The 57671-nt window shown below is 48.6% G+C and carries 49 protein-coding genes (1 of these 49 only partly in view); 13 read left to right on the plus strand and 36 right to left on the minus strand.

Annotation, left to right across the window (positions count from 1 at the left end; translation table 11 throughout):
* Positions 1-2238, minus strand: partial view of a DNA polymerase III subunit alpha gene (locus PBN151_RS25960; protein WP_072731476.1) — the 5' portion only. It extends 1473 nt beyond the left edge of the window; 2238 of the gene's 3711 nt are visible here — the first part of the coding sequence; it begins with the start codon at positions 2236-2238; its stop codon lies off the left edge, out of view.
* Between the two features lie 123 nt (positions 2239-2361).
* On the opposite strand from PBN151_RS25960, the gene PBN151_RS25965 reads away from it, so the two are divergent.
* The 3 genes from PBN151_RS25965 (at position 2362) to PBN151_RS25975 (ending at position 3714) form a co-directional block, all read left to right on the plus strand.
* The gene (locus PBN151_RS25965; protein ID WP_072731478.1) at positions 2362-2688 is read left to right on the plus strand and encodes a YtrH family sporulation protein; all 327 of its coding nucleotides are present in this window, start codon (positions 2362-2364) and stop codon (positions 2686-2688) included.
* A 100-nt stretch (positions 2689-2788) separates the two neighbouring features.
* Positions 2789-3283: a sporulation membrane protein YtrI gene (locus tag PBN151_RS25970; protein ID WP_072731479.1), complete on the plus strand. Its 495-nt coding sequence runs from the start codon at positions 2789-2791 to the stop codon at positions 3281-3283.
* 125 nt (positions 3284-3408) lie between these two features.
* A complete protein-coding gene (locus PBN151_RS25975) occupies positions 3409-3714 on the plus strand; it encodes a YtpI family protein (RefSeq protein WP_021252171.1) in 306 nt (101 codons plus the stop codon).
* Between the two features lie 202 nt (positions 3715-3916).
* Here PBN151_RS25975 and PBN151_RS25980 read toward each other — a convergent pair whose 3' ends face one another.
* The 5 genes from PBN151_RS25980 to PBN151_RS26000 all read right to left on the minus strand — a co-directional run bounded on the left by PBN151_RS25980 (position 3917) and on the right by PBN151_RS26000 (position 10373).
* Positions 3917-5251 (minus strand): DRTGG domain-containing protein, encoded by a 1335-nt coding sequence (locus tag PBN151_RS25980; RefSeq protein WP_072731480.1) that lies wholly within the window; start codon positions 5249-5251, stop codon positions 3917-3919.
* A gap of 141 nt (positions 5252-5392) precedes the next feature.
* The gene (locus PBN151_RS25985) at positions 5393-8068 is read right to left on the minus strand and encodes a YhgE/Pip domain-containing protein (protein WP_072731482.1); all 2676 of its coding nucleotides are present in this window, start codon (positions 8066-8068) and stop codon (positions 5393-5395) included.
* A 293-nt stretch (positions 8069-8361) separates the two neighbouring features.
* Entirely contained in the window at positions 8362-8667 is a 306-nt protein-coding gene (locus tag PBN151_RS25990) for a hypothetical protein (protein WP_072731483.1), read from the minus strand.
* Positions 8668-8780: 113 nt separating this feature from the next.
* Positions 8781-9116 (minus strand): YlbF/YmcA family competence regulator, encoded by a 336-nt coding sequence (locus PBN151_RS25995; RefSeq protein WP_072731485.1) that lies wholly within the window; start codon positions 9114-9116, stop codon positions 8781-8783.
* A 78-nt stretch (positions 9117-9194) separates the two neighbouring features.
* The gene (locus PBN151_RS26000; RefSeq protein WP_072731486.1) at positions 9195-10373 is read right to left on the minus strand and encodes a DUF445 domain-containing protein; all 1179 of its coding nucleotides are present in this window, start codon (positions 10371-10373) and stop codon (positions 9195-9197) included.
* 152 nt (positions 10374-10525) lie between these two features.
* Here PBN151_RS26000 and PBN151_RS26005 point away from each other — a divergent pair, with 152 nt between their 5' ends.
* Genes PBN151_RS26005 through PBN151_RS26025 form a run of 5 tightly spaced genes read left to right on the plus strand, consistent with a single transcriptional unit; the run spans position 10526 to position 16740 of the window.
* Positions 10526-11893 (plus strand): YheC/YheD family endospore coat-associated protein, encoded by a 1368-nt coding sequence (locus PBN151_RS26005; RefSeq protein WP_072731487.1) that lies wholly within the window; start codon positions 10526-10528, stop codon positions 11891-11893.
* Between the two features lie 13 nt (positions 11894-11906).
* Positions 11907-13073, plus strand: a complete 1167-nt coding sequence (locus tag PBN151_RS26010) for a YheC/YheD family endospore coat-associated protein (protein ID WP_072731489.1) — start codon at positions 11907-11909, stop codon at positions 13071-13073.
* Positions 13070-14446 (plus strand): YheC/YheD family endospore coat-associated protein, encoded by a 1377-nt coding sequence (locus PBN151_RS26015; protein WP_072731490.1) that lies wholly within the window; start codon positions 13070-13072, stop codon positions 14444-14446. The genes PBN151_RS26010 and PBN151_RS26015 overlap by 4 nt, the downstream gene beginning before the upstream one ends.
* Positions 14443-15549, plus strand: a complete 1107-nt coding sequence (locus tag PBN151_RS26020; RefSeq protein ID WP_072731493.1) for a YheC/YheD family endospore coat-associated protein — start codon at positions 14443-14445, stop codon at positions 15547-15549. Before PBN151_RS26015 ends, PBN151_RS26020 begins: the two co-directional genes overlap by 4 nt.
* A 24-nt stretch (positions 15550-15573) precedes the next feature.
* Positions 15574-16740, plus strand: a complete 1167-nt coding sequence (locus PBN151_RS26025; protein WP_072731496.1) for a YheC/YheD family endospore coat-associated protein — start codon at positions 15574-15576, stop codon at positions 16738-16740.
* Between the two features lie 62 nt (positions 16741-16802).
* Here PBN151_RS26025 and PBN151_RS26030 read toward each other — a convergent pair whose 3' ends face one another.
* The 3 genes from PBN151_RS26030 to PBN151_RS26040 all read right to left on the minus strand — a co-directional run bounded on the left by PBN151_RS26030 (position 16803) and on the right by PBN151_RS26040 (position 19386).
* Positions 16803-17852 carry a S66 family peptidase gene (locus PBN151_RS26030; RefSeq protein WP_227775092.1) on the minus strand — a complete coding sequence of 350 codons (1050 nt, stop codon included), beginning with the start codon at positions 17850-17852 and terminating at the stop codon, positions 16803-16805.
* A gap of 118 nt (positions 17853-17970) precedes the next feature.
* Entirely contained in the window at positions 17971-18522 is a 552-nt protein-coding gene (locus tag PBN151_RS26035) for a delta-aminolevulinic acid dehydratase (protein WP_072731497.1), read from the minus strand.
* Positions 18523-18675: 153 nt separating this feature from the next.
* A complete protein-coding gene (locus PBN151_RS26040) occupies positions 18676-19386 on the minus strand; it encodes an HAD family hydrolase (protein ID WP_072731498.1) in 711 nt (236 codons plus the stop codon).
* A 215-nt stretch (positions 19387-19601) separates the two neighbouring features.
* Between PBN151_RS26040 and PBN151_RS26045 the strand changes: the two genes are divergently transcribed.
* Positions 19602-20582 carry a YpdA family putative bacillithiol disulfide reductase gene (locus PBN151_RS26045; RefSeq protein ID WP_072731499.1) on the plus strand — a complete coding sequence of 327 codons (981 nt, stop codon included), beginning with the start codon at positions 19602-19604 and terminating at the stop codon, positions 20580-20582.
* Between the two features lie 47 nt (positions 20583-20629).
* On the opposite strand, the gene yfkAB is transcribed toward PBN151_RS26045, so the two are convergent.
* The 4 genes from yfkAB to PBN151_RS26065 all read right to left on the minus strand — a co-directional run bounded on the left by yfkAB (position 20630) and on the right by PBN151_RS26065 (position 26450).
* Positions 20630-21793 carry a radical SAM/CxCxxxxC motif protein YfkAB gene (gene yfkAB / locus PBN151_RS26050; RefSeq protein ID WP_021252186.1) on the minus strand — a complete coding sequence of 388 codons (1164 nt, stop codon included), beginning with the start codon at positions 21791-21793 and terminating at the stop codon, positions 20630-20632.
* A gap of 69 nt (positions 21794-21862) precedes the next feature.
* The gene (locus PBN151_RS26055; protein WP_083545337.1) at positions 21863-24109 is read right to left on the minus strand and encodes an MMPL family transporter; all 2247 of its coding nucleotides are present in this window, start codon (positions 24107-24109) and stop codon (positions 21863-21865) included.
* 102 nt (positions 24110-24211) lie between these two features.
* Positions 24212-25270: an HD-GYP domain-containing protein gene (locus tag PBN151_RS26060; protein ID WP_227775094.1), complete on the minus strand. Its 1059-nt coding sequence runs from the start codon at positions 25268-25270 to the stop codon at positions 24212-24214.
* Between the two features lie 355 nt (positions 25271-25625).
* The gene (locus PBN151_RS26065) at positions 25626-26450 is read right to left on the minus strand and encodes an undecaprenyl-diphosphate phosphatase (protein ID WP_072731502.1); all 825 of its coding nucleotides are present in this window, start codon (positions 26448-26450) and stop codon (positions 25626-25628) included.
* A gap of 231 nt (positions 26451-26681) precedes the next feature.
* Between PBN151_RS26065 and PBN151_RS26070 the strand changes: the two genes are divergently transcribed.
* Positions 26682-27752, plus strand: a complete 1071-nt coding sequence (locus tag PBN151_RS26070) for an HD-GYP domain-containing protein (RefSeq protein ID WP_072731552.1) — start codon at positions 26682-26684, stop codon at positions 27750-27752.
* 97 nt (positions 27753-27849) lie between these two features.
* Here PBN151_RS26070 and PBN151_RS26075 read toward each other — a convergent pair whose 3' ends face one another.
* The 8 genes from PBN151_RS26075 to PBN151_RS26110 form a co-directional block, all read right to left on the minus strand.
* Complete coding sequence (locus PBN151_RS26075) at positions 27850-28560, minus strand: polysaccharide deacetylase family protein (protein WP_072731554.1); 711 nt, start codon at positions 28558-28560, stop codon at positions 27850-27852.
* A 400-nt stretch (positions 28561-28960) separates the two neighbouring features.
* Positions 28961-30358, minus strand: a complete 1398-nt coding sequence (sufB, locus tag PBN151_RS26080) for a Fe-S cluster assembly protein SufB (protein WP_021252192.1) — start codon at positions 30356-30358, stop codon at positions 28961-28963.
* A gap of 41 nt (positions 30359-30399) precedes the next feature.
* Entirely contained in the window at positions 30400-30822 is a 423-nt protein-coding gene (gene sufU, locus PBN151_RS26085) for a Fe-S cluster assembly sulfur transfer protein SufU (RefSeq protein WP_072731504.1), read from the minus strand.
* Positions 30809-32035, minus strand: coding sequence for a cysteine desulfurase (locus PBN151_RS26090; protein WP_072731505.1), 1227 nt, complete (start codon positions 32033-32035; stop codon positions 30809-30811). Before PBN151_RS26090 ends, sufU begins: the two co-directional genes overlap by 14 nt.
* Positions 32032-33348, minus strand: a complete 1317-nt coding sequence (sufD, locus tag PBN151_RS26095) for a Fe-S cluster assembly protein SufD (protein WP_072731507.1) — start codon at positions 33346-33348, stop codon at positions 32032-32034. The genes PBN151_RS26090 and sufD overlap by 4 nt, the downstream gene beginning before the upstream one ends.
* A 40-nt stretch (positions 33349-33388) precedes the next feature.
* Entirely contained in the window at positions 33389-34171 is a 783-nt protein-coding gene (sufC, locus tag PBN151_RS26100) for a Fe-S cluster assembly ATPase SufC (protein WP_021254151.1), read from the minus strand.
* A gap of 346 nt (positions 34172-34517) precedes the next feature.
* Complete coding sequence (locus PBN151_RS26105) at positions 34518-34961, minus strand: Dps family protein (protein ID WP_072731508.1); 444 nt, start codon at positions 34959-34961, stop codon at positions 34518-34520.
* 342 nt (positions 34962-35303) lie between these two features.
* The gene (locus PBN151_RS26110; protein WP_072731509.1) at positions 35304-35606 is read right to left on the minus strand and encodes a YunC family protein; all 303 of its coding nucleotides are present in this window, start codon (positions 35604-35606) and stop codon (positions 35304-35306) included.
* A gap of 177 nt (positions 35607-35783) precedes the next feature.
* Between PBN151_RS26110 and PBN151_RS26115 the strand changes: the two genes are divergently transcribed.
* Positions 35784-36410, plus strand: coding sequence for a hypothetical protein (locus PBN151_RS26115; protein ID WP_072731511.1), 627 nt, complete (start codon positions 35784-35786; stop codon positions 36408-36410).
* An 88-nt stretch (positions 36411-36498) separates the two neighbouring features.
* Here PBN151_RS26115 and PBN151_RS26120 read toward each other — a convergent pair whose 3' ends face one another.
* The 6 genes from PBN151_RS26120 to map all read right to left on the minus strand — a co-directional run bounded on the left by PBN151_RS26120 (position 36499) and on the right by map (position 41602).
* Positions 36499-38472, minus strand: a complete 1974-nt coding sequence (locus PBN151_RS26120; RefSeq protein ID WP_227775097.1) for a sensor domain-containing protein — start codon at positions 38470-38472, stop codon at positions 36499-36501.
* A 39-nt stretch (positions 38473-38511) separates the two neighbouring features.
* The gene (locus tag PBN151_RS26125; RefSeq protein WP_021254156.1) at positions 38512-38880 is read right to left on the minus strand and encodes a DUF423 domain-containing protein; all 369 of its coding nucleotides are present in this window, start codon (positions 38878-38880) and stop codon (positions 38512-38514) included.
* A 129-nt stretch (positions 38881-39009) separates the two neighbouring features.
* Positions 39010-39546 carry a nitrous oxide-stimulated promoter family protein gene (locus tag PBN151_RS26130; RefSeq protein ID WP_227775099.1) on the minus strand — a complete coding sequence of 179 codons (537 nt, stop codon included), beginning with the start codon at positions 39544-39546 and terminating at the stop codon, positions 39010-39012.
* Positions 39547-39786: 240 nt separating this feature from the next.
* Positions 39787-40170 (minus strand): ArsR/SmtB family transcription factor, encoded by a 384-nt coding sequence (locus PBN151_RS26135; protein ID WP_072731512.1) that lies wholly within the window; start codon positions 40168-40170, stop codon positions 39787-39789.
* A 1-nt stretch (position 40171) separates the two neighbouring features.
* Complete coding sequence (locus PBN151_RS26140) at positions 40172-40597, minus strand: SRPBCC family protein (RefSeq protein ID WP_021259039.1); 426 nt, start codon at positions 40595-40597, stop codon at positions 40172-40174.
* Positions 40598-40858: 261 nt separating this feature from the next.
* Positions 40859-41602, minus strand: a complete 744-nt coding sequence (map, locus tag PBN151_RS26145) for a type I methionyl aminopeptidase (RefSeq protein ID WP_072731514.1) — start codon at positions 41600-41602, stop codon at positions 40859-40861.
* 428 nt (positions 41603-42030) lie between these two features.
* On the opposite strand from map, the gene yhbH reads away from it, so the two are divergent.
* Both yhbH and PBN151_RS26155 read left to right on the plus strand, forming a co-directional pair.
* Positions 42031-43185 carry a sporulation protein YhbH gene (gene yhbH, locus PBN151_RS26150; RefSeq protein ID WP_021254161.1) on the plus strand — a complete coding sequence of 385 codons (1155 nt, stop codon included), beginning with the start codon at positions 42031-42033 and terminating at the stop codon, positions 43183-43185.
* On the plus strand, positions 43182-44630 hold the full coding sequence (locus tag PBN151_RS26155; RefSeq protein WP_072731515.1) for a SpoVR family protein: 1449 nt from the start codon (positions 43182-43184) through the stop codon (positions 44628-44630). Before yhbH ends, PBN151_RS26155 begins: the two co-directional genes overlap by 4 nt.
* 147 nt (positions 44631-44777) lie before the next feature.
* Here PBN151_RS26155 and PBN151_RS26160 read toward each other — a convergent pair whose 3' ends face one another.
* The 9 genes from PBN151_RS26160 to PBN151_RS26200 all read right to left on the minus strand — a co-directional run bounded on the left by PBN151_RS26160 (position 44778) and on the right by PBN151_RS26200 (position 57548).
* Positions 44778-45530, minus strand: coding sequence for a PIG-L deacetylase family protein (locus PBN151_RS26160; RefSeq protein WP_072731517.1), 753 nt, complete (start codon positions 45528-45530; stop codon positions 44778-44780).
* A 31-nt stretch (positions 45531-45561) separates the two neighbouring features.
* Positions 45562-46554 carry an N-acetylglucosamine kinase gene (locus PBN151_RS26165; protein WP_072731518.1) on the minus strand — a complete coding sequence of 331 codons (993 nt, stop codon included), beginning with the start codon at positions 46552-46554 and terminating at the stop codon, positions 45562-45564.
* Positions 46554-48062 carry an argininosuccinate lyase gene (argH, locus tag PBN151_RS26170; RefSeq protein WP_072731520.1) on the minus strand — a complete coding sequence of 503 codons (1509 nt, stop codon included), beginning with the start codon at positions 48060-48062 and terminating at the stop codon, positions 46554-46556. Before argH ends, PBN151_RS26165 begins: the two co-directional genes overlap by 1 nt.
* A gap of 3 nt (positions 48063-48065) precedes the next feature.
* Complete coding sequence (locus PBN151_RS26175) at positions 48066-48857, minus strand: creatininase family protein (protein WP_227775101.1); 792 nt, start codon at positions 48855-48857, stop codon at positions 48066-48068.
* 110 nt (positions 48858-48967) lie between these two features.
* Positions 48968-51508 carry an NEW3 domain-containing protein gene (locus tag PBN151_RS26180; protein WP_072731523.1) on the minus strand — a complete coding sequence of 847 codons (2541 nt, stop codon included), beginning with the start codon at positions 51506-51508 and terminating at the stop codon, positions 48968-48970.
* A 117-nt stretch (positions 51509-51625) separates the two neighbouring features.
* Entirely contained in the window at positions 51626-53326 is a 1701-nt protein-coding gene (locus tag PBN151_RS26185; protein ID WP_072731559.1) for an ABC transporter permease, read from the minus strand.
* Between the two features lie 59 nt (positions 53327-53385).
* Positions 53386-54465, minus strand: coding sequence for an ABC transporter ATP-binding protein (locus tag PBN151_RS26190; protein WP_072731524.1), 1080 nt, complete (start codon positions 54463-54465; stop codon positions 53386-53388).
* 70 nt (positions 54466-54535) lie between these two features.
* Positions 54536-55633, minus strand: a complete 1098-nt coding sequence (locus PBN151_RS26195; RefSeq protein ID WP_028532362.1) for an extracellular solute-binding protein — start codon at positions 55631-55633, stop codon at positions 54536-54538.
* A gap of 736 nt (positions 55634-56369) precedes the next feature.
* Entirely contained in the window at positions 56370-57548 is a 1179-nt protein-coding gene (locus PBN151_RS26200) for an ROK family transcriptional regulator (RefSeq protein ID WP_072731526.1), read from the minus strand.
* Positions 57549-57671: the final 123 nt, after the last annotated feature.

Below are 57671 nucleotides of genomic sequence, written 5' to 3' on the forward strand. Positions count from 1 at the left end.
ATAATCAGCGAAGCGAACGATCATATCGTACACCCGATTTGCTTCCACTTCCGTATACCCTTGATTCAGACTGCCTTCTACGAAATGACGCCGCTCTTGATCAAGCACTTCCCGCTTCTTCTTCGAGACCGCGCGCCGCAGTAAATCCGCTTCTCCAAGAGAGAAGCCTGCCATTCTGGAGGCGATATGCATAATCTGCTCTTGATAGACAATAATCCCGTACGTATCCTGCAGGATCGGCTTCAGATCGGGATGGGGATATTCGACAGCTTTCAACCCATGCTTGCTATGAATATAGTTCGGGATGAACTCCATTGGACCCGGACGATACAGCGCAAGCACGGATACGATATCTTCAAATACAGATGGCTTCAGTTCTCGCAGAACACGCCGTACGCCAGCTGATTCAAGCTGAAACAACCCTGTCGTATCCCCTCGGCACAACAGTTCATAGGTCGCCTCATCCGCATCATCAATCATGCCTAGATCAAGCGGTTCATCGCCGCGAAGATTGACCCATTCTAAGGTTCGTTCAATAATCGACAATGTTCGCAAGCCGAGGAAATCCATCTTCAGCAAGCCGATCGATTCTAAATTTTCCATCGAGTATTGGGTGAGAGCAATATTCTCGGTTCCTGCCTGCAGGGGGACATAATGCGTTAACGGCTCCTCACTGATGACAACACCTGCTGCATGGGTTGATGCGTGGCGCGGCATGCCTTCTACCTTAGACGCCATATCAATAAGCTCGCGTATGCGCGAATCACGTTCTCTCCAACTGCTTAGCTCGCTGCTTGCCCGCAATGCCTTCTCAAGCGTGACTCCAAGTTGATTCGGAATCAGCTTCGCTACCCGATCCGTATCGTTATAAGGCACATTCAATGCCCTGCCGACATCCCGCACCGCTGCCCGCGCAGCCATCGTACCGAACGTAATAATCTGCGCCACGCGGTCATGGCCGTACTTATTCGCAACATAAGCAATAACCTCATCACGCCGCTCATCATTGAAGTCAATATCGATATCAGGCATCGTCACCCGTTCCGGATTCAAAAATCGCTCGAACAGTAAATGATACTTGAGCGGATCGACATTCGTAATCCTCAAGCAGTACGCCACAAGACTACCCGCTGACGAGCCCCGTCCGGGACCTGTCATAATGCCTTGTTCATGGGAGAAGCGAATGAAATCCCACACGATAAGGAAGTAATCAGAGAATCCCATATTCTCAATCGTATTCAGCTCATAGACAAGCCTCTCTCTCGCCTCTCGCTGGAAGGCTTCATCCTGCCATTCCGGCAGTGCTTGATAGCGGCTCGTCAGCCCCTCTTCGCACAATTGTCGCACATACTGTCCTGCATTCATGCCTTCAGGGAGCGGATGATAGGCAGGAAGGACATGCCCTCCGAAGTCCAGCGTCACATTGCACTGCTCCGCAATACGAGCCGTATTCGCAACCGCTTCCGGGACATGACGGAACATTGCCGTCATCTCTTCCTGCGACTTAAAGTACATCTGGTCGGTATGCATGCGCATCCGCCCCTCATCCTCAACCGACTTCCCCGTACCTATGCAAATAAGGACATCCTGCATCGCTGCATCTTCCTGCTGCAAATAGTGCACATCATTCGTTGCAACGAGCGGAACGCCCGTCTGCTCACTTAAAGCTATAAGGCCAATGTTAACCTTCTTCTGTTCCGGAAGGCCATGGTCCTGCAGCTCAATATAAAATCCATCACGGAAAATATCCTTATATCGTTCAACCGCGCTGCGCGCTGCCTCTTCATTGCCGTGAAGCACATGCTGCGACACCTCGCCGCCAAGGCAGGCGCTTAGCGCGATTATCCCATCTGCGTATTTGCGGAGCGTATCCATATCGACACGAGGCTTATAATGAAATCCCTCCAAGTGCCCTACGGAGCAAATCTTCATCAAATTGCGGTATCCCTGCTCATTCTTCGCCAGCAATATGAAATGATAAATAGGCTGTTCCTTGCGCGATACCCTCTCCTGGAGCGCTCCTGTCGTTACATACGCTTCCACGCCAATAATGGGTTTAATGCCATGCGACATACATGCTTTATAGAAAGGAATGATTCCGTACATCACCCCATGATCCGTGAGGGCTAGCGCCTTCATTCCGCATGCGGCTGCTCGTGCAGCAAGCGCTTCAATACGCGCTGCTCCGTCGAGCAAGCTGTATTCACTATGCACGTGCAAATGCACGAACTGATCCATACCATTCACTCCTTCAACCTGCCATGTTATACGAACATATTTTCGTCTCTTATTGTATCATAATTCCGCCAGCAAGTCCTATACATGTACAAAGGGCAATTCTATGTGAAAAGGGGCGTTACGATGGGTTCATTTCTCTCGAAAGCACTTCTCGATTTCTTCATCGCCTTCGGCATCGTGCTCGGAGGTGCCATACTGGCGGGCATAGGGTCCGTCATCGCTCTTCAACCCCCTTCTGATACGATGCGCCATATTGCGGAGCATCTTAAAATATGGGCAGTCGTAGCTGCCGTAGGTGGAACGATCGACCCGATCCGAGTCATCGAGAGCAACTTCTGGATGGGCAACTTGAATCCAGTCTTTAAGCAGCTCATCTTCATTTTCGTATCATTCTTGGGAGCTCACCTCAGCACAGAGCTCGTTCACTGGATTTGCCGGGAACGCGTATAACGCAATACGCCACCGATTTCATTCTGCATCAACCACTTCTTACGCCGGAATCGCGCATAACATCGCGTAAAGGAGTCAAGGGAAGGAAGGAGCTTGCACGATGCGCCAGCGTAAAACCCCATTATGGCTCAGCAATCTCGCACTCATCATTGTCGGCAGCGTCATCGGTGCGGGAATCTACCATGCGGTCTATTTGCGTCAATTTAATGAGGTCATGATGATCAATATTGATCTGCGCGACCGTCTTGCCCATTACAAGGCTGAAACGGAAGACTTGCTTCGCTACAAAAATCGGAAAACCATTATTAAAAGCATCGACCTTCACATCTACAAACAGCAGAACGACACAAGCATCCCGCAAGCAGATGAAATGGAACTGCGACGGCGCTTGCTCAAGGACTTGGCCGTATTGAAGGGACGCAACGTGTTCAAAATTGATGAGTACAGCAAGCTTGTGGAAGGGCTTTTGTCCCGTAAAATATATCCCGACGTGAATGACAAGGACTACACGGTTCAGCTCCGAACAATGCTCGTCACCGAAGGAGTGCTTCATGTGTGGATTGATGTACATCCTTATGTGCCAACATCCCCTTAAGAGAATCATCACTCGCTTAGGCATCCCACTAAATCTTGTAGGACAGCCCCCTGGAATATGGTAATATAAAGGAGTTTAGATTGTATTCGTTTCCATATTGTCAAAGAAGGAGAGTTGCTTAATCGATGGAAACTATCCAATGGGTGCTCATTATCCTGATTTGTGTGACTTCAGGAATGTCTGTGTATTACAGCTTTCGTTCAAGACGTGAGCAGGCCACAGCGCTTCGTGGCTTGTATGCGGCTAGAATGAATATGTGTATGGGAATTATGCTGCTGCTCATCGCAACGATCCAAATTTTCATGTTCACAGCATCGACAGTTAGAGTCATTGTAGGAGCTGTACTGCTCGTAATCGGATTATTCAATTTGTTCGCTGGGCTGCGCAATCACAGCCATTATCAAGCCATCTATTCCGCAGGTAAAAAATAATCGCCTCATCAACAAAATGGGATTGCCTCTCATATGCCGCGTTACAGCAGCAGAGGCAATCCCATTTATTTGCTCGTCGTGAAGTATCCCTATCCATATACCTAAGTCCCAGTTGCTCTTTGCGTATTCATTTGGATTAGACAACTAGACATACATTCTCTCTCCGAAACATTAAGTCCCTACTGCGGTGCATAGCTGTGCGCTAGTCGTGATCGATCGACTGTGCGGTCATCATTGCTTTGGCGACGAGATGCTCTCCGTGGCGGATGGACAATTCCAGCTTGCAAAACTTGCGGCTCATCTCGATAAATTCCGGATGCAGCGTAACGATATCCTCGATTTGAAGCGGGCGGACGTAATAAGTTGTCATATTCTCCATAACGTGATCATAGCTGCGAACATCCTTCACCGCCCGCAAAGCGGCCTGCGTCATAATGGTGGATAAGATGCCCTCCGATACAGAACCGAATCCATTCACCATCTGTGGTGTGATGACACCACGGAAAAAGAGCTGCCCCTTATCGTCCCGCTCTTCTTCGAACCCATTCCATATCAGGTCATCGAACGTCTCCCCGAGATGCGGCTCCTTACGGGCATCACGCATCGCCTGCAGCACCTGCCGCCTGGTCACTACAGCAATGAGCTTGCGGTTGCGATCGACGATCGGGAGCAGTTCAACGCCCTCCCACACCATCGTATGCGCTGCCGAAGCGAGCGTCGTCTGCAGCGTAGCCGTGATCGGACTCCGCGTATAGAGCTTTTCAATGCTCGTGTCTGGTTCAGCCCCCAGCACATCCTTGTATGTAATCATACCAATAACCCGGTACCACTCGTCTACGACGGGGAATCGAGTATGACTTGTCTCATCACGCAGTCGTTGGAAGTCGCCAACTGTGCTGGATGGACGCAGCACAATCATTTTGTCTTTCGCTGTAACGATGTCTTCAACGATCATAATCTTCTTCTTAATTAACCGGTCGAACAGCGCGCGGTTGATCATAGAGCCGACTGTAAATGTATCGTACTTCGAAGAGATAATTGGCAAGTCCAGCGCATCGGCCAGCAGCTTCACCTCTCGGCTTGTTCCGAATCCACCCGTTATAAGTACACCTGCTCCATGCTGAAGCGCAAGACGATGAGCATCCTCGCGGTTCCCGACAATGAGCAAGCTCCCTGCATCAATATACCGAGCCATGGCATCCAGCTTCATCGCGCCGATGACGTATTTGTTCAGCGTCTTCATCAGACCGCGGCTTCCGCCAAGAACATGACCGCCTAAAATATCGACAACTTCACCGAATGTCAGCTGTTCGGACATATTGCGCGGCTTCTTCTCTACCCGAACCGTGCCAATACGTTCCTTCGTGACGACGATCCCGATGCTCTCTGCTTCCTTCACGGCACGATAGGCGGTTCCCTCACTAACGCCCATTTCCTTCGCCAACTTACGAACCGATATTTTCGTCCCCGGCTTCAAACTTTCAATATGCTGCAGCAATTGTTCGTGCTTCGTTAGCGTCGCATCATGGCCATCCATCTGTTACACCCCTATATCCCGAACTGTTGTATTCTGTGCTTAGTTTACCATATATTTATAGGTAACTGCAAAATAAACAAGCTGGCATCTGACGATTCAGATACCAGCTTGTTAGCTAAGCATACGAGGGAATACACAGCCTTATCCCGCAATCACTGCGGATGAATCTGCCTTCTCCTTGTTCACCAGCTTGCGATAGAACATTTGGAACGACAAGCTGCTTGCTGCCAGTGCGAGTCCAATGTACACCGACAGGAATCCGAGATTCATCCATACATAGCTCATATCACCTAGTGAGATAACACCACGGAAAGCCCGTATTGTGTACGTCATCGGAAGCCATGGATGAAGCATTTGGAAAAATGGCGGTGTCAGCTCAATTGGGAACGTTCCTGCCGTTGAAGACAACTGCAGCACGAGCAAAATAATAATGATAAACCGGCCTACATTGCCAAACGTCGTAATGAAAAATTGGATCAAGGCAAAGAAGGTTAAGCTCGTTGTCAAGCATACAAGGAAGAACATCGGTATATTGGTTACAGGCAGGGTAATGACCGTAAGTACAACTGTACCGCAGATGATCACTTGCAGAATGCTCTCGACTGTCATAAAGCCAAATTTACTTACCATCCAAGCCATACCAGATGGGGGCCTCCCGCTTGTTTGTTTCAACGGATAGACCATGGAGAACATAAGTGCACCCACGAAGAATCCAAGCGATAAGAAATACGGGGCCATACCAACGCCATACGTTGTGACGTCATGATTATCCAGCTTGTCACTGCCTACCGGAGATGAGATCATCTCATACGTTTTGTCGGTCGGGTGCTGCATCGCCTTCTCTGCACCCTCTCTCAGCTTGTCGCGCAGCTCTGCGCCTCCATCTTGCAGTCGCTTCTGACCATCTAAAAGCATCGCAAATCCGTCGTTAATCGAGGCCTTGGCCTTCTCTACCTGATTCAGCATATTACTCATCTTCTGGAACATAACCTTCTGCACATGACTGGCTGCTTCATTCAGCTTCATATCCGCCAAATTATGCAGCATATCACGCGCCATAGGCTCCATCGCATTTACTTTGTCGTCCGCTGCCTTATGCAGCTTCTTCGTAATCTCTGGCGCCAATCGGTTCAACTCATCATTTACTTTATGATGAATGCCGTTAACGACTTTCGGCTCGTATTCCTTCCATTTCTCATCAACAAGCGTATGCAGCGTATCGACTAGCTGCTTCGACTTCTGCTGATACATATTTTCTGCAAGCTCATGCGCCTTGTCTCGCAGTTGAGGAGCCAATTCATTCGCCTTCGCAATCACCATGCGGTTCGCCATGGAGCGTATCTGTGGGAAGACTTCATCGAACTTCTGATCCGCTGCCTCGTGCAGCTTCTTCACAAGCGAACTTCCCACCTTGCTCAGCTCTCTATCCGCAAGCTCCGTTAGATCCTGCTTCACCTTATTCTTGAGCGCCAACAGATTATCGCCGTTCAGCTGATCCCTGGCCTTCGCACGAGCATCCCCCAGTTTCTTCTTCAACTCATCCCACTGCGGTTTCATAGCAGGCGGAATCTGTTCTTCAAAGGGCTTAAGCTTCTCCTCAAGTATTTTCAAATCCTCGTGGATCTTGTTCATCTCATCCTTGCCACGCTGAATTGCACCGTCAAAGATCGCATCCACCTTCTCATCAATGTAGCGATGAATGGACGAACGAATCGTGCTGTCGAGCTTGCTGTACTCATTATCGATGATGGTATGCATCTTGGCACGAGCTGCAGGCTCCATCTTCGTTATCGAATCATCAAGCTCCTTGCTGATCTTCACCAATACATTGTTCAAGTTCGCTTCATAAGCATGATCAATTTCTTTATGCATATTCTCCCGAATTTGCTCACCATACTTGTTAGCTTGCAGATCAATTTGTTCATGTACTTTTTCCTTAGCCGGCATAGATTTGGTGCGAACAAGCTCGTCAATTTTGATATGCAGCGAATCGTGCACGATATCATAATACTTATCAGATTGCGTATCAATTTCACGATGAATCTTATCCATCATCTTCGGTTTATTGCTGCGGATCGCTTCATCGATTTCCTTATGAATCATCTGATCAAGCTTCTCTTTGTTCTCCTCCAAGGCACGTTCCACCATCGTTCCAGCCTGAGAGGTCTTCGAATCGACCGCCGCATTCAATTCATCGCGGAACCTCTCAATCCCCTCACCTAGCTGGCCTAAGCCTTGCTCAATTTGGCTCGCACCTTCACTAGCAGCATTCAATCCATCCGCTACTTTGTCAATCGCATTGAACATTTGCTCAACATATGTTTCCGTTACCTTTCGCGACAATTCTGCCTTGATGTTCTGCACTACTTTATCTGAGATCTGTCCCGAAATAAAGTTATAACTGCTGTTCTCTGTGTATATCAGGTTCATCGGCTGCGGGTGCGGATCAAGGATCGTCGTTGCATTATGCGACATTTGTTCAGGGATGCGGATCATCAAGTAGAACTTGTTCTCGCTTAATCCCCGTTCCGCTTCCTGCCTGCTTACAAAATGAAACTCTACCTTCTCATTATCGCGCAGCTTCTCGATCAGCTCTCTGCCGATGGCAATCTCTTTCCCTTCGTACATCACCGGTCGATCCTCGTTGACGACAGCGACAGGCATATGCTTGACATTGCTATAAGGATCCCAATTCGCAACCAGATATACGCCGCAATACAGCAGCGGGATAATGAGCAGGCCCAAAACGGGTACAAGCACATCTTTGGTACGGATATTCGCCACGAATTCCGACCAGAAAAAACGAATACTATTCACGCTTTCACCTCCTTATTGACCGAATGACCATTTTGTTAATATGGTTCTCATTTGACAGATGTGAGTATTATATCTTAGCCTTTTTCAAATTTCAATTTTTAATTTTTTTCCCAATGAAACCCATTTAACATGACAAATACCCCAAATGCCAACTCAAAAAACAATGCTGTTTCCAACACTTCAGCGATGCTTCTCTGCCCCACAATGTCACAATTATGACCGCAATCAGCGGTTCAGAACCAAAAAAATAGAGCCCCTCCTAATGGAGAGACTCTATTCCTCAGCTATTATGCTTACTTCAACCTGGCTGGCTGCCGCTTCATACGCTCTTCCAGGCGTCTATATTTCTCACGCTTAATCTTCTGCAAACGCTGTTCCGTCTCCTCATCCACCCGCAGCAAGCGGTGCAAATGAGCAGCAACAATCAACAATGCAAACGCAATCCATACAACGCCGAACGTCGAAGCTGCTGTCCAGCCATCCTTGAAGCTCAATGTAGGCAATACATAAATCAGCATCGCTACAACCAGAATGATGGATATGACATGCTTCCAGTTATTCCGTGGTTTCACAATAGCCGTATGATGTTCCGTTTTCATCCCGTTACGCTCCTTACTTGAGACGAGCCGTGATATCTGAAGCATCATCTCTATTCTTGTCCTATACTAGAGCGTATGCCGGTTATATGAATCCCATGACTTCTTTCTTGTCCTTATTGATACAGGTGGCCTAGCGATTCAGAGACGATCTTATTCACATCTTGAATGACAACGGCAAGGCGGCGTTCAGCATCGAACAGCTTCGCAATATCCGCATTCATGCTGATCACTTGGAACAATTTCTCCATCTTTTCCATCTCTTCTTGATCTGGCATTTCACCTGTCATCATCTTTTGCTGCATATCCATCTGACGTGCACGGAAATCATCCAGCATCTGCTTGCCTTCAGGGTTCGCATCCACTGCTATCATTGCTTCTTCTACAGCTTTGGCCTCTTCAGAGGACTGCAATGCACGTGCCAAGTCGTGCGCTTTGTCGTATACGCTCATCATTCATTACCTCCCGCAAAAAATACAATCTTCAGCATATCATAGTTCCATATTACTGTCCTCATCCAAATATGACGTTTATCCGACAGCTAACAGAACAAAAGCCTGCACCAATCCAATAATACCTCCAAGCAAAGCCCCCAGCCATGTAATTGCTCGGAACTCCTTGCCCGACACACTTAAAATGATCGTCTCCAGACGTTCAATCGGGAATTGCTCCACCTGAGTGCGTACCACTTCCTGCAAGCGGGCTGCGCGAACAATAGCGTCCAGATTGCGATCCAATAGCGCAAATGCTGCCTCCACAGCTCGTGGAATATAGCCGCTCCACACTGCTTCATACTTGCCAACCAGATGCGCCGGCTGAATCTCGCCAAGTCGATCGATCCGCTTCGGCCACTGAATCATCGCAGCGGCTTGGCTCGCAATATAATCAAGGGAATTCGTCTCTTCGGGTATATCCGTCCACGAGCGAACAATCTGAGCAGGTGTCTCTTGTAGCCATTCACCAAGTTTCGATAAAATGAAACCTGCAACGGTCGCGCGAACTTTAGGCGAGCGAAGCTGTTCGACGAGCACAGGCATCATCTTGGTTACGAGCTTATCCTCATCCACAAATATCGCTGCCATAGCGCCAAAGAAACCTGAGGCACGATCAATGACATCCTTCGCCAGCTTCGTCATGAGCAGTTGTCCCTGCAACGAGGTCAATTCCTTCTCGAACGATGACAGCATCACAGCTGCGGCTTTGTCTGCCCATTTCGCAGATGACTGCTCCCACCCTTCAGGAAGCCATTCAATCAGAGGGCGCTCATCCCAGCCTTTCCCCTCGAGCCACTTCTTAACCCCATTTGCCGTCCATTCCTGCAATCGATGCGCAGATTGATCCCGAATCTCATCCCATTCCTTATCCGGAAACAACTTGACCGCCCACTCTTTGACCGTTCTGTCATCTTCCGACCAATTCTGAGTCATGCGCAGAACCGTTTCTGTCGCCTTCTCACGAGTATCGGGCCTATTCAGCATCGTACGGAGCCCATCACTTGTAACTAAATATTCGGCTACAACGTCACCGAAAGAAGCGGCAATATCCTCTCTGCGCTTCGGAATAAGTCCTGGTGTAAATGGTATGCGCCAGCGGCCAATATACATGGCTTTGCGCGGATGAAAAAGCATTTTGATCGCAAAATGGTTGGTAACCCCACCTACGATAGCAGCAACGACAACACTAAAACTGATAAACAGCCATACCGGCATGTCTATTCCCCCTTTTTATTTCCTTCAATAGGTCAATCACCAAGGGAAATATGTCCTCATATGATGAATTAACGTATACGGTCTATCTGTATCGACCCATGCAGATGGGATCGTATGAATGACTGCAAGTTGTTGTTGGAAGGAGAACCTCCATGTCTAAATCAAAAGTGACGCTCCAGTTGATCAGCTCCAGCCTCTTGCAAGACGATGTGCTCATGTTGGGAGAGGCTTATGTCAAGCTGTGGAAGGTTCCTGTCAACCAGCCGCTGACTCTGAAGTTCGGTTCCTTCAAGCAGCGCGTGACAGTAATATCCGTCTCCCGCTTCGACGGGCTACGAATGAATCACTCACTTGCACGAAAGATGGGGCTGACGAACGGCCAGTCACTGCGTGCGGCCTACAAGACATCGAGCCAAATCTTGAGCCTTGGACCGCTTATTGGTGTATTAGTAAGCCGTGATTATCCGAGCATGCCGGATAAGCCATTCGGTTCTATTACCTCTTTCTGCAAGGAATTGGTCGATGCATGCCAGCTCCAAGGAGCATGGGTATGCTTCTTCACACCCGATCATATCCAAGACCTCCACAACGTCAAAGCGTGGGTCAATACCAATGGTAGCTGGCAACGAGTTACGATGCCGATACCGGATATTATCAACAACCGATTGACGTCACGCAAGCTGGAGAACAAACCTAGCGTACAGCATTTTATGAAAGAAGTAAAATCGCGATATCAGTCCGTTGTCTTCAATGAAAAATTCTTGGATAAAACAGAAGTGTTCGAAGCACTCAGACCTCATGCAGAGCTATCCAAGTATTTGCCGGAGTCTTACTCGCTCCGTACCTTCTCCACCTTAAAAAGCATGTGCAGCCGTTATACCACTGTGTTCTTAAAGCCCGCACGCGGCAGCCTTGGCAAAGGCATTATTCGCATCACTCGGCTCCCGGATCACAGTTATCAAGCCTTATATTCCACCTTAAACGGAACAAAACGACAGCAGTTTAGCAGTCTTACTAAGGTCTTCTCCAGCTTATCTGGCAAGTTGAAAACGAACCACTACCAAATTCAGCAGGGACTGACGCTAATCGATCATAGTAGGCGTCCGGTGGATTTCCGAGCACTCGTCCAGAAGAACGCTTCCGGCAAATGGACGATCACTTCGATCGTCGCCCGCATTGCGAGCAATCAGCACTTTGTATCCAACCTGGCACGCGGCGGCTCACTCAGTACCGTGAAGGAAGCCATATTCCGTACGAACCTGCCTCCTTCGGTGAAGAATGATGTAAGTGCACGGCTGAGGCGAGCTGCACTTGACATCGCTCAAGGTGTAGACACTTATATTCCCGCTCATTTCGGTGAGCTCGGCATCGATCTTGCTGTAGATAACTCGGGGAAGGTCTGGCTCCTCGAGGTCAATTCCAAACCATCCAAAAACGACAACACGCCTTTAGGCGATCGAAAAATACGGCCCTCTGTGCGCAAAATCGTGGATTACTCTCGATTTCTAACCGGGATCTAAGGAGGTGGCAGCAATGAACATGTCAGAACCTTCTGCGCTGACGCTTGGCGTTCTGCAATGTGAAGGCACAGGAACGCTGCCATTTGCGGAAGCGGACTACTGCCGCAAACTTTGTATTGCCGGTCGTAAGCACGGTATCCGTGTTATCGTGTTCTCCCCGTTATGGATACATTGGGGTGACTGCACCGTTCATGCATTTGTATATGGGAAGTCAGGATGGGAACGGCGTACATTCCCCCTTCCCCGGCTCGCTTATGACAGATGCTCCTACAGCAATCCGCAGCAATACCGTAAAACACAAGCTGCCATCACCCGTATGAAGCAGTTGGCGAACGTCACGCTTCTCGGCATCGGCTTACGAGGAAAATGGGATATCTATCGTTCAATGCGCAAGGATTCATCCCTGTCTCCTATACTGCCTCCCACTCGGTTGTTCGTAGGCATCTCCAGTCTCGCAGCTCTGTTGAATCGTTATCATGGCGGCCTATTTCTGAAGCCACATGGCGGCACTCATGGAAAGTCTACACTGCATGTTCGCTACCGCGACAACGATAAGGAGAAGACTGATTCGATATCAACTGCTCTTCCCGGCACTTTGGAGCTTCGTGGAAGGGACGACGATAATCATCCCATACAACACAGCTTCTCCCGGCCTCAGGAAGGATTCGCTTGGATCGAACAATTTGTCGGCAAGCGCAGATTTGTCATACAACCCTATTTATCATTGGTTACCCAAGAAGGAGAGCCGTTCGATGTCCGTGTTCTTATGCAAAAAAACGGAAACGGCCGTTGGGTTCTAACCGGTATGGCAGCAAGGGTCGGCCAGCCTGACAGCGTCACATCTAATCTGCACGGAGGCGGTCGCGCCGTCTCGGTCATACCATTCTTGGAAAGCCAATTCGAACCGAATCATGTTCATCGGCTTATAGAACAACTGAGTACGTACAGCGAATACATTCCACCGCTTCTGGAAGCCCAATATGGGCGAATAAGCGAGATCGGCCTCGACTATGGAATTGACCTCAAGGCTCGCCCTTGGCTGCTCGAGGTCAATTCCAAACCTGGCAGATCCGTATTCAGACACACCGGAGAATACGAAGCTGCCCTGCAATCAGTGGAAAATCCCATCTTGTACGCACGCCATGTGTTGGTTCGGTACCTTAGGAGGGTCAGTTCATGAGTTTGACGGTATGCAACGTCCATTTGACGCCAAATTCCGAAAAAATTTTATATGTATCCAACTCCTTATTAAAACAGCTCAAACTTGCCGGCAAAAGATCGGTACGGCTCAGGCTCGGAAAGACGATCATTCCAGCTTCAGTCAGACCGATCCAGAAGCCCGGCAAGCATCTCTATGTAACGGCAGGATTACGCTCAGCCGTACGCGTCCCTAAATCTGGATCTGTATATCTGCTGAATGAAGCTGAAGGCGACATTCATATCGGCCCTCTCATTGGCATAATGTCTGACGGAACGTCCCGCTCATCTTCAACTCCCTTCGGCAGCCGTACAGGATTTATTAGACAGATCCTTCGCACAGGCAATAAGAAAGCATATGTGTTCGCATTCGCTCCCCGCGACATTAATTGGAATAACGATACGGTGCTTGGCTATTTTCTTGGTCCTTCGGGGGGCTGGATAAGGCGAACCGTACCGCTGCCTGATGTCGTATACAACCGCTTGCCTAGCAGACGTGCCGAAACATCCGGCTCTTACAATACGCTTCGTGAACGGTTCACACGCAAAAAAATCCCGTTCTTCAACTGGAGCTTCTTCAATAAATCGGATGTATATGCCCTGCTCAAGAATGAATTAGAAGCCAATCAGCATGTTCCTGAATCCATCATGAATCCATCATCAGACACAATCCGAACCATGCTGGAACGACATCAGTTTGCGTATTATAAGCCTTCTGGAGGCAGTCTTGGCATCGGTATCTATCGGCTGACCTACTTGCCGAAGAAGGGGTTCTTCGCCCGGTATACTTCAAATGGCAAGAACGTACTCCTTCGCTTCCGCTCCTTCTCCAGTCTGATGCGCATGCTCGAAGCGAGACACGGACGCAGCCTACGCAATTATGTCATTCAACAGGGCGTTCGTCTCATCGAGATCGACGGATGTCCGATTGATTTCCGCTTCCATATGCATAAGAACGGAGATAACAAGTGGGCGGTGGTGGGCATAGGCGCCAAGAAGGCCGGCAAAGGCAGTGTAACCACTCACGTCAAAAATGGCGGTAGACTCATGACTCCTTCCCAGGCACTTCAACGTGCATTCGGAGAACGCTCAGACGAAGTGCTCGACAAGGCGAGGAAGATCGCCATCCAGTTGGCGGAAGCAATTGAGCGCAATCATCCGCATTTGATCGGAGAGCTTGGCTTCGATATTGGGATTGACCGTGATGAGCAGGTCTGGATGTTCGAGGCAAATGCGAAGCCGGGACGCTCGATATTCAAGCACCCTTCCCTTAAGAATGAAGGGCAAGCTTCCATTGAACATATTTTGGATCACTGCCTGTACCTAAGCAAATTCCGCAGGGGGGAGATCACGTGAGTGGGAACGAACAAACAGCACAAACACCTGTCATTGCAATTCTAACGATGGATGATGACAGAGAGTACTTCCGCGGCAACCGAGATAATTTTGCCGATATTATCAAAAAGGGGAGAGAAATGGGGTTTACTGTTTTTCTTCTAACAGTTCGGGATTTGAAGCTTCACGCGAAGCGTGTCATCGGTTATTCCTATGAGAATAATGTGTGGAAGCAGGAGTGGTTCCCGCTTCCGCACGTTATCTATAATCGCATCCCCCTTCGTGAGGATGAGAGTCTTCCAGCGGTTCGCAGCAAGATTAAAGAGGTGCTCGCACATCCTTCGATCAAGTTGTTCAACCCATACTTTTTCAATAAATGGCACTTATTCGAATGGCTGAAAAAATCAAAAATTACGAAAAAGTATATCCCTTCAACCAGACGGCTGAAAACCTCGGCCGCATTAGGTAAAATGCTGCATAAACATCCTTACTTGTTCTTGAAGCCGGAATCCGGCAAAGCAGGCGCAGGGATTATGACTCTTCGCGTGAATCATACCAAGGCACTCAAGTACCGTCTGAAGATCCAGGAAAAAAAGAAGAGCGTATCGTATAAATGCGCTACAATCTCAAAGCTTTGGAGCCGTATCCGTAAGGAAGCCGGCGCTCACGACTATATTGTGCAACAAGGCATTCCACTTGCTGCCAGCAATCGTCGCCCCTTCGACCTTCGTGTCCTGATTCAGAAGAACGGCCGGGGACAATGGGAGGTTACAGGCGTGGGCGCACGTGTCGCAGGTACAATGAGCATTACGACACATGTGCCTCGCGGCGGTAGTATAGACGACCCGGAGAAGCTCTTAATCTCTGTGTTCGGTAATGAGCAATCTAAGCGCATCATGATTCGTGCCAGACATGCTTCGCTGATTATCGCAAGACAGATCGAGCGTGCATCCGGGCATCTACATGGAGAGATGTCTATGGATTTAGGTGTCGATGCTGGCGGAAGCATTTGGTTCTTCGAAGCAAATGCCAAACCGATGAAGTTCGATGAGCCTCATATCCGCCAACGTTCGCTCGAGCGTATATTTCAATACTGCCAATATCTTGCCAAATTAGGCGGATAAGGGACGGGAAGAAGGTGATACAGCTTGAGTCAACCGACACTCGGTATATTGACGCTATACTTGAATGAACGAAAGCATCTGGAAGAGCGCCTCATCTATCAGCGCATGATCACAGCCGGCAAAAAAATAGGACTCGACGTATATGTGTTCACACCACAGGATGTTGATGACCAACATCGACGCATTCACGCGATGTGTTATCATCCAGAAACGAGGCGCTGGACACGGAAATGGACGCGTTTTCCGAATATGATATTTGATCGATGCCGTCTCCAAAACAGCCATCGCTTCACTCAGCTTCGCCGATTCCGCAGCAAGTACAATCACCTGCTGTTCTTAAATCGGCCGCTGCGCAACAAATGGACGATTCACCAGGTGCTGTCGACCGTCCCTTCGGTCAAGGGGCACTTGCCAACTACCCGCTTATATCAGTCAATGCAGGATCTGCAGAGTATGCTGCGCTCTCATTCCTTAATCTATTTAAAGCCGATAAACGGTACAGGTGGAAGGGGCATTATGCGTATCGAGCGTTCGTCTCTCAATCCCACCACCGTATTCGTACAAGGGCGTGATCATCAGCGCCGGATTATTCGTCCGCAGAAGCTCACGATTGGCCAACTAGCAAGGAAACTGGCTGCCTGGAGAGCTAGAGACCGTTATCTCGTCCAACAAGGGATTGCATTGAAGCTGCCGAACGGACGCGTGCATGATTATCGCATGCTCGTGCAAAAAAATGGCGAAGGCAAATGGGAAGTGACAGGCTGTGCGGGTCGGGTTGGAGCAAATAAAAGCATCACGTCCAACCTGCATGGCGGCGGCGAGGCGGTTCGGATGGATGAACTGCTCCGCAGATGGATAGGCGATGAGCATCGAATTGCAGAAGTGAAGGATGACGCAGAGAGGATCAGTCTCGAGATCGCACAGTTCCTAGAAGAGAAATATGGAGCCTTATGTGAATTGGCACTGGATCTCGCGATCGACCGCAAGGGGCAAGTATGGCTGCTCGAAGTAAATCCGAAGCCTGCACGGGAAGTGTTCCATCGAATCGGGGATCGGGATACTTATCGGAATGCAATCGCACGGCCAATGGAATATGCATCATGGCTATATCGCCAGAAGGGGAAGCGCCAAGGAGATGCGGCTATCTCCATTGTTGAAGGAGCACTCTCATCCGGTAAAGACCAGAAATAAAATAATAGCGCTCAACCCACATCGCGCGTACCTATGGATACGGTGATGTGGGTTGTTCGCATCTAGTCACGAAATGGGTTTTCGAGAAGCACTACCTCATTGGTATGAGGGCGAAGCTCCACTCTTCCGCCTAATGGCAAGATAAGCTTCGGATCCGTATGGCCGAAGTCGAAGTTCACAACAATTGGCAGATCTCCGGCACCGAATTCCCCTTCTACAATATTGACGATAATGTCGTACAATTGTTTATTTTCTTCCTCACTATAGTCCTTGGCTCTACCGAATATAATTCCCTTCACCTTCTCATACACACCCTGCATCCCATAGTTGCGCAGCATGTAGCCTACATGCATCGGTGAAGGCTTCTCCTCAGAAGTTTCGAAGCAGAGAATCTTATTGTCCCAGAACGATGGATCAGGCCAGTACGTTGTCGATTTCATAAATTCCAGTACTTCAATACAGCCGCCCCATACTTCACCCTGCTGGACAGAACTTCCTTGCAAGAACCTCCATCCATCCCCATTAGGGTAAAATTCCTGGCACTCTCCAAGTGTATCGAGATTGCCCCAATCCTTGTATCCGTTGATCCACCGACGATATGGAGCATAGTTGTAGGGAAATTGATCCGAGAAGAAGAAATCACGAAGATGCTCTGAATACGCTTCAGGCAGATGCTTCAATTGGGCTATTCCCGCCAATATTGATGGGCCGTAGAAGGTGATCATTCCGAGCTGATTCAAGTACGAGAGGAACGTTGTTGCATCGGAAAATCCCATAATGAACTTTGGATTGTTCATGATGATTTCAGTATCCAAATAGGGCAATATTCGAATTGATTCATAACCGCCAATGGAACAAATGATGCCGTCGATGCTTGAATCACCGAAGCATCGGTTGATATCCTGCGCTCGCAGCTCTGGATAGCGATACAATTCAGTCGGCTCCATCCTAGCTGTCGGCATTTCGATGATGTCAAATCCGAACATCTCCCGCAGGTTGCTCAGCCCAAGCTCGAAGGTTTCTGGAAATAAGTATGGGAGTCCACTCGATGGAGATATCACCGCAATTTTCGAGCCTTGCTTCAATCTTTTGGGTTTCATCATACGAATCATTCATCCCCGCCTCCCTAAAGTTTTCCATCCATCTTACCCCTACTCACCACTTGGGTCAACCCTATTTATGTTCACATACATAGCAAAGATGCCGCACAAGTGTGCGGCATCTCCTCTCTTACTTCGTATACAGTTGATACATCATCGTATCTTCGTCCGCGGCACGAGCGAGTTCATAAGCCTGCTGAACGCTTCGTTTGTTCTGGATCAGTTCATAACAGAAACGGGTGACGAACATCAACGTGCTGTTCCCATATGGATAATCATCAGGCCCAATATAAGTCTGGCAGCCACCATCCAAGAATGCCTCGGCCATCTCCTTATTGCCCAGATCACATCCGTTGCAGACGACCGTCCGGCCATCGAGCTTGGCAAATTGCCTAACTGCCTCGCTGCCGAAATCACCACGCGGCTCCCCTTCCTCATATACCTCGTCCCCAATCTCAGGCATCACAAAGCGGCCCTCGTCGCCATGAAAGTTCAAAATGACGAGATCCGTATTAGGGAACAGATCCTTGCCGGATAATACATCGATAAAGTCATTCGGTCTTCCTACCCAATACATGAACACCCGAGCTCCAAAGTACTCCAAGGTAGCTCGAAGCGCTTGCGTCTCCATATCACAATCCGGTCCACATACGATAGCAACATTCATCTCAGGTTTACTCATTCCAATCAGCCTCCATATTGTTTAAATAGTAGTTACGCGCGAACGCATTGTTGGTTCAACTACTATGAACAATGGAGGCGGCCTGGCCCACCACGGTACATGCTTACGTTACTTCTTCATTATTGTCTTCCCTTCAGTAATTGTTAATTGTTGTTATTGTTCCGATGAAGCATACAATTCCAGCAACTCATCGAAGTTATGGATAAGAACGTCCGAGCCCTTCAACTCTTCGTCCGCACCGAAACCTGCATATTGACAGCCGATAACCGTCTGTCCATTTTCTTTGCCGGCCTCCACGTCTGAAGAGCGATCACCAACCATCCATGCTGAGGAGATACCATGCTCCTTCAACAGAAGCTCTACAAGCTCCACCTTCGTCGAAGTCTGCCGGCCTCCAGCACTATACAGCTCCGTGAATAGCTCGGTCAATCCGTGCGCAGCAGCTACACCTTGCACATATTCTTCCAACCCATTACTTGCCACAAATAACTTTACACCAGCTTCTCGCAATTTGGCAAGTGTTTCCTCCACTTGCGGGTACAGCTCCGTCCCACCCTCTTGCAAGCCCTTCAACTCATTTTCGAGCAGCAGATCATCTGCGCGCAGTCTTGCCTCTTCGCTGGACTCTGGCATAACCCGCTCCCAAATATCTGCAAGCAGCATACCAAGAGAGCTTAAGATGCGCTCCTCCGGCGGGGTTGGCCCTTCGAACAGTCCCTCATTGCGAAGCTGGTCAAATGTTCTGTGGTACGCCGGAATCAACAACGTCTCTGTCTTGAACAGCGTTCCATCCATATCAAAAATCATCGCCTCCGGGCGCTTCAAAGTACTCGCAGTACGAGATACGTCAGAAATTGTAGTCATTACTTTCCCTCCAATTCTATGGTTGACATTGCACAGACTATACATCATTGTACACAACATCGATCGTCGAATCATTAGTAATATTGTAAATGTTTTGTAATCAATATGTCAGGATGAGGATAGCCAATTCTCTTCACGTTCGATATGATAAGGATGTTGAATATACTAGGCACTGGATTATACAGCAACCAACTAGTCATACGGAGGCGAATCAATTGGAACAGGCGATCATCATCGGCGCGGGTCCATGTGGACTGTCCGCTGCTATAGAATTACAACGGATTGGTATGAATCCGCTCATCATTGAGAAGCACTGTGTTGTGAACTCAATATATCGTTATCCTACCCATTTGCAATTTTTCAGTACACCGGAAATGCTCGAGATCGGCGGCATGCCATTCGCCAGCCCGCACGACAAGCCCTACCGGGATGAAGCACTTGTCTACTACCGCAAAGTTGCGGAGCGATATCAGCTGCGAATTCGATCTTATGAAGAAGTAAAGCACGTTCACAAAGAAGAGGATGGCACGTTCACCGTCCATTCTACGACACGCAGCGGCTTATCCAGCTCGCACCGCGCGCGTTATGTAGTCATTGCAACAGGGTATTTTGATCATCCGAACATGCTTGGGATCCCAGGAGAGACACTTCCGCATGTATCGCACTATTTCCAAGAAGCTCACCCTTATGCCGGGATGAATGTTGTTATTATTGGCGGCAACAATTCAGCCGTTGATGCTGCACTTGAACTTATGCGAGTTGGAGCTAAGGTGACGGTTGTATACCGCGGTGATGAGTTAACTGCTCATATTAAGCCATGGGTACGTCCCATTTTCGAGAGTATGATCGCGAAGGGACATATTGACATGCACTATCATTCTCGAGTTGTAGGCATCGAACCTGATAAGGTTCATATTGAGCGTAATGAGGGGGGCACGGATGTCATCGCAAGCGACTTCGTCCTCGCCTTGACCGGATTCAGACCGGATCGAACGATGCTGACTGCTAGCGGAATTGAGCTGCAGAGCGATCGCGAGAAACCGATATTCGATCCTGATACGATGGAGACGAATGTCCCTGGATTGTATGTAGCTGGAGTCATCTCATCAGGCCGGGATGCCAATGAGATATTTATAGAGTCTGGCCGCCATCATGGTAAGCTGATTGCGAATCATTTGGAGCAGCAATCCCGTTAAGAGAAGCGGGTGGGTACAATGAACCCACCCGCTTCCTTATGGATGAACTAAGACATCACCGCTGTCCGTTCTTTGAAATTAACACCTCGATAGTACATATCCGCAACGAGCAAGTTCGGCCCGCAGCAGGATGCTTGCGGACAATGGCAATCCACCGTTCTGGAGAGCGGATGTTCATTCAGCCAAGCATTGAATGTATCGTCAAGCTTGCCTGAGTAGATGCTGCCGAACGCTGGAATATCTGCAAAGTCCGTAACATAGATATCCCCGCTAAACAAGTTGACATTCAATCGATTGCGGCCATCCGGATCGTTGCGCACAGTCACCATTGGTTCCCTATGGAGGCGGCGGAGCAGCGCTTGATCCTCCTCATTCGAATTACAGGAGAAGAACGGCAGCGTGCCGAACAACATCCACATGTCCTTATTGCGAGTATCCAGCAACCGATGAATAGAGGTACGCAATTGTTCGATTGGAAGCACCGGCAAGTTCTCCGCGAAGGAGCTCGGGTACATCGGGTGAACCTCATGTCGCTTGCATCCCATTTCATCGATGATCTGATGAATTTCGCTTAACTTGTCATGCGTCCGATAGTTGACCATCGATTCCGCGGAAATATACATGCCTGCCTCACTCAGCTTGCGTGTATTCTCGATCATGCGCTCATACAGTCGACCTGCGGCTCCAGATTTGACTTCGTGGCTGCTGTGCGTAAAGCCGACTGCATGGAAGTCCTCCATACATGTGTAGTTGAATGAAATATGCATGACATCCAAATAGGGAGCAACCATCTCGTATCTGCGCATGTCCATCGTCAAGTTCGAGTTGATCTGGGAACGTACCCCGCGCTCACGTGCGTATTTTAACAGAGGAACGATATACTCCTTGACCGTCTTCTCGTGGAACATCGGCTCACCGCCGGTAATGCTTATCGTCTCCAAGTGCTCAACCTCTTCAAGACGTTGAAGCATTAGATCAAGCGGCAGCTTGGGAGGCTCATTTGCGACGAGTGTGTGTCCTACCGCGCAATGCTCGCAGCGCATATTGCATGCCTGGGCCACAGTCATTTCCACACTCGTCAATAGATGACGGCCATATTGCTGCAAAGAGCGAATCGGATCCCATGGATCGTAGGCTGGACTAATTGTTTTAAGACCTACTGTTCCTCTTTGCTCCGTATTCGCTGCCTTCTCCGCTTGCAATTGATTCATGATTCATTCCACCTAACTTTCTAGTTGCCTGCTTACAATCTTTATTGCAGAAAATAATTGCTTACTTATTTATAGCATACTTCGCCGTTCCTTGCGTCGAAACATGCTTGGGACCCACCAATTGGCATGCCCCATCAGCTTCATAAATGCAGGAACGAGCAGAACACGTATGAGTGTTGCATCCAAAAATACAGATACTGCAAGCCCAAGCCCGATAGCCTTCATCATCTCGTTATCGGTGAAAATAAACGCACCAACAACAACAATCAAGATGAAAGCAGCACTTGTAATAATACTGCCTGTCTTCATCAGCCCTTGAGCGGTGCTGTGCTCATTGTCCTTCGTTCGATCATACTCTTCCGCAATCCGTGACAGCAAGAACACCTCATAATCCATAGATATGCCGAACACGACACAAAAAATGATGACAGGAAGCATCGCCACCACCATTCCTGTTGACGTTACATGCAATAGATCAGCTAAATAGCCATGCTGGAAGACAAGGACGACAATGCCAAGACTTGCGCCAAGGCTCAGCATGTTCATGATGACCGCCTTCAGCGGCAGAAGAACCGAGCGGAATGCGACGAAGAGCACGATGTAGGTCACGATAAGAATAAACGCGATCACATACGGAAGCGCAGCCGTGATGCGTTCAATGATATCATGCTGAACCGCTGGCCCTCCGGTTACATACTTCCTGCTCAATCCCGAACCTGAATCTATCTGACGCAGCTCGTCCACTACCTTGAACGCAGCATCACCCTTCATGTCAGGCCTCAGAATCACTTGCACCACAAGCATCTTGTCACGAAGCGGCAGCTTCGCCTCCATCTGTGTGCGAACTTCTGGGCGGGACAACGCCGCTGCCTGCGCTTCAGCTCCTGTAATATTCAACTGAGCTAATGCATCCACATAGCTATCAACACGCTGTACACCCTCTATAAGTTGAATACGGGATGCTAGCCCTTGAATCGCTTGTATCGTCTCGATAGAAGAATAGGGCTTGTCCGCCTCCACAACGATTTGAATTGGATTCAACGCCTGCTCATCATAAGCTTCTCTCATCAATTCTGCACCGTAGCGCGATTCGTACTTCGGCGGCAGCATCTCTGCATCCGGTATCCCAATCTTCATGCTGCCTATCGGCCATGCACAAGCAGCCAATGCAGTTGTGAGCAGCAGAACGATCCCTACGGGATGCTTCATCACACCATGCGCAATACGGCTCCATAGTTCACTGCCACTCGTCTTCTCCGCACTTCTCCACCGGGCAGGAATGATAGGGAACTTGTTCACCTTATCGCCGAGTACACTTAATAGTGACAGAAGAAGCGTGTTCCCCGCTATAACTGACATCATGACGACGATAACTCCACCAATGCACAACGAGCGGAACAAGGATAAATCAATAAACAGCATAGCAATTAAGCCGATCAGCACCGCAACACCAGAAAATAAAATGGACTGGCCCGCGGTCTGCGCCGTCATGGCGACAGCCTGCTCAACAGAAGATTGCTTGGCAAGTTCCTCTCGGAACCTGCTTACAATGAAGAGCGCATAATCAATGCCAACAGCTAGTCCCAACATGGACACCATATTCGGCAAAAAATTGCTTAACGTATCTGTTAGCTGAGCAATTCCATAAATAATCCCGAGCGTAGTTGTCACACTGAACAGCCCGATAATGAGCGGAAGGAATCCCGCAAGCCATGTTCCGAAGACGAACAATAAGACGATCAGCGCGATTGGCAATCCGATTAGTTCCGACTTCACAATATCGTTCTTGCTCGCAGTCTGAATATCATAGTAGACCGGTGTCGCACCAGTCACATAGGCCTTCGCGAACGGGATGTCGGAAATAAGCTTACGCAGATCGGTATATCGATCCAGCGCTTCATCCGTATCCATATTAAGACGGACATGTGCAGCAACTACATCGCTACGCACTCCCGTTCTATCCTGAGTCCGCAGCTGAACGTCACCGACGGATGAATTCTGCTTCAATTCAGTAAGGGAACGTTCAATCTGCTGTATCGATTCTTTCGTCAATAGCGACCTGCCGTCGCTGCTCTCATAGACAATATCCATCGTCGTAGAAGAGAGACCAAGCCCATCACGCAGCAGCTCATATCCTACATAAGATTCGCTTCCTGTCGGCGTAAACCCATTATCCTTAAGCATGGAAGGCACTTGTATAGCCAATATCGAAGCCATTGCAAATAGAAGCGTCCATATGATCAATACCCCATGACGCCAACGATACATCCACTTTCCCCAGTGCCACAACCAACCTGTTCTGGCTGTTTCCCTCACGTGTTGAACCCCCTGCTCACTTGTAGACTGAATAAAGGGAATATGATAATAATGAATAAGTGCTGAGCTTACTTGCTTCGTTGTGTGTTGCCTACGCGCTCATTAATCAGCTGCGTGATAGCCCACGATCATAACGTGGAGTTTCTTGGATAGATCGATCTCATGAGGGGTCTTCAATGGATTGCCATCAGCGTCGTACAGTACTCTTACAACTGGTCGTTGTGGACACTCAGCATGAATGCGGGCAACAACGCATGTCTCGCCTGTATTCAAATGAATGGACATTCCTATCGGATAGACAGCCATACGGTCTCTGAACAATTCCAGCATACCTTGCTCGTATTGTGTCCCTGATCCGGTATACAAAATTTCAAGTGCTTCATGTGGAAGCATTGCCTTACGGTATACACGATGGGTTGTCATCGCATCATATGAATCCGTAATCCCAATCCACTTCGCATATTCATGAATATCCGGCGACTTAATGCCGCGCGGATAGCCAGAACCGTTCAACCGCTCATGGTGCTGATAAGCACAGTGCGCTGCCAGAAGCGGAATGTTCGGCTCATCCTTCAACATGCGGTATCCTATCTCCGCATGCTGCTTCATATGTGCAAATTCAGCATCAGACAACGAACCTGGCTTGTTCAATACTTCGAGATTAATCTGCGTCTTGCCAATGTCATGAAGGAGCGCCCCCATGCTCAATGTCCGCAGTTCATTGCGGGGATATCCGTGATGAAGTCCTAGCAGGGTCGTATATACACACACATTAAGGGAATGTCGAAACAAATAATGATCAGTTGTCTGCATATCATTCAGCATTACCATCGCCTTATGGTTGCCATACAAATCGCCAATGATGGCATCCAATACATCGAAAAACTCGCGATTCAATGTAGAATTCGAGGCAGCACGCTTCCGTGTCATGGCTTCATCAATCAATTGCTTGAATTGCTTGCGAATCGTCATATTAGCCAGCCTTCGTGTCTCATCGCTCAACACATCCGGCGCATGAATACCTTCTGTCCGATCATCTTCTACATATACGTATGATACGCCCATCGCTTCCAAGCGCTGAATATACGCGGTATTAAGCTCTACTTGCTCCTTGAGCAGCACTAGACCTTCTTCATTATATATTTGTTTTGCTAATCGCATGCCAGCTCGGCACGCTTGTATAGGTACCCATCGCAAGCAGAGTCAACCCCTGAAGTTATGATATTTACATTCACTTAAAATGCATCGAATTAATCATATCAAATTCTCGCTAGACTAGCGAGTCACTACCGTACATTCCTTTGTTTACGTAGAAAATATGGCAGATTTCACTCCCGCCCTTCTCCACCTTCCAAGTAATTTGGATGAATAAAAGCACACAACTGTTGCATACTTCTGAAATTTACTGGCATTCTAAATGCCTCGAAATGATCCTATCAGAAATACTCAGTACTTCACACAGAGATATTCATTAATGTTCAATATCTAATATCTAATATCTAATATCTAATATCTACTACATCATGAAGTACCAGAACAAAGCTGCGAGAACAAAGCGATATATCGCAAAGTGACGAAGCTTAATCCGCTGAATATGCTTGAGGAAGGCAACAACAATCACATAGGCTACAACAAAGGATACTAAGAAACCAAGTACAAAAAAAGCGAAAATATCGAGTGTAAACATCTTATAATTTTGGAGCAGTTCATAGCCGCTTGCCGCACACATAATGGGAATCGCAATGAGAAAGGAAAAATCAGCAGACGCCCGGTAGCTGACACCGCTCAGCATACCACCTGACATGGTAGAGCCTGATCGGGAAAACCCTGGCCACAGCACAGACAATATTTGAAAGAGTCCTATTGAAAAGGCCTGCTTATAACTAATTTCATCGATCGTGTTCGCCGAGGGTTGTCTGCGAGACCCATACCATTCTGCGAACCACATAAATGCACCGCCGACTACAAGAGCCCATAACACCGCTTCCGTACTGTCAAATAATTGCTTAATATGGTCTTTCGCTACATAGGCCACCGCTAATGCAGGTGCTATTGCAATAATGACATGGAGCAGATTCAGACGAGGACAGATGACATGTCCTTGCTGTACGGTTCGCTTGCGCAATCCCAGCATCTCCAATATGCGATTCCAATACACAACCGTCATGGCTAAGGTCGCCCCCAGTTGAATGACAATTTCGAATGTCTTGAGCCAGTTGGCCTGCTCCTCAATCCCCATCAGCTTCGTCGTCAATATCATATGACCTGTTGATGAGACAGGTATGAATTCTGTCAGTCCCTCCACGATGCCCAGTACAATTGCAACAATGACATAGAACATGGCTAAACCCCTCATTTCCCCCATACGTAGAAATACTCAGCATGATGATTTGAATGATTGCGAGCATTACACGTTCGGACAAAGTATCTTGTTCTTTGTATACGAGCAGAGGGAACATTTCAGCACCAATTCTTCACATTTTCCTGGAAAATGTTACTGTTATCTTGTGGCTGGCTTTGATATGATAAATGATACATGTAGTACAAAATGACTAGAAGGGTGAGACATTTGGTGCGGATTCATGTCACGCAAATTCACGAAGGAGACACTCTCACGAAGGATATTTTCAATGATAGAGGGCTGTTGGTTCTGTCTGCTGGAACCGTTATGAAGCATAGGGACATCGCCCTACTTATTCGTCATCACATGGATATGGTAGACATCGAAGCAAGACCACTCACCGATGAAGAGGCTGTATCCCCATCCCAGATCAATGTGCCGCTAAGTTCAAATCATATCGTTCATGAGGAAATGCAGAAAGGCTACATGGAGGCAACTCGAAATGTGGAAAGCATCTTTCAGGATGTTATCCAGCACGGATTTCTGCGGGATGAGCTTGTACAATCGTCCATCACACCGCTTATTCAACAGATGGAGAAGCAGCGTGATGTTGTATCCCTCTTGCTTCTGCTGGACTCGAAGGATAATTATACGTACCAGCATTCCGTACAGGTCGGCATGCTGTCTTACTATTTGGCCAAGTGGATGCATTACGGAGAAGAGGATGCGGAGCGCATATGCAAGGCAGGATTTCTGCATGACATTGGCAAGAGTCGCATTCACAAGTCGATCCTACTCAAGCCTGGACAGCTGACGAGCTCGGAGTTCGTAGAGATGAAGTCGCATACTGTGATCGGCTATGAAATCATCCGTTCCTCCTATAGCGACAATTGGCTCGCGATGGCGGCCCTCCAGCATCATGAACGCTTAGATGGAAGCGGTTACCCTTATGGTGCTGCTGAGCAGGAGATCCATCCGACAGCACGTATCATCGCAGTTGCTGATGTGTATAGCTCCATGACGTCTACACGAATTTATCGGGACAAGCAGGATTTATTTACGGTTCTGAAAGAGCTTGATTCGATGAGCTACAGCGGACTTGATCCCCACATTGTTCATACCTTCATTCGCCATATGCTGCCTAACTTCATCCATAAGCAGGCACGCCTAAGCGACGGGCGAACCGGAACAATCATCATGAATCATCAGACTGAATTTTTCCGGCCGCTCGTGCAAATTGATAATCGTTTCGTTGATTTGACACAATGCCGCGATCTTCATATTGAAGAGGTGTGCATGTAACCTGCTGTGTGCCTGATGTGTGCTCAATGATGCGCACACTTACGGCGTTTTTCTCGCTGGGTATGAACCCTTCTAGCCTGACAGGCACAAAATGAACTTAGGAAGTCTTCGCCTTGACACGGTGCGCCATTAATTCAGAAACGGTGACAAATGAATAGCCCCGCCGCTTCAATTCGGGCAGTATTTTCTTCAGTGCCTGAATGGTCTGTGTGCTTCCTTCTACTAAGTCGTGCATCAGTACGATGTCACCGTTTCTTGCATGCCCAAGCACCTTATTGACAATTCGATCTACTCCTGGAGAACGCCAATCCTTCGTATCCTGATGCCACGACCATAAAATAACGCGGTACCCCTTCTCCCGTGCAATTTCTACTAGCCGCTCATTATAATACCCGCCAGGTGGCCGGAACAATTGAGGCGGCGTACCTGTTACCTCTTCAATCACTCGATGCGCCTTCATAATTTCCTCTTCAATCTCGGCCTTCGTTACACCTTTGCGAAAATATTTATGATGATACGTATGGTTCGCAATTTCATGTCCTTCACGAACTGTGCGCTTCACTAATTCTTGGTGCGACTTTACCCTCCATCCTACGACGAAGAAGGTAGCCTTGGCATTATACTGCTTTAACAGGTCTAAGATAACCGGAGTGCGGGTTGGATCAGGACCATCATCAAAGGTGAGTGCAATCCGCTTGCCGGCAGACGGCACTTCCCAGACGATATCTCCTCGCCCTTCATAATAGGCACGATCTCTGCGAGCTGGCGCACTCTCATGATAGGCGTCGATTTGTGATGCTACGGACATGGAATGTGCATTGGCTGGTGCAAGCAGACATACTACCATACCGCCTAATAACATCATGATACGGAATCTGTGCTTGCGACGAATGTGCCGCAACTTTCGCTCCTGTTGGATAGGGTCCACCATTTCCAATCCTCCTGTTGCGTAGTGAAATACATAGATGCGAACCCGCTGCAAGCAAGTTGAACATCACCATAGGGATTAGTATGCCATATTTGGGGTGTACCATGCGGATGCAGCAAAAACGGGAACAGACAATGAGGAATGAAACGCAATAAGGCCGATCAGCACACAAAAAAATACGTGCTCTTGCCTGCTGTACCATGTACAGCAAACAAATGAGCACGTATCTGACTACAATCTTATGAAGGTTAGGTCGATTGGCAGACTGCAGAAGCAGTCATTAACCGATAGAGCCTTCCATTTCGAACTTGATCAATCTATTCATCTCAACGGCATATTCCATTGGGAGCTCCTTCGTGAACGGCTCGATGAAGCCCATAACGATCATTTGAGTCGCTTCATCTTCAGACAAGCCGCGGCTCATCAGATAGAAGAGCTGATCCTCAGATACCTTGGATACAGTCGCTTCATGCTCCAATTGGATATTGTCATTGCGAATCTCGTTGTATGGAATCGTATCGGACGTAGACTCGTTATCCAAGATCAACGTATCACATTTTACGTTTGATTTTGCACCATCAGAATCACGACCGAACGAAGTCAAGCCGCGATACGAAACCTTACCGCCATGCTTCGAGATGGATTTCGAGATGATTGTTGACGTTGTATCTGGAGCCAAGTGAATCATCTTCGCACCCGCATCCTGATGCTGGCCTTTACCTGCTACCGCAATGGACAACACAGAGCCTTTTGCCCCGCGGCCTTTCAAGATGACAGCTGGGTATTTCATAGTCAGCTTGGAGCCGATGTTGCCGTCAACCCACTCCATGTTCGCATTTTCTTCCGCAACGGCACGCTTTGTAACCAGGTTGTAGATGTTTGGCGCCCAGTTTTGGATTGTTGTATAACGAACACGCGCATTTTTCTTCACGATAATCTCAACAACCGCACTATGAAGGGAATTCGTGCTGTAGATAGGCGCTGTACAGCCTTCAACGTAGTGCACGAAGCTGTCTTCATCAGCGATAATCAGCGTACGCTCGAACTGACCCATGTTCTCGGAGTTGATACGGAAGTAAGCTTGCAACGGAATTTCACACTTCACGCCTTTAGGCACGTAGATGAAGCTTCCGCCCGACCATACTGCACTGTTCAATGCAGCGAACTTGTTGTCCGCTGGAGGAACAACAGATGCGAAGTGCTCGCGGAAGATCTCCGGATGCTCACGAAGCGCTGTGTCCGTATCCATAAAGATTACGCCCTGCTCTTCGAGATCCTTCTGCATGCTGTGATAGACAACCTCAGATTCATACTGAGCAGATACACCGGCAAGGAACTTCTGTTCCGCTTCCGGAATACCGAGCTTATCGAATGTTTCTTTAATTTCAGTCGGTACTTCTTCCCATGTCTTTCCTTGCTTCTCAGAAGGACGCACATAGTATTGAATGTCGTTGAAGTCCAGCTCATCCAAATCGCCGCCCCAACGAGGCATTGTCATTTTGTTAAATTGCTCAAGCGACTTCAAGCGGAATTCCAGCATCCAGTCAGGCTCACCCTTAATACGGGAGATCTCGGTAACGATCTCCGGCGTCAGCCCTTTACCGGATTGGAAGACTGCTTGGTGATTATCGCGAAAGCCATACTTGTATTCTTCCATTTCAGGCATTTTCTTCGCCATTGTTGTTGTACCTCCTTCGTGCGAACCTCGCACTTTATCGCCTATTCAGGCTTCTCGATCCCTTTGCGCAGCGCGTTCCAAGCCAATGTCGCACACTTGATGCGAGCCGGGAATTTGTTCACGCCGGACAGAGCCTCGATATCTTCATATTCATCAAACGCAGCGCCCTCGCCTTTAACCAGGGCAGAGAATCGCTCAGCCAATTCATGTGCCTGCTCCAACGTCTTACCTTTGACCGCTTCTGTCATCATTGACGCACTAGACATGCTAATCGAGCAGCCTTCGCCTGTGAATCTGGCATCCTCAACAATGCCATCGTTCAGCTTCAGCTGCAGTGATATGCGATCTCCACAAGTCGGGTTATTCAGGTCAACCGTAACCGTGTCTTCCTCGAACGTGCCGCGGTTCCGTGGCTTCTTGTAGTGATCCATGATGACTCGGCGATACAGATCATCCAATTGCATCGCTGAAATACTCCTTCGTTTCCCGCAAGGCTTCCGCCAACCGGTCAATGTCTGCTTCCGTGTTGTACAAGTAGAAACTTGCGCGCGCCGTAGCACTTACTTTGAGCCAACGCATAAGCGGTTGGCAGCAGTGATGTCCGGCACGTACCGCAATCCCCTTCGCATCCAGAACAGTAGCTACATCATGAGGATGGACATCATCCAAATTGAATGTAACGAGCCCGATCCGTTCGCTGCGAGGACCGTAGATCGAGATTCCCTCAATCTCAGACAAGCGCTCGACTGCATATGCACCCAGTTGCATTTCATGCTTATGAATATTGTCCAGCCCTACTTCGTTCAGGAAATCAATCGCAGCGCCAAGTCCAACAGCACCCGCAATGATCGGTGTTCCTGCTTCGAATCGCGCAGGAACATCCTTCCATGTCGAATCATACAACTCGACGAAGTCGATCATTTCACCACCGAATTCGATTGGTTCCATCTTCTCGAGCAGCGCCATCTTCCCATATAATGCCCCGATTCCGGTCGGCCCGCACATTTTATGCCCTGACAATGCGTAGAAGTCGCAGTCCAGATCCTGAACATCAATCCGCATATGCGGTGTGCTCTGTGCGCCGTCAACTACGATTACAGCACCGTGGCGATGTGCAATCTCCGCGATCTGCTTCACTGGATTCACGATTCCGAGCACATTGGATGCATAAGCAATCGATACAATCTTCGTCCGATCTGTAATCGACTGCTCCACATCAGACAGCAAGAGTGTGCCATCTTCCTGCATCGGGATAAATTTCAATGTAGCCCCTGTTGCCTTTGCGACCTGCTGCCACGGAATGAAATTACTATGGTGTTCCATTTGCGTAATTACGATTTCATCGCCTTCACCGCATACGCTGCGTCCGTAGGACGATGCAACGAGATTAAGCGCAGATGTCGTCCCGCGTGTGAACACAATCTCTTCCGTGCGTGCCGCATTAATGAACCGGGCAACTTTCTCCCGCGCACCTTCGTAAGCGTCTGTCGCCCGGGAACCGAGCGTATGGACGCCGCGATGTACGTTCGAGTTGTCCTTCTCATAATACGCTTGTATCGCATCAATTACGGACCTCGGCTTCTGTGAGGTTGCCGCACTGTCCAAATACACCAACGGATGACCATTAATTTCCTGATTTAGGATCGGAAATTGCTCACGAAGCTCGCGTCCAATCATTGTCCCAGCTTCCTTTCGATGTAACGCTTCAGCAATTGCTGCAGATGCTCGCTTGGCAGCTCAGCTACAACTGGCGCCAAGAAGCCGCGGATAATCAGATTCTCCGCCTCTTCACGAGCAATACCGCGCGACATCATGTAATGTACTTGCTCCTGGTTCACTTGACCAGCAGAAGCAGCATGACCCGCTGTTACATCGTCCTCATCGATTAGCAAGATTGGATTGGCGTCACCACGAGCTTTTGGGCTCAACATGAGCACGCGCTCGGTTTGCTCACCGTTCGCTTTTGTTGCTCCCTTCTCGATCTTCGTAATCCCGTTGATGATCGAAGAAGCAGATTCGCGCATAACCGCGCGCGTAATCATTTGGCTGTCAGAGCTCTTGCCGAAGTGTACGGCTTTCGTCGTAATGTTCAACTTTTGCTCGCCATTTCCTACGCATATTACTTTTGTATCCGATGTAGAACCATTCCCTTTCAGGATCGAGTTCGTCTCGGACGCAGCGTTACCGTTGTGCATTTCACCAACAATCCACTCGATGCGGCCGTCGTTTTCAACAATGGCACGACGAATCGTGATATCCGTAGCTTTCTCATCCAAATGATGGACAGATGCATAAGTTACCTTCGCACCTGATTTAACAAATACTTCAACTACACCATTATGAACATAAGCATCAGAAGAAGATCCAGATACGTAGTTGTCTACGTAGTTCACGCGACTGTTCACATCCGCCACGATCAACACATGCGGTGCAAATGTAGCCTTCGCATTGTCTGTATAGAATACAGCCTGAAGCGGAATATCAACTTCTACATTTTTAGGCACGTACAAGAATACGCCGCCATTCCATACTGCAGCATGTACAGCTGCCAATTGATGCTCATCAGCCTTCAGAGCTTGCATCAAATGAGGCTTCACCAAGTCTTCGTGCTCACGAACAGCCGTCTCCAAGTCTGTGAAGATAACACCCTTCGCTGCCAATTCAGCTTGCAGCTGACGATAAATAACACTGGAATTGTGCTGAACCAGCACGTTGTCAACCTGCTCGGAAGACTCATCCCCTGTTAGAATATTGCGAGCTTCTGCTGGAATAGTAGCAAATGTAGATGCCAATTGACCTTCTACATATTCACCATATGCACTTAGGTCCCAACGTTCAATTTTTGTTTTCTCAAATATCGGATAATCCAGTCCCGCTGCTTGATCCAACGCCTGCAAACGCAATTCAGCAAGCCATGCCGGCTCACTCTTGCGGCTCGAAAGCGCTGCGACCGCTTCACGGCTCACTGGCAATGTCGTATTCGTGCTCATCGGTCTATCGCTCCTCCTGTCAATCGTTTGCTAGAATGAATTACTCGTCTTGTCCAACTGTTTCGTCTGTAATGCCGAGTTCTTCCTTCACCCAGTCGTAGCCTTCTGCCTCAAGGCGCTCAGCCAGTTCAGGTCCGCCGGATTTCACGATGCGGCCTTGCATCATAACGTGTACGAAATCAGGCTTCACATAGTTCAGCAAACGTTGATAGTGCGTAATAACCAAGAATCCGCGTTCTTCGCTGCGCATCGCATTTACACCATTTGCAACGATCTTCAAGGCGTCGATATCCAAACCAGAGTCGATTTCATCCAATACTACGATTTTCGGATCGAGCATCATCATTTGCAAGATTTCGTTACGCTTCTTCTCCCCGCCGGAGAAGCCTTCGTTCAAGTAACGATGAGCGAACTCTTCGTTCATCTCAAGTTCTTTCATTTTGCCTTCCATTTGGCGAATGAACTTGATCAAGGAGATTTCGTTGCCTTCGCCGCGGCGTGCATTGATGGCACTGCGCAAGAAGTCAGAGTTCGTTACACCTGCGATCTCGCTTGGATATTGCATAGCAAGGAACAGACCTGCGCGAGCGCGCTCGTCAACTTCCATCTCAAGCAAATCTTCACCGTTCAATGTAGCAGAACCTTCTGTTACTTCATATTTTGGATGCCCCATCAAAGCAGAAGCGAGTGTACTTTTACCAGTTCCGTTAGGACCCATGATAGCATGTACCTCGCCGCCCTTCATTTCAAGGTTGATTCCTTTCAGAATCTCTTTACCTTCAATGGTCGCCTTCAAACCATTAATGACGAATTGAGTTGACATTGTGTTGTAACCTCCAGATTGATGGATTTGTAGAAAAGATGTATACTGAAAGAACAAGTAATCTTTATCCACGCTATAAGATTTATCACATTATAATCATTATAAAATGATTATCATTGATTCTCAATATAATTTTAAAACAATCATTTGTATAAATCAACCAGCGCCCTGTCCTCTCTCTTTATACCTCTTGCATAACAGCCCCCTATTTCTATAGAAAAGCGCCCTATTAGCTAGAGCATCATCGTTTTACCAATTTATATATAATTTCAGTAAAAAGCGCACCCTTTTCAGGATGCGCTTATATGATTTTCATTTACGTATCGAAATTTGTATCCGCCATTCCTTATGCAAGGAATGCATTCAACATCCATACATGCTTCTCTAGGTCAGATTGAATGCCGATGAACAAGTCATTTGTAGGCTCGTCCCCAGCAGCTTGCGCTGCTTCTTGTGCTTCGCCGCATTCTGCTATCAATTGATTGAAGTCTTTAACAAGCTGCTTCACCATTTCTTCTGCTGTTTCGCTGCCTGTCGCTTCTTGCAATGTTGTATGCTCCAAATACTGCTTCACAGTAGCATATGGTCTGCCCCCAATTGTAAGTAAGCGTTCCGCAACATCATCCATTTTCGCTGTGATTTCATTATAGAACTCTTCGAACTTCTCATGCAGCGTGAAGAACAGAGGACCTTTTACATACCAATGGTAGTTATGAAGTTTCACATACAATACGTTCAAGTTCGCTACTTGCTGATTCAACAGAGTTTGAAGTTTTTCGTTATTTGCCATGATCAAAACGCCTCCTAATTGATATCAATTTCTTATTAATAATAATTCTAAATTAATATTAACTATTTTTCAAGTCTTTCTTGTACAAATGTTGATTGCCAATCTTTTCTACCCTATTTCTCATCGATTCCTTGCAACTTTATTCTGCTGGCCTACTATATATATGTACCCGTGTCCACGTGAAATGAATCATCGCAACACGGCGTCCCATAAGGACTAGAGGTCATAAGTGTAACGCAAGCTGCTTCAAATCAACTATGACGCTTGATACATAAAACATCGGAATACTTCAATATTATGCGTCCCCTGCGCATTGATCATACAGCTGAATTTAGAAGTGCCTTAGAACATGAGGTTCAAAGCATCGCTGCCCTTCATGCCAACTGTAATACCGAGACGCTCAGCTTCGTGAGTGATGGATTCAAGCGGAGCTTCAAGCAACTGCTCCAGTGTCCGTACCCCGACTGCGCGTCCTGCGATGATCCCTCGATCATGCAGCTTCGTATTGAGCAGCCCTACATCAAGCGCACCGCACATAATATAGCCTTTATCGGTGGAGATCGATAGAAGTGTCGTTTTGGGCAGCAGCACTTCAACGCCTAGCACGGTTCTCTCACCAATTTTCATGGGTATTAACCGTATCACTTTGAATGCCTCCTTCTGACTTACAGGATGGTATCATCTTATGCAATCGCCGTCTTTTTGGCGCGTATGTGCCCGCAAAACGATATTTAGTTCTAAAGAACTATATTTGTCGGAATTTATACCGTATTATAATGTATTTATCTAGGCAAAATGTCCAGGTTGGAGGAATTACTGACAATGCTTTATCCTACTTCATCTCAACAATCCGTCTTCAAGTTCAATGTTGACATCCTTGTACAAGGCGAATCCAACGTGGCTGCGCTAGAAGCTTTGCTGCAATTGCTGCATCAACACCCCGACGTACTGGACGCACGCGTTCAATCCGGTAATGAGCTCGGTTCCTTGTTGGAGCTTGCCGAAGCCATGCAGCAGCGCAATATCAAGCAGTCACCGTTTGGCAAGCTGGCAGTTCGCGCAGCCCATTCAAGCTCCGCAGCTGCTGATCACCGTGTGGATAATTCCTCACCGAGAACAAATAACAAGCGGGGTGCGACCGCACAATCACCAGAATCAATGGCAACTATGAACAAGCCAGCACGCACCGCAGCTGCCGAATATACGGAGCCAAGCCAACAGCAATCCAATGATGCCCGGCTTCAAGATGTCGAGAATCAGCTCCGAAGCTACATCGAACAGAATCGTTTATTACGTTTGCGCATTAACAAAGGAAAAGGCATCACATTGAATCTCCCCTGCCGTATCCTCAATTATGACGCCTCAAATCAGCTGCTGAACGTATACCATGTTGATGAGAAGCAAGTGTACGCATTCAACCTGAATGAGATCGAAGATATGCAGCCCTAAACTCAATAACACATGAACAAACAACAACAGCCGCAATGAAGTCAGATCAGTCGACTCCTATTGCGGCTGTTGCATATCTGTTATTCACTTATGTACGAAGCATTGCATCGCTTCCTGATTGCAGCGAATATCTGCGGAACAGAGATTCGAACCCACTGCGTGGCAGCGGAGGGCTGAAGTAATAGCCCTGTATATTGTCACATTGATTATTTTGCAAGAAGACAAGCTGTTCCTTCGTCTCTACACCTTCTGCAATAACTTGCATATTCATATTGTGCCCGAGTGCAATAATCGCCGATACGATGGCAGCATCATTCGGATCTTGCTGCAAATCACGCACAAAGGAGCGATCAATCTTGAGGCGGTGTATCGGAAAGTTCTTCAAATAATGCAGTGAGCTGTAACCCGTTCCGAAATCATCAATACTAATCGCTACGCCCATATCTTTCAACTTGCGCAAGGTCTGTGACGCACGCGATACTTCCATCGTCATGCTCTCCGTAATTTCCAGGTCAAGGTATTGCGGTTCCAGCCCTGTTCGCTGCAGTACCTCCTGTACCGTCTCCGTCAAATTGTTCATTTCGAACTGCCTTACTGACAAATTAACGGATACCGGTATACGTTCAAGGCCTTTATCTTGCCACTGCTTATTCTGTCTGCAGGCTTCTTCCATAATCCATGTCCCGAGGGCTACAATGAAGCCATTCTCTTCAGCCAAGGAGATAAATTCTCCTGGCGGAATGAGACCTCGCTCCGGATGGTTCCAGCGCACAAGTGCCTCCATCCCGACAATTCGGTAGGTCGACATATCTACCTGCGGCTGGTAATAGAGCTCGAATTCCCCTCTTGTCAGCGCCTTGCGCATGTCATGCTCCAGTGTAATACGCTCAAGCGGACGATCATTCATCTCTGGAACGAAGAATAGATATCCGTTCTTCCCCAGTTCCTTCACCCGAGACAAAGCGTAGTCTGCCTGCTGAACGGCCAGACCTGCATCATGAATGCGCATATCTTCATGAATAAGCTTCACGCCTATGCTCATCGTCACATGAACGGGGATATCGTTCAATTCGAACGGCTCCTCAAACACCGACAACAGTTGGCGTACACGCTCCTTCACTTCCTCCTCTGATCCTGCGTTCGTCATGAAGCAGATGAATTCATCCCCCTCCATGCGAGCAATGACATCATTCTCAGTCATCGAGCGCAGCAGTCTGTCGGCAATCTGCATGAGGAGCATATCGCCAAAATCAGTACCAAATGTATCGTTAATGCGCTTAAACCGATCAAGATCCATGTACAGCACCGCAATAGAAAACGAGGCATGAGCAGCCATCTCTAGCGATTCTTCCAGCCGTTGCATGAACATTCGACGATTCGGCAAGCCGGTCATATCATCATAATAGGCCATGTAGCGAATCCGTTCTTCCATATATCGATTTGGACTCGCGTCTCGAAGACTTACTGAGAAAATGGCTTCCTCTTCTGGGCAATGAGTCAGTCCCGGAAGCTGCGTCATTCGAATGAGCCAGTCTTGCGGGAAGCCATCCTTCGAGCATCCGACCAATTCCAGCTCGATCTCGCCCCCGCTTGTTACTTGATCCATGGCCTGAATCAGCTTCGAGCAAGCTTGTTCCTCCATCCATTGTCCGATAGTGATGAGCGAGCCATCGAACCCGGTTACCTCTTGGAACGCTGGGTTCATGCCGACAACCTTGCCATCGTGACGGACAAACAGCATAGGAACAGGCAGGTGATCGTAATAAGACTTCCATGTTGGCTGAACAGAGACAGCTGGGGGCTCAATCGTACTAATCGGATTATGTGCTACTCCAAACCGTTGATAGTGTGAGGATCTAATCTTAGCAGCTGCAGCATATCCAAGCATCGCTGTAAGCAGAATCAGCACCCACAATCGCGCCAATCCCTCCAACTGCAGCACAGCCCACCCTGTACATACGATTGCCGTAATTAAAGAGACAGCCATTACATATAAAGCATATCGAATTGAGCGATCCCGCTTCTGCAATTGCCGTTCATTCTGTACCTTACGGTCACTCACTAAGTATCTTCCTTCCAGCATTGGAGTCAGTACGAACACTCATCGACGAGCAGCAAGAGCAAGCATCAACCAACCAGCGATGAATGCCACTCCTCCAATCGGTGTAATCGCTCCTAACATTTTAATTCCTGTGAAGCACAGCAGATACAAGCTTCCAGAGAACACAATAATACCGATCCATATCAGCCGAGCTGACAATGCGACCTTCTTCTGATCCGCCAATTTATCCGCCAATATCGCAATAAGAAGCAATCCAAGCGCGTGCGCCATATGGTATTGAACAGCTGTTTCAAAAGTAGCCATCCGCTCAGGTGTCAACAACCCCTTCATGACATGCGCTCCGAATGCACCGAGAGCGACGGATAACAGCATATTTATACTTCCTATAATCGTATAGCGTCGCAACATGATGTTCGCTCCTTCAAGCCACATTTCGGCAATTTTTAACTATATTCGATACGATTATATATTATCTGAATTATTGCTGTTTTTCCACTTACAAATATGATCCTATAGAGCATTCTGAGATGGGGGATTTTATTTACCACCTTCAGGGGCGCGAAGGTTATCCCATACATGACGGAATGCAACAATCGGATGCTTAACCAGCATTTTAGGGCCTACTTCCCGCATGACGAGTTTGATGGCATCACGCTTGTCTTGCTTATAGCAATGAACAGCACACCGTTCACATGTCGTCTTGCGCTCTCCGAAGCGGCAATAGGTAAGACGCTTCCAAGCATAGGCAAGCAAATCAGCGCAGCTAGGGCATAATCCGTATTGCTCTGAACGGTTCTCGGAATGTGGATTCAGCTCCAGTGTATGATGATGACAATATATGCGGAGCATGAGCAGAACAGTCCGTTTTTCTCGTTTGATTCTTGGCCCTTCCTGCTTGTGGTTCTCTTTACGGCGCGAGGGTGATGGCAGCATTTCACCTTGCCCTTGTTTTGTTTCCATCTCAATCAACCTCATCATTAATGATGTAATCATATCGAGAAGCAGGAATGCCGGATATGACTTTGATAACAGAACATCCAGCACAGTACCCACATCCACAAGATAACGATCCATGTAAATGAATCGCTCCCATTGGGACAAAAATAAGTGCACACCACCCCTCAAAGTCATACATTGTATATATCGGTTATTTTCAAATTTTTGTTAGAAAAAGTCTATTTTAGATTGTCAACAAAAAAATAACCGCAGCATCCTGCTCGCTACTTAGCAGGTCACTGCGGTTGATGATGTCCTTTCCTTCATGCAGAAATTACTTGTAAGGAATATCCTGCATTAGCGATCTAACCAATAGTATTATTCCTCACTGCTGTCTGATCGCTCCTGCATTCCGACATTACCTTCAGAGCGACCTGAATCACCTGAGCTTTCCACATAATGCTGGAGCATAGACAGCTTGTTATCCCAATAACGATCATAATAGGCTAGCCAACGCTTCAATTCCAGCAGTGGATCCGGATCCAGCCGGTATCTAACCTCTCTGCCAATTTTCCGATCCTTAACGAGTCCCGCTTCGGCCAGAATACGCAAATGCTTGGATACGGCAGTCCGGCTCATCGGGAAATGTCCGCTAATCACCGTGACAGGAAGTTCCTGATCTGCGAGCAGCTGCAGCAGCTTGCGGCGTGTAGGATCAGCAATCGCTTGGAACACATCATGCTTCGGTGCAGATGACCCCATCTTACGCCTCGATGATGGAACGAAGCTTCTGAACCAATCCGTCCCAGCCATTGTTCATGCGCTCGCGTACAACGGTATGCGTCTCGCCGAACTCCGTAATCCCCTCCGGATCCCATCCAGAATGAATGAGCGTAAATTCCGTCTTCCCATCAACTTCAGCCAAGGCAAATGTCAATGTCCAATCCTTCCCCCAGCGGAATGACAAGCGGTTCGGAGGATCGAGTTCTGTAACCTTGCATGGCGAGTTTCCAAAGGGGCCCGCATTCAGGTGAAATTCGTAGCCAAGCTCAGGCTGGAAATCATTCGGCATGAACCAGGCTGCAATGCCTTCCGAAGTAGCTACCGCATCCCATACCTTCTGGATCGGTGCTTGCAACGTAATTGTTTTTTGAATATCGAGAGATGATTGAGAAGCATGATTTGTCATAGATGTTATTCCTCCAACTATTCGATATCTGTCAGCATGTGCTAACGAGATCGACATTATTACGAAACCATTTGGTTTCATGTTAGTATTCATTATATGACACCTGTTGGTTTCATGTCAAACACGCCTTCCTTGTCCTGCTCCCCCTCTTCTTGAAAAACACGGATTGTATCACAGTCAGGATCTACTCAACGAGTAAAAAAATACGATCCAGAACTATCGTCCTCTTACCGGACGAAAGTCTAGATCGTTCTGATGCTTCTATGCAACTGTGATAATGATCGGATCTTGCTTCGTAATAATAATCGTATGCTCGAATTGCGCAGCTACACTGCCATCAGGCGTGCTTAATGTCCAGCCGTCTGCCTGCTTCACCGCATAGTCCGCGCCTGTAGAAAGGAATGGCTCGATCGTAATAACCATGCCTTCCTTCAGGATTCTTGTATCGAGTCGATTGTAAATCGGCAGAATACTTGGCTCTTCATGCACAGCTCTCCCCACACCATGGGAGCACAAGTTTTGAATTACGGTATATCCGCCTTGGTCAGCAGCTTCCTCGAACATTTTCCCAATCGTGTTCAGCTTTACTCCATGCTTCAATGAAGAGATGACCTTCATCATCGTATCATGCGTGTATTGACACAGTTCCGTAATTTCCGTGCTGTGAGGAGCAAGTTGGAACGACTGGCCCGAATCCGCAACATAGCCGTTCTTTTCTGCGCATACATCTACATTAATTAAATCACCAGGCCGCAGCACTTTCTTGCCTGGAATCCCATGGGCAACCTCTGTATTCACACTGATGCAAGAATGCCCAGGAAATTTAAAAGCCTTCATCGGTGCGGATACAGCACCATGGCGCTTCAGCACTTCCCCACCTATCTCATCCAGTTGCTTTGTCGTCATGCCCGCACGTGCATTCTTCTTCATCTCTTGGATGGTCAATGCTACAATCCTTCCAATCTCCTTCAGTCCTTCTACGTCTTCCTTGGAGCCTGCTGTCATCGCATGCACCTCCCTTTCTACTTCCTCAAGTTACTCATGAAATAAGAATTAAGTACCTTGTATTGTATCACATCCTGCTTGCCAGACCTCAATCATAAGTGAATGAGCCGATCCTCAATCTGCTTCCTCAGTTCAATGAACGCGTGCATCTCTCGTTTCATTATCCTAGCAACCCGTGAATATATTGATCATAACAAGCAGCAAAGGTCATTAGAGGTTGTTCAAAAAGTCCGCTTTTGATCACGAAGCAAATCATGAAGTGGACTCGGCATCGAATCTTGAATTCAGCCGGACCTTCCGGTGCTCATGTACCCAAAACGTACGCTCCGCTCCTCAGGCCCTAGCTTCATCCAACTTTCTCGTTGCTGAAAACCGGCCTTTTTGAACACGAACTATTAGTTAATACGTCCAACAGGAGGTGTCAGCCATTGAACGAACGGACGTTCATTGTGTCCCGCGAGGACTGGTCGCTCCATCGCAAAGGCTATCAAGATCAAGCACGCCATCAGCAGAGGGTGCGTGAAGCGATAAAGCAGAATCTGCCCGATCTCGTTACTGAAGAGAATATTATTATGTCAGATGGCAAACAAATCATTAAAGTCCCTATTCGCAGTCTGGACGAATTCCGATTCGTCTATAACTTCAATAAGAAGAAGCACGTCGGTCAAGGGGACGGAGACAGTCAGGTTGGGGATGTGCTCGGCACGGACAGCAGCTCACAAGGGCAAGGCAAGGGCAAGCAGGCAGGAGATCAAGCCGGTGCCGACATCATTGAAGCGGAGATCAGTATCGAAGATCTCGAAAACCTGCTGTTCGATGAATTGGAGCTGCCCAACTTGCAGCAGAAGGATAAGGAGGAAGTCGAGGTTACCGACATTCGATTCAATGACATTCGCAAGAAGGGCATCATGTCCAACATTGACAAGAAGCGGACGATCCTCGAAAATTTGCGGCGCAACGCGCTCACTGGCAAGCCTGGCATTCATCACATTAGTCCTGACGATCTGCGGTACAAGACATGGGAGGAAATTATTAAGCCTCAATCAAGCGCCGTTATTATTGCGATGATGGACACCTCGGGATCGATGGGCAGCTTCGAGAAATATTGTGCGCGCAGCTTCTTCTTCTGGATGACACGCTTCTTGCGCAAGCAGTACGAGAAGGTCGAACTAGTATTCATCGCTCACCATACTGAGGCTAAGGAAGTAACCGAGGATGAATTCTTTACACGCGGAGAGAGCGGCGGCACGATCTGTTCATCCGCTTATGTGAAGGCGCTTGAGATTATCGATACACGCTATCCACCATCCAGCTACAATATTTATCCGTTTCACTTCTCAGACGGTGACAACTTGACGAGCGATAACGATCGCTGTGTGAAGCTGATTGGCCAAATATTAAAGAAGGCCAACATGTTCGGATACGGTGAGGTAAACCAATACAACCGCAGCAGCACCCTAATGTCGGCTTACCGCAATATCCAGCTGCCCAATTTTATGCACTACGTCATTAAGGAAAAGGGAGAGGTGTACCGGGCACTGAAGCACTTTTTCAAAAAACAGCCGGGAGGTAGCCGTACATGAGTGCAAATAACATGCGGGAGCTGGAGTATGCCATCGACGAAATTACTGAAATCGCCGAAGGCTTCGGGCTCGATTTCTATCCGATGCGCTATGAAATCTGCCCGGCCGACATCATATATACCTTTGGAGCATACGGTATGCCCACACGCTTCAGCCACTGGAGCTTCGGCAAGACTTTTCACAAGATGAAAATGCAATACGACTTCGGGTTAAGCAAAATCTACGAGCTCGTCATTAATTCCAATCCGTGCTACGCCTTCCTGCTGGAAGGCAATTCACTTATCCAAAACAAGCTGATCGTAGCGCATGTGCTTGCCCACTGTGACTTCTTCAAAAATAATGCCCGGTTCTCAGCCACGAACCGCAATATGGTAGACAGCATGTCCGTCACGGCTGAACGTGTCAATCAATATGAAATAGAGTATGGCACCCAGGCGGTTGAGAGCTTCATCGACGCGGTACTCGGCATTCAGGAGCATATCGATCCAAATGTCATCAAGCCGCGCAATCTGGATAAGGAACGCTATATGGAGGCGAAGCTGCGCGAACTGCGCGAGGCACAGCCAAGCGAGCCTGGACGGTACGATGACCTGTGGGAATTAGACAAACGAAGCCAAGCCTCCAAGTCATCCAAGTTCAGCCTGCATGACATGTCAAATCGCCCCTTCCCTCCGGAGCCGGAGAAGGATATCATCTGGTTCATACAGCAATTCTCGTCTGTGCTTGAGGATTGGCAGCGCGATATTATGTCCATGCTGCGCGACGAGATGCTCTACTTCTGGCCGCAGATCGAGACGAAGATTATGAACGAGGGCTGGGCTTCCTATTGGCATCAGCGAATTATACGAGAGCTGGATCTAACTAGCGAAGAAACAGTCGAGTATGCGAAGCTGAACAGTTCTGTCGTACAGCCATCGCGTCATAGCTTGAACCCTTATTACCTTGGCATCAAACTGTTCGAGGATATTGAGAAGCGCTGGGATGAGCCAACGAAGGAAGAGCAAGAGCGGTATGGACGTCAACCTGGTCAGGGCCGGGCCAAAATATTTGAAGTGCGTGAACTGGAATCGGATCAGTCATTCCTTCGCAATTATTTGACGAAGAAGCTGACCGAGGAGCTGGATCTGTACATTTTTGAGAAAAAGGGGCCGGAGTGGAAAATTACCGACAAGTCGTGGCAGAACATCCGCGATCAGCTCGTCTATTCACGCGTCAACGGCGGCTTCCCCTACATTACAGTTGAGGATGGCGATTACCAGCGCTCTGGCGAGCTCTATCTCGTACACCAATATGAAGCCGTGGAGCTGGATTTGAAATACGTCGAACGTACCCTGCCTTATGTATATACCCTGTGGGGCAAGCCGGTTCACGTCGAGACGACCGTCGATGACAAGCAAGTCCTGTTCACCTACGATGGCAAGAAGGTTTCACGGAAGTTTATTTAGAAATTGAGGTTGAAAATAGCCTGCTAAGAACAAAGAAGCTGGCCCTCCTTCTTCAAGGGGGTCAGCTTCTTTCCTTGTATCATCTGTAGCTGAACAGTTGATGTAATGGAATCTGAAATTCACGAAAAAGAATCGGCTACCTAGACTCTAGTCAATCAAATCCAGCATCGGCAGCTCATCCAGCGGCAGTGCCGTCTTCTTCTGTCTAGGCTGACCGTTCTCGCGAACTAACGTATAAAATTCATAATTGCAAATGACGGAATAATCATCCTCCATAACGCCTGGATAGGCGCGGTTCACAGAGTAAATCTGGCTGCGATATGCCTGCAGCGCCTTCCCTTTATGCCCGCGATAATCGCTAATATCAATCCGTGCTGAAATGGGGCACTTGTCCTTCGGACCCGAATCCTTGCAGTAATCGTAATAATGCGGGATTGACGTATAATAGAGCGATGGCTGCTTATCCACTGGATAATGCGCCTCCGCCAGTTCCGCCGAAATAAGCGTCGCTGCGGATATCGCGATATGGTCGGGATGTCCTGTGACTCCATCAGGCGGGAAGGTCACGATTGCGTCCGGCCGCAGCTCCACAATCGTCGAAGCGATACGCTCCGCCAACTTCCTCGGCTCTATCTCCTGCAGTCCGCCGTCAGGATAACGATACAGCGTAATATCGGCTACACCCAAAATCGAGCAGGCACTGCGCATCTCCTGTTCTCTAAACCGGGCAAGTTCTTCGCGGGAAGAAAAATGGAATTCGCCGGATTTTCCCTTGCATCCCGATGTGGCGCATGCCAAATATACCTCATGACCTGTACTGCTAAGCTTGGCAATCGTCCCACCTGCTGCGAAGGTCTCATCGTCGGGATGGGCGAAAACGAATAGCCATCTTTTCTTCATGTTCCTTCAGCCCCTTGCTGTTCAAATCTTCCTATGTTCGGGCAAGCATCTTCTTCTGCAAATAGGTAACACCCATAGAAGCTACGCCGTCAATAGGCTCCTTGCATGCTTCATGAAAGGATACCTTCGGTGCATATGCTTCTATCTTATGCATAAGGCGATTGCGAACGTGTCCCTCATGTCGCAGAACACCACCCTGTAGAATCATTGTAAACGGAGTATCCACCAAGGACAAGTGGTTCATGACTGCTGCTGCACCATGAAATAATTCATCACCTGCCGCTACGAGAATTCGTGACGCTTCCCGATTGCCGGCAATGGCAGCACGGGTTACAACTTCAGCCAGTCCACTTACCCTATCAACGGAATACTCTTCGCCGTACGTCCAATTATACAGTTCTTCTTCATTGCTCAATCCCAGATGAAGAAGAATCCATTCCCCGAGTCTCGTTCGTTCCTCTCTGCCATCATACCCCTTCATGATTGCTCGCAATGCTTCCTTGCCGATCCAGTACCCGCTTCCTTCGTCCCCAATTCGGTGGCCCCATCCCCCAGCTCTAGCTGTCTGTCCGTAAGCATTCATCCCGAATATAATGGAGCCTGTCCCGGCAATCACCAACAACCCAGGCTGCCCTCCTGTTGCTCCGAGCAGGGCAGCATAGCCATCGTTCTCCACAATGACATGTTCTGCTTCGATGTGAAGCTGCTTCAATACCTCGTGTACAAGGCCCGTGATGATATGACGGTCATGCTCCGTATCTAATCCAGCAAGTGCAAATACGGCACATTCGATTGCAATTGCCTCATAAGTCGCACTACACTCCTGCTTGCGGCAGTAGTCACGCAGTGCCGCTTCAATCCCTTGAGACAGCGCTCGTACAACTTCATCCACACCGACTCCCTGATAGTTCGAAGATCCTCCCTTTCCCTCCCCAAGCGTAGTTCCTTCACTATCGAGCAGCCTAACGAGACATTTCGTACCTCCACCATCAATCGCAAGCAGAGGAATGCTGTAGGTTCCCATCAACACCCGCTCCACTCTGTTATGACTTGATCCAGATGCTTCATTGCTGCCTGTATGCTGCCTTCCGCTTGTCCCAGCCAGCTCACAAATCCGCTGTGATCCTTCATTCGCACTTCGATCATGCGGCTGATCTCCTTCGGACTCGGCCCGCCCGGCAAGGAACGAATCTCGACGAAATGCACCGGGTCTAGCGCTTCACGCAGCGTCTGCTCTGTGAGCGATGTAACCCTACCAATATGTTGACGGGCGCTCTCATTGACAATAGACAGTGTGATCTCATTGGCCGCCAACCCTTGCGCCAAGGAATGCTTCACGACATCGCTGACAATATGATGAGCCTTGCGGAATGATAAGCCATCGACTCGAACAAGTGTATCCGCAAGCTCAGTTACGGTTGCGAAGCTGCCCTGCGTCCGTTCACGCAGCATCTCCTTGTTGACGTCCATTGTACCGATGACCGCAGCGAACAAACGGTACATTTTATCCATAATCGCAAGACTTCTCCACGCATAAGGCTGCATATCATCTTCCGTATCGACGATGTCTCCGAATGGCGTATTATGAATCATCGACAGCACCGTATTCGTATTCCCTACGCAGCTCGACAATAGAGCCCGCATATGCTCGAACGACACGGGATTGCGCTTCTGCGGCATGATAGAGCTAATCTGTACATAAGGTGCAGCTACCTTCAGCGCACCGAACTCTTGTGTGCACCACAGCAGCATATCCTGAACGACACGACCCAAATTGATTGCCGCAAGCTGGATAGCTGTCGCCACTTCGCCCAAGTAATCAGCTCCACCGATTGCATCATAGGAGTTATCGATAAGCTCGTCGAATGCGAGCAGCTCCATCATCTGCTCCCTGCTAACAGCGAAGCCCGATGTCGTAAGCGCCGCAGCCCCCATGCTGCTCCGATTGCAGTTCTTGTAGGCCGCAATCATTCGCCGAATATCGCGGTTAAGCGAATCGACGACGGCCATGAAGTAATGTGCGAGTGTCGTTGGCTGCGCCTGCTGCGTATGTGTATAGCCGATCATGAGCGTATCCTGATGCGCCTTCGCGAACAACAGCAGCTGTTCATTGAGCTGGAGTGCCGAAGATAACGTGACGATCAGCTTCTCCCGCAGCACCATTCGATAGATTGCAATCCCCATATCATTACGGCTGCGGGCCAAGTGCAGGTTGCCAGCGATATCGCCGGCATGCTCTAGCAGCTGATGCTCCACCTGAAAGAACAAATCTTCAAACTGACCAGTATAGCTTGCTTGCTTAAGCGCTTCAAGGTCAAGAGCACGGATGGCTTGCGCAATGGTCTCCGCTTGCTCATGTGTAATAAGTTCCTGCCTCTCCAGCATGATTAGATGTGCCTTATTGATTGCCATCATCGGGCTAAGCAGATGCGCCTTCGCTTCATTAAATGCAGGCTCAAGCACAACCTCCGTATAGGTCTTGCCGGGGAAAGTAGTTCCTTCCGTTTCCATCCATTTCTCACGATATCCCATAGCTTAGTAAGCCTCCTTGTTCGACTTCATTCTCATATCCAGCCATTCTTGAATGAGCTGGTTCATATTCCGGCTTGCTTCCTCAACGATCAACTGCCCCGCTTCCATGGAGGTCTGACGAATATGTCCGGTATATCCATCCCATCCCTGAGGGGACCCTTCCACAAGTACATATGGCAGCGAAGATAAAGGAGGGCACGAATCTAATTCCAAGTCCGTATCCTGCACCGATACCAGGTCTGGACGCAGCGCCTTCACGGCTGACATCTCATAAGGACCGCCATGCCCTCTTCCAGCCTGCCCCCCGAATAAGCCGTGCCGCTGCGTGAACTCAACACTCGCCATCTGCCACCAATTAATAAGAAGGAAGCTGGCGTCCGTGTAGGCTCCAGTCACGGATTCAGCAACAGTTCGGGAAGGGCCCATATTGGCATCATGAGCGTTCAGCAGGACAATGTTGCGGATCCCAAGCCTACATATCCCCAGAACAATATCGGTAAGATAATCGATATAAATGGAGGGGCGAACCGAGATCGTTCCAGGATAATGCTGTGTCTTCCCCGGGCATGCCGAGAACGGAACTGCCGGATACACGAGCGGTTGAAGGGAGGATTCAATCCTCCAAGCGAAGCCTTCCGCCAATATGATATCTGTCCCGAGTGGAGAGTGTGGGCCATGGTATTCGACCGATCCGAGAGGAACAACGGCGAACTGCGTATCCCCGATCACTTGATCTAGCTCCCGTCCGTGAACTCCGATTACATTCATATACTCCTTATACCTCCGCTTCTCCATCGATTGGGGAGACGTCCCGAAGGAGCCCCCCACCGATGTTCTGATGTGCAAGGCACTTGATGAATCTAGATGAATCTATCCAACTGAACAATTGCGACTAAGTAATGCCATTATTGATGCTGGCTGATCATGTTCACGAACATGCGGATCGATCCCGGAACCAGTGCCGGAATCTCGCGATACCACACGAGTGAACTGTACGTATATACACCCTTGCCGTAGTTCGCAGTCAGGAAGGTGCCTGTGAACTCCTTCTCGCCCGGATCGCCGTTGGAAATGAGCTCCGTATACTCCTTGCCCCACTCCGACGGGTTATAAGCCGAGCGATCTTGAATCCAATTGTTCCAGTCCTGATCTGTAATCTTATTCGGAGCGTTGAACATTGGATGCTCCGGTGCAAGTGTTGTGACTTTGGAATTCTCGTCCGTTACCCGCCATTGAATGAGCGGCGAGCCAATCTTAATTGGATACGGCGCGAGATCTGGCGACCATTTATCCTCTGGCTTATGATACTGAACGACCAGATTGCCGCCGTTCTTCACATAATTCAATAAACGCTGGTTGCTCGGGATCAATTCTGGACGGAACGCATAGGCACGAATGCCAAGCACAATTGCGTTGTACTGAGAGAGATCTCCCGACTCAATTTCCTTCGCATCCAAATTGACCACGTTGACGCCTACTTGACGCAAATATTGATCGATGTTGTCAAAGCCGCTAGACACATAGCCGACCTTCCACTTCTCCGGTGTCTTCAAGTCGAAGGCTTGAATCTGGAGCTCTGCCGGCTGCACGATGTAGGTCTTCCCGATGTGCGGGTATTGAATAACCTGCGTCCCGTGCATGCTCTGTACATCGCCGTTCTTCGCAACCGCTGTAACCGTGAACTTGCCTGGGTTTACGTTAGACGCTGCCTTAACAGAGAAAGCAACAGACTTCGTCTCCCCCTTCGCTGCAAAGCTAAGTTCCTCAGCAGCAGGCTCGGCTTTCCATCCCTCTGGAACCTGCAGTGAAATCGACGCCTTGGATGCTCCTGGCGTATAATTCTTCACCGTTACTTTCACCGGAATTGGCTCGCCTGGCTTGAGCGTATTCAGAATCGTAGCGCTCGGGCTGAGCGTCATCGAGTACGGAGGCAGTACCGCCACTGCATTTTGTGGTGTCTCTTGCAAGGACGTCACAGTACGGAATGCCTCATATACTACCTTCGCGTTGAATACCGAAGCTTCGTATGGCTTGAATAACGGTGCATCTGCCGGAACCTTGACCTCGAATACAGCTGAAGCTGTCTCGTTATAGCCAAGCTGCCCAAAGCTTGTCGTACCCACAGGTGCCGCTATCCAGCCAGCAGGCACGCTCAGGCTAAGCTTCACGTTGTCTAATTTCGTAGAACCGCCATTAAATGCCGTTACGGTTACCTTCGTCGGCTGTCCAGCCACAAGTTCGTTGGCATCTGGCTTAACCTTCACTACAACAGATGCCGCTTCCATACTCGCCTTGTTCAACTGCTCTTCCTTCACGTGCAGGCGATGGAGCAAATCGTCCTTCGTTGCTGAATCCAAGCTGGATTTCTTCACATCGGCAAGTGCAGTCTGAACGTCTGCCTTCATGCCGTGGACTTCCTTCAAGACATTGGCGAAGCTTGGGTAAGCCGCTACAATCCTGTCTGCATCCTGCTGCAGAGCTTGCAAATCCTTCGCAATCTTATCGTCCTTGCCCTTCACACTAATTTCCTTCGCCAAATCTGCAAAGGTGAATGCGATGCCGTCGAAGAGGTCTTGCTCCTTCTCCTTCGTCTTTACCGTGCTCAGGTCAAGCTTATAGTAGCTGTCCCCCTGAGCAGGCCCTTCGTCATACACTCTTCCCATCCCTTGGCTCTTGTGCATGAAGCGCGACTCTTCCCCAAGCTGCAGGTAAGAGGCCCCATAGATGGAGTTGTACTCCCCAATTGGCGCTCTCACGGTGTAATCCCTGTTATTCGCCGGCAAATACAATTTCTTGATCTGCCATGGCTGAAGTCCCTGCTTCAGGTGCTCAGGATATACTTCAGGATCCGCTGCGTCCTTGAACGCACGCACCGTAAGTACGTTAATCGTCCGATGATGACCATGTGTAGAGTTTTCATTCAAGAATGCAGGAATGATGACATCTGGGCGAAGCTCGCGTATTTTGCGAATTAAGCGCTCGTACGCAACAGATTCTCCCCATTTCTCCAGCGTTTCCTCTACACTCTTCGAGAACCCGAAGTCGAAGATTGGATCATTCAGCTGCTCGCCGAGTATCCCCAATGTCACATTCGTGATCTTGGATGCTTCCTGCAGTTCCCGAGTTCGTATGACCCCAAGGCCCGCTCCGAGCTCACTTCCAATCTCGTTCTGTCCGCCTTCTCCTCTCACAGCGATCACGCTTGACGTATTGACTCCTCTTCCCAGGGAAAGGTACGCCAATGTCGCGCTGTGCTCATCATCAGGGTGAGCTCCCGTGTTCATCGCACTTGCGATCGTCGTCAGCGGCTTAATCGACTTCCATAAATCAACAATTCCCCGATCCGCTGATACGGTCTCGGCTTGCGTGGACAGCAGTACACTGCTTGCCAATACAACGCTTAATACGATGGAACAGAACTTTGAGGCCGACTTACCTTTGATCATCAAATCCCTCCTCGAATGGTGGAATAGTGTTGTTTCAGCTGGAAATGGCCATTTTCCAGCTGTATATCATAACGTGGTTGATGAACCCCTAGGCGGTTCCCACGCAATGACCAATGATTATATAGCCGTGTTGTCGCCCGTTATTTTGCGGGATACGAACAGTACGATGATGATCAATGTAATTTGCAGAACGCCATAAGCACATGCTGTGCCGAATTCGAACGAATACATCCGTTGGAAAATTTCGACCGAGAGCGGTGTGCTCTTGGCAGTAAAGAGCAGTATGGAGGATACGAATTCCCCAATCCCCTGTACAAAGGCGAGCAGCGTACCCGCCAATATCCCGCTTAATGCCATCGGGAACACAACTCTGCGGAAGCTGTACCACCACGATGCGCCTAGATTGCGTGCCGCCTCCTCCACAGATGCATCCATCTGCACCAAGGTTGCCGAAGTAGAACGGAACACAAGCGGCAGGTGGCGCACGAAATAAGCTAGCGGCAAAATCCAGAAACTGCCGATCAGCACTTGATTGAAGCTGAATACATTGGGCTCGCTGAAGGCTGCAATCAAGTTGACCGCAACGACAGTACCTGGCAGCGCCCATGGGAGCATAATTAAGACATCAAGCAGCGTCTTCCCTTTAAACTTCAAGCGAACCATCGCATAAGCAGCTGCCACGCCGAAGATGACATTCCCGATTGTTGCGACGAAGCTCATCTGGAAGCTGTTTGCAATAGGCCGCCATGTTTTGCTGTCCGTGAACAGCTTGATATAATGCTCCAATGTATATTCAGGCGGCAATACTTGCGTCGTCCAAGTGCCGTTCGTAGACAATGAAATCAACACCAGCACGAAGATGGGAAGCAGCAAAATAATGACGCCGATAATAGACAAAATCATTGCAACATATTTGCCGACTGCACTCTTGACCTCTGTGCGATGGACACTGATGCCCTTGCTCATGTTCTGGTAGTTGCGAAGCCCTTGATACCAGCGCATCACGAGCAAGAATACAATCGACACAACCGATAGAATCGTCGACTGGGCAGCAGCCATATCCAAATTGCCATTCGTACGCGACAAATAAATCTGCATCGTCATCGTCCGTTCGATGCCGAAGATAAGCGGAGCCGTATATGATGCCATCGCAATCATGAATACAAGCAGTGACGAGGCCACAAGCGCTGGAGTCAGCATCGGCAGAATCACTCGCCGCCAGATGTACAATCTGCCTGCACCTAAACTTGCAGCGGCTTCTTCAAGCGAAGGATCGAGACCCCGAATCGCAGACGACGCCGTCATATAGAAATAGGTATACATCGTAAACGTATGTACGACCAGGACGCCCCATATCCCTTTTAAATAAAATGGTACTTGTTCGAGATGAAGCAGTTCCTTAAGCGCCCGTGGAATGATACCGCTCTCGCCATACAAGAACGTGAACGACAGTACGCCGACAAGCGGAGGCAGTGCCATTGGAACGAGAACGAGGACAGCCAGCACCTTCCTGCCGGGAAATTCGTAGCGCTCCAACAGAAATGCCATGGCTACACCCACGATTGCACACGTAATCACACTTAAGACGGAAATATAAATGCTGGTCCACAGTGCTTCCAGATTGGATGTATGCTCTAGGCTGAAAAATCGCGCGTAGTTCGTAAGTGAGAATTGATCCTCGACTTGAATACTTTGTACGAATGTTTGAAATAGCGGATAAACGACATATGCCAACAGTATGAGAAAAAGCGGCGCTACGAGCACATAGACGAAGTAAGGCGATTGCGTAATGGGCCCCGAGCGGCGGGGCAAGCCCATGCGTGGCTTCGATGGCCGTGGCGCGTTAGGTGTGTTCGTTATCATCATTCATCCCCTCTCTATCCTAAGAAGTAAATGCTTTCTTTCGGAATGAACAGGGAGATTGCTTCCCCTCGTCCGCGAACCCGATGCCCTTGATTGACGAACATCGCCTTCAACTGCTGATCTGCCACCTGCGACACATAGTTCACGCTAACTCCTGTAAATTCAGAAATGACTACACTGCCTGTAACGATATTGTCCCCCGTCTCTTCTCCGCCAGCCTCCCTAATCGATTCAGGACGTATCGACAGTGATACCTTCTTGCCTGCTTCCAGTGAACAGTCGGCAGAAGCATTCGCTGTCAGCCCTCTTAGACGGAGATCTGGCGCTACGCGAATGACGGCTTCGCCGTCTTCGATTCGTTCCACCGTTCCTTCCCACAGGTTCGACTCGCCAATGAAGGAGGCGACAAATCGATTAACGGGTCGATTATATATTTCTTCAGGACTTCCAATCTGCTGTACAACCCCGCCCTGCATGACCATAATGCGGTCAGACATCGCCATCGCCTCCGCCTGATCATGGGTGACGTATATCGTTGTAATTCCCAGCTCTAATTGAAGTCTCTTAATTTCGATCCTTGTCTCCTCGCGGAGCTTCGCATCCAGATTGGACAACGGCTCATCGAGAAGCAGTATTTTCGGCTCTATCACGAGTGCACGAGCCAAGGCAACCCGCTGCTGCTGTCCGCCGGACAATTGGTCAATTCTACGGCTTCCATACCCATCCAAGTGAACCTGCTTCAGCGCGAGATGGGCGCGCTCTATCATTTCTGACTTCGGAACCTTGCGCACCTGCAAACCAAATGCGACATTTTCAAATACGGTCATGTGCGGAAATAAAGCATAATTCTGAAAAACCATGCCGGTATTGCGTTTATTCGGTGGGAGTGTCGTGACATCTTGATCACCGAACACGATTCGGCCTTCGCTTGGAAAATAAAATCCTGCAATCATCCGCAGTGTCGTCGTTTTGCCACAGCCGCTAGGGCCGAGGAAGGTAAAGAATTCACCCGGTTGAATCCGGATGTTTACGTCGGTAACTCCCTTGACGTTCCCGAATTGCTTGCTAACATGATCTAGTGCTACCTCTATCAAGCTGGCTCCCTCCTGCCTCTGAAATGATCATAATCAGGCGAAGGGCATAGCCTCCGCCTGAAAGAACCTATTATTTTGCGCCTTTCCCCTTGATGTTCTCATCCCAATGCTGCATCCACTCTTTTTCCTTCTGCGCCATTACCGTCCAATCAATGTCAAGCGGCTTCAGCTCCAATCCCTTCAGCCAAGCAGGAAGCGTATCCTTGCTGATGTCTGTCCGTGTTGGAATCTGGAACAGCTTATCCGCGAGCTCTACCCGCAAATTAGAATCGAAGAGGAATTCATAGAACTTCATTGCCGACTCCTTATTTTTCGCACCCTTCACGACACCGACGCCATCAACTAGGATTGGCGCACCGCTAGCCGGGTAGATAAAGTCGAACGGCTGCTTCTGCAATTCCTTCTGAATCATAATGTCCTGCAAGTTCCACAGGGACAATGTGCCTTCCTCACGAGCCAGCTTCAAATACAGGTTAGTCGGATCCTGTGCGTATTCCTTCGTGTTGGCATCCAGCTTCTTCAGCCAGTCGAAGCCCTTCGTTGGATCACTCGCATCCTGCTTATAAATCATGGAAGAATAGATCGTTCTCATCGTTCCGGAAGCAAGCACCCCACGAATGATGATTTTGTCCTTGTATTTCGGATCAAGAAGATCGTCCCAATCTTTCGGTGCATCTTCTTGTTTCAGCGCGTGAGAATTGTACATAATGACCTCAGGCAGCAGCATTTCCCCATACCAGCGGTCTTGACTGTCTTTGTACAATGCCGGAATGCTGTCCGCGAAGCTTGGCTTCACGCTTTCCAGCAAGTCTTCATCTGCCGCAGTCATCAGTGACGACTGTGTGCCGCCCCACCAGAAGTCCGCTTGTGGATTCGCCTTCTCCCCACGTACGCGCTCCAAGATTTGCTGTGCGCCCATCGTGAGCACTTCGACTTCCATGTTCGGGTATTTCGCCTCGAATTTTGGGATAATCTCATCGACGACGTTCTTGTCTCTCGCTGTGTAGATAACCAGCTTTTCTTTACCCGATGATGACTTCTCCCCGGATTGCTGTCCACCCTCGGATGCAGTCCCACCGCCGCCTCCACAAGCAGTCACTGCCAGCATCGCAAGGACAAGCATAGAGCTCATCAACCATGTTTTTGCTTTCCCCTTTACCTGTTTCATGACGTTCCCCCTACCATAAATTTTTGATTCGTGTTTCGCGCTGTATCGGATGAATTCATCTTCAATAGACGAAATGAATCTGAGTTGATATGTTGCTAAGCAGCATCCCACAAAAACGTAGTGGTCCTTCAACAACAGCCCGTTCGTTGGTTATATGGATCAAAGCTATGCTGAAGTTCAGGACAATAGCCCTTATTTAGACCAACTAAACAACCGTGCATACTTGGTCATTGAGTTGCAGGAAATCGTTATGCTATGTACGGTTTGCCACTAGGAATTGCATACAGTTCTATATCGTTCTGAGATGATATTGTGAAATGATTAGCTATGATAGTTCTGAGGTGATATTGTGAAATGATTAGCTGTGATCGTTCTGTGCTGCTATAGTGAAATGATTAGCTGTGATCGTTCTGTGCTGCTATAGTGAAATGATTAACATTTTACAATCTGATGAGTGTGGTATGAGTGTATGTGTGATTGTGATTGTCATACGATTTTGAGTATATTCGTTGTATTTGATGGGAAAGATGTGTAGGTTGAATTTGTCGTGTGAGTATCAATAGTAAGTAGTAGAACTCCATAATTGTTGTCGTATGTGTGAGCAGCTGCATCTATCTTGTTGGATCTCTGCGCTGTAGAAGAATTGACCTGAAGGTGTTGTGCTGGTTGCGAATATGGCCACATCCGTAGTTGTCATTGTCTGAGAAGCAATTCATGCTGGAGAAATGATCATTGTTTACCTTTGAAATTTAGCCGTGGAGGGGAATGCCTCCAATGTACAGTGAATGGCTCCTATCAAGCCCGCCTGATCGCCAAGCGTGGCCATCTTAATGATTGGGACAGATGGAACCCATTCATTCAGCCAATATTGTATTTTGCGAATGCCTTCGTCCCCGATATGCAGCATTTCACCGCTAAGGATGAGCAGCGCCGGATCCATGACGCTCGTGACATTGGCGATCCCATAAGTCCAGTGCCGGCATATATCGTCGAATAGCCTTTGAGCCTCGTCGCTGCCGAGGTTGGCCAGCTCAACAATCTGCTGAATAATGCTTCTGTCTGGGCCAATGGATGGGAGAATGCGAATGGCTTTCTCGTAGATGGCTCTCACCGAGTAGTTGCGCTCGAACACCCCATACTCGCCTTTGACCTGATTGCCGATTGGGCCAATCATCATATAGCCGATCTCACCGCTTGCCTCATTGGCTCCCCGATACAGCTGTCCGTCAATAATCATGCCTGCGCCGATTCCTGTCCCCGCGTACATGTAGACGAGATTCGAATGGCCGACGCCGATGCCTTTATGAAATTCGCCTAGCGTCATCAGATTCACGTCGTTCTCGATAACGACAGGCAATCCCAGTGCTTCTTCAATTTCCTTCTGTACCGGTAGCCCCATCCACCCTGTGCTGGGAGCGTAGCTGACCGTTCCTGCACTGCGCTGCGTAATCCCCGGAAGTCCCAGACCCATGCCAAGCAACCGTTCCTTCGGAAACCCGCTGGCAGTGAGAAGAGTGTCCAATCCCTGTTCAATGCTGCGAATTGCCATCTCGCCATCCATAGGATGCGGCAAATTCGTCGTGCGCGAGACGAGCAGCTCCCCCTTCAGGTTCGCAATCGCCAATTGCAAAGTGCTTCCTTCGAATACTGCGCCAATGACACCATACGCATCAAAGTTATATTCCAGAAGAATCGGCTTCCTGCCGCCCTTCGATTCACCGTATCCGACCTCGCTGATTAAGCCTTCCATAATCATCTCATCGACGAGCGCTGAGACGCATGGCCGGCTTAACTCTGTTAACTTCGCCAAATCGGCTCTCGAAACCCGAGGATTATCGCGCAATTGATGGAGGATTCCCTCACGGTTAATATGCTTCACCAATTTTGCGTTTCCCGTCTGGCCTCTGCCAATCAATCCGTCATCCTCCCTCCACAATCTAAGTTAGTTAAAATTATTAACAAAGTCTTGTTGGAGATAGTTTATTGTATACGCTTACAAATTGTCAACATGAATTTTTTCTATTCAGCACTCCTCCTT

This window comes from Paenibacillus sp. NAIST15-1, from assembly GCF_001894745.1.
GTDB classification, from domain to species: domain Bacteria; phylum Bacillota; class Bacilli; order Paenibacillales; family Paenibacillaceae; genus Paenibacillus_B; species Paenibacillus_B suaedae.

What these genes read in the sequence shown, in the direction of transcription:
- PBN151_RS25965 (WP_072731478.1), top strand. Translation starts at nt 2,362, where the DNA reads ATGGGTTCATTTCTCTCGAAAGCACTTCTCGATTTCTTCATCGCCTTC.
- PBN151_RS25970 (WP_072731479.1), top strand. Translation starts at nt 2,789, where the DNA reads ATGCGCCAGCGTAAAACCCCATTATGGCTCAGCAATCTCGCACTCATC.
- PBN151_RS25975 (WP_021252171.1), top strand. Translation starts at nt 3,409, where the DNA reads ATGGAAACTATCCAATGGGTGCTCATTATCCTGATTTGTGTGACTTCA.
- PBN151_RS25980 (WP_072731480.1), bottom strand. Translation starts at nt 5,251, where the DNA reads ATGGATGGCCATGATGCGACGCTAACGAAGCACGAACAATTGCTGCAG.
- PBN151_RS25990 (WP_072731483.1), bottom strand. Translation starts at nt 8,667, where the DNA reads ATGAAAACGGAACATCATACGGCTATTGTGAAACCACGGAATAACTGG.
- PBN151_RS25995 (WP_072731485.1), bottom strand. Translation starts at nt 9,116, where the DNA reads ATGAGCGTATACGACAAAGCGCACGACTTGGCACGTGCATTGCAGTCC.
- PBN151_RS26000 (WP_072731486.1), bottom strand. Translation starts at nt 10,373, where the DNA reads ATGCCGGTATGGCTGTTTATCAGTTTTAGTGTTGTCGTTGCTGCTATC.
- PBN151_RS26005 (WP_072731487.1), top strand. Translation starts at nt 10,526, where the DNA reads ATGTCTAAATCAAAAGTGACGCTCCAGTTGATCAGCTCCAGCCTCTTG.
- PBN151_RS26010 (WP_072731489.1), top strand. Translation starts at nt 11,907, where the DNA reads ATGAACATGTCAGAACCTTCTGCGCTGACGCTTGGCGTTCTGCAATGT.
- PBN151_RS26015 (WP_072731490.1), top strand. Translation starts at nt 13,070, where the DNA reads ATGAGTTTGACGGTATGCAACGTCCATTTGACGCCAAATTCCGAAAAA.
- PBN151_RS26030 (WP_227775092.1), bottom strand. Translation starts at nt 17,852, where the DNA reads ATGATTCGTATGATGAAACCCAAAAGATTGAAGCAAGGCTCGAAAATT.
- PBN151_RS26035 (WP_072731497.1), bottom strand. Translation starts at nt 18,522, where the DNA reads ATGAGTAAACCTGAGATGAATGTTGCTATCGTATGTGGACCGGATTGT.
- PBN151_RS26040 (WP_072731498.1), bottom strand. Translation starts at nt 19,386, where the DNA reads ATGACTACAATTTCTGACGTATCTCGTACTGCGAGTACTTTGAAGCGC.
- yfkAB (WP_021252186.1), bottom strand. Translation starts at nt 21,793, where the DNA reads ATGAATCAATTGCAAGCGGAGAAGGCAGCGAATACGGAGCAAAGAGGA.
- PBN151_RS26060 (WP_227775094.1), bottom strand. Translation starts at nt 25,270, where the DNA reads ATGCGATTAGCAAAACAAATATATAATGAAGAAGGTCTAGTGCTGCTC.
- PBN151_RS26065 (WP_072731502.1), bottom strand. Translation starts at nt 26,450, where the DNA reads ATGTTCTATGTCATTGTTGCAATTGTACTGGGCATCGTGGAGGGACTG.
- PBN151_RS26075 (WP_072731554.1), bottom strand. Translation starts at nt 28,560, where the DNA reads ATGTCCGTAGCATCACAAATCGACGCCTATCATGAGAGTGCGCCAGCT.
- sufB (WP_021252192.1), bottom strand. Translation starts at nt 30,358, where the DNA reads ATGGCGAAGAAAATGCCTGAAATGGAAGAATACAAGTATGGCTTTCGC.
- sufU (WP_072731504.1), bottom strand. Translation starts at nt 30,822, where the DNA reads ATGCAATTGGATGATCTGTATCGCCGAGTCATCATGGATCACTACAAG.
- PBN151_RS26090 (WP_072731505.1), bottom strand. Translation starts at nt 32,035, where the DNA reads ATGATTGGACGCGAGCTTCGTGAGCAATTTCCGATCCTAAATCAGGAA.
- sufD (WP_072731507.1), bottom strand. Translation starts at nt 33,348, where the DNA reads ATGAGCACGAATACGACATTGCCAGTGAGCCGTGAAGCGGTCGCAGCG.
- sufC (WP_021254151.1), bottom strand. Translation starts at nt 34,171, where the DNA reads ATGTCAACTCAATTCGTCATTAATGGTTTGAAGGCGACCATTGAAGGT.
- PBN151_RS26105 (WP_072731508.1), bottom strand. Translation starts at nt 34,961, where the DNA reads ATGGCAAATAACGAAAAACTTCAAACTCTGTTGAATCAGCAAGTAGCG.
- PBN151_RS26115 (WP_072731511.1), top strand. Translation starts at nt 35,784, where the DNA reads ATGCTTTATCCTACTTCATCTCAACAATCCGTCTTCAAGTTCAATGTT.
- PBN151_RS26125 (WP_021254156.1), bottom strand. Translation starts at nt 38,880, where the DNA reads ATGTTGCGACGCTATACGATTATAGGAAGTATAAATATGCTGTTATCC.
- PBN151_RS26130 (WP_227775099.1), bottom strand. Translation starts at nt 39,546, where the DNA reads ATGGATCGTTATCTTGTGGATGTGGGTACTGTGCTGGATGTTCTGTTA.
- PBN151_RS26135 (WP_072731512.1), bottom strand. Translation starts at nt 40,170, where the DNA reads ATGGGGTCATCTGCACCGAAGCATGATGTGTTCCAAGCGATTGCTGAT.
- PBN151_RS26140 (WP_021259039.1), bottom strand. Translation starts at nt 40,597, where the DNA reads ATGACAAATCATGCTTCTCAATCATCTCTCGATATTCAAAAAACAATT.
- map (WP_072731514.1), bottom strand. Translation starts at nt 41,602, where the DNA reads ATGACAGCAGGCTCCAAGGAAGACGTAGAAGGACTGAAGGAGATTGGA.
- PBN151_RS26155 (WP_072731515.1), top strand. Translation starts at nt 43,182, where the DNA reads ATGAGTGCAAATAACATGCGGGAGCTGGAGTATGCCATCGACGAAATT.
- PBN151_RS26160 (WP_072731517.1), bottom strand. Translation starts at nt 45,530, where the DNA reads ATGAAGAAAAGATGGCTATTCGTTTTCGCCCATCCCGACGATGAGACC.
- PBN151_RS26165 (WP_072731518.1), bottom strand. Translation starts at nt 46,554, where the DNA reads ATGGGAACCTACAGCATTCCTCTGCTTGCGATTGATGGTGGAGGTACG.
- argH (WP_072731520.1), bottom strand. Translation starts at nt 48,062, where the DNA reads ATGGGATATCGTGAGAAATGGATGGAAACGGAAGGAACTACTTTCCCC.
- PBN151_RS26175 (WP_227775101.1), bottom strand. Translation starts at nt 48,857, where the DNA reads ATGGAGAAGCGGAGGTATAAGGAGTATATGAATGTAATCGGAGTTCAC.
- PBN151_RS26180 (WP_072731523.1), bottom strand. Translation starts at nt 51,508, where the DNA reads ATGATCAAAGGTAAGTCGGCCTCAAAGTTCTGTTCCATCGTATTAAGC.
- PBN151_RS26185 (WP_072731559.1), bottom strand. Translation starts at nt 53,326, where the DNA reads ATGGGCTTGCCCCGCCGCTCGGGGCCCATTACGCAATCGCCTTACTTC.
- PBN151_RS26195 (WP_028532362.1), bottom strand. Translation starts at nt 55,633, where the DNA reads ATGAAACAGGTAAAGGGGAAAGCAAAAACATGGTTGATGAGCTCTATG.